At 74.3% G+C, this 55,221-nt stretch carries 51 protein-coding genes and 1 pseudogene (1 of these 52 only partly in view); 20 read left to right on the top strand and 32 right to left on the bottom strand.

Going from position 1 to position 55,221, the window contains the following annotated elements:
• A protein-coding gene (locus D459_RS0122410; RefSeq protein ID WP_026120660.1) for a hypothetical protein crosses the window boundary here: on the top strand, positions 1-281 show its 3' portion. The gene continues 220 nt to the left of window position 1, outside the view; only the last 281 of its 501 coding nucleotides appear in the window; its start codon lies beyond the left edge, outside the window; the stop codon is at positions 279-281.
• A 46-nt stretch (positions 282-327) separates the two neighbouring features.
• Entirely contained in the window at positions 328-2,637 is a 2,310-nt protein-coding gene (gene purL / locus D459_RS32410; protein WP_017595250.1) for a phosphoribosylformylglycinamidine synthase subunit PurL, read from the top strand.
• 137 nt (positions 2,638-2,774) lie between these two features.
• On the opposite strand, the gene D459_RS0122400 is transcribed toward purL, so the two are convergent.
• Positions 2,775-3,908 carry a CPBP family intramembrane glutamic endopeptidase gene (locus D459_RS0122400; RefSeq protein WP_152523081.1) on the bottom strand — a complete coding sequence of 378 codons (1,134 nt, stop codon included), beginning with the start codon at positions 3,906-3,908 and terminating at the stop codon, positions 2,775-2,777.
• A 206-nt stretch (positions 3,909-4,114) separates the two neighbouring features.
• On the opposite strand from D459_RS0122400, the gene D459_RS0122395 reads away from it, so the two are divergent.
• The gene (locus D459_RS0122395) at positions 4,115-4,369 is read left to right on the top strand and encodes a hypothetical protein (protein WP_017595248.1); all 255 of its coding nucleotides are present in this window, start codon (positions 4,115-4,117) and stop codon (positions 4,367-4,369) included.
• Between the two features lie 210 nt (positions 4,370-4,579).
• Positions 4,580-5,260 carry a DUF5701 family protein gene (locus D459_RS0122390; protein WP_017595247.1) on the top strand — a complete coding sequence of 227 codons (681 nt, stop codon included), beginning with the start codon at positions 4,580-4,582 and terminating at the stop codon, positions 5,258-5,260.
• A gap of 98 nt (positions 5,261-5,358) precedes the next feature.
• Here the strand turns inward: D459_RS0122390 and D459_RS32405 are convergent, their stop codons facing one another.
• Positions 5,359-6,465 carry a M48 family metalloprotease gene (locus tag D459_RS32405; protein WP_161634173.1) on the bottom strand — a complete coding sequence of 369 codons (1,107 nt, stop codon included), beginning with the start codon at positions 6,463-6,465 and terminating at the stop codon, positions 5,359-5,361.
• Positions 6,466-6,544: 79 nt separating this feature from the next.
• Here D459_RS32405 and D459_RS0122380 point away from each other — a divergent pair, with 79 nt between their 5' ends.
• Positions 6,545-7,243: an alpha/beta fold hydrolase gene (locus tag D459_RS0122380; RefSeq protein ID WP_017595245.1), complete on the top strand. Its 699-nt coding sequence runs from the start codon at positions 6,545-6,547 to the stop codon at positions 7,241-7,243.
• A gap of 108 nt (positions 7,244-7,351) precedes the next feature.
• Here D459_RS0122380 and D459_RS0122375 read toward each other — a convergent pair whose 3' ends face one another.
• Positions 7,352-8,293 (bottom strand): glycine betaine ABC transporter substrate-binding protein, encoded by a 942-nt coding sequence (locus D459_RS0122375; RefSeq protein ID WP_017595244.1) that lies wholly within the window; start codon positions 8,291-8,293, stop codon positions 7,352-7,354.
• 291 nt (positions 8,294-8,584) lie between these two features.
• Between D459_RS0122375 and D459_RS0122370 the strand changes: the two genes are divergently transcribed.
• Positions 8,585-10,327: an outer membrane protein assembly factor BamB family protein gene (locus tag D459_RS0122370; protein ID WP_026120659.1), complete on the top strand. Its 1,743-nt coding sequence runs from the start codon at positions 8,585-8,587 to the stop codon at positions 10,325-10,327.
• Positions 10,328-10,547: 220 nt separating this feature from the next.
• Here the strand turns inward: D459_RS0122370 and D459_RS0122365 are convergent, their stop codons facing one another.
• The 6 genes from D459_RS0122365 to D459_RS0122340 all read right to left on the bottom strand — a co-directional run bounded on the left by D459_RS0122365 (position 10,548) and on the right by D459_RS0122340 (position 18,913).
• Positions 10,548-11,501: a glycine betaine ABC transporter substrate-binding protein gene (locus D459_RS0122365; protein ID WP_040710813.1), complete on the bottom strand. Its 954-nt coding sequence runs from the start codon at positions 11,499-11,501 to the stop codon at positions 10,548-10,550.
• 138 nt (positions 11,502-11,639) lie between these two features.
• Positions 11,640-12,611, bottom strand: a complete 972-nt coding sequence (locus D459_RS0122360) for a glycine betaine ABC transporter substrate-binding protein (RefSeq protein WP_017595242.1) — start codon at positions 12,609-12,611, stop codon at positions 11,640-11,642.
• Between the two features lie 13 nt (positions 12,612-12,624).
• Positions 12,625-14,544 carry an ABC transporter permease gene (locus D459_RS0122355; RefSeq protein WP_017595241.1) on the bottom strand — a complete coding sequence of 640 codons (1,920 nt, stop codon included), beginning with the start codon at positions 14,542-14,544 and terminating at the stop codon, positions 12,625-12,627.
• A gap of 2 nt (positions 14,545-14,546) precedes the next feature.
• Positions 14,547-15,662, bottom strand: coding sequence for a quaternary amine ABC transporter ATP-binding protein (locus D459_RS32400; protein ID WP_017595240.1), 1,116 nt, complete (start codon positions 15,660-15,662; stop codon positions 14,547-14,549).
• A 113-nt stretch (positions 15,663-15,775) separates the two neighbouring features.
• Positions 15,776-17,329 carry a GMC family oxidoreductase gene (locus D459_RS0122345; RefSeq protein WP_017595239.1) on the bottom strand — a complete coding sequence of 518 codons (1,554 nt, stop codon included), beginning with the start codon at positions 17,327-17,329 and terminating at the stop codon, positions 15,776-15,778.
• A gap of 51 nt (positions 17,330-17,380) precedes the next feature.
• Positions 17,381-18,913, bottom strand: a complete 1,533-nt coding sequence (locus D459_RS0122340) for an aldehyde dehydrogenase family protein (RefSeq protein ID WP_241485101.1) — start codon at positions 18,911-18,913, stop codon at positions 17,381-17,383.
• Positions 18,914-19,277: 364 nt separating this feature from the next.
• On the opposite strand from D459_RS0122340, the gene D459_RS0122335 reads away from it, so the two are divergent.
• A complete protein-coding gene (locus D459_RS0122335) occupies positions 19,278-19,928 on the top strand; it encodes a class II aldolase/adducin family protein (RefSeq protein WP_017595237.1) in 651 nt (216 codons plus the stop codon).
• 31 nt (positions 19,929-19,959) lie between these two features.
• Here the strand turns inward: D459_RS0122335 and D459_RS0122330 are convergent, their stop codons facing one another.
• The 6 genes from D459_RS0122330 to D459_RS0122305 form a co-directional block, all read right to left on the bottom strand.
• Positions 19,960-20,268: a helix-turn-helix transcriptional regulator gene (locus tag D459_RS0122330; RefSeq protein ID WP_017595236.1), complete on the bottom strand. Its 309-nt coding sequence runs from the start codon at positions 20,266-20,268 to the stop codon at positions 19,960-19,962.
• Entirely contained in the window at positions 20,261-21,121 is an 861-nt protein-coding gene (locus tag D459_RS0122325) for an ABC transporter permease (protein ID WP_017595235.1), read from the bottom strand. Before D459_RS0122325 ends, D459_RS0122330 begins: the two co-directional genes overlap by 8 nt.
• Entirely contained in the window at positions 21,118-22,083 is a 966-nt protein-coding gene (locus D459_RS0122320) for an ABC transporter ATP-binding protein (RefSeq protein WP_017595234.1), read from the bottom strand. Before D459_RS0122320 ends, D459_RS0122325 begins: the two co-directional genes overlap by 4 nt.
• A gap of 107 nt (positions 22,084-22,190) precedes the next feature.
• Positions 22,191-22,553 carry a fluoride efflux transporter FluC gene (locus D459_RS0122315; RefSeq protein WP_017595233.1) on the bottom strand — a complete coding sequence of 121 codons (363 nt, stop codon included), beginning with the start codon at positions 22,551-22,553 and terminating at the stop codon, positions 22,191-22,193.
• Positions 22,550-23,044, bottom strand: coding sequence for a fluoride efflux transporter CrcB (gene crcB, locus D459_RS0122310; RefSeq protein ID WP_017595232.1), 495 nt, complete (start codon positions 23,042-23,044; stop codon positions 22,550-22,552). The genes D459_RS0122315 and crcB overlap by 4 nt, the downstream gene beginning before the upstream one ends.
• A 130-nt stretch (positions 23,045-23,174) precedes the next feature.
• The gene (locus tag D459_RS0122305) at positions 23,175-23,963 is read right to left on the bottom strand and encodes an alpha/beta fold hydrolase (protein WP_017595231.1); all 789 of its coding nucleotides are present in this window, start codon (positions 23,961-23,963) and stop codon (positions 23,175-23,177) included.
• A 296-nt stretch (positions 23,964-24,259) separates the two neighbouring features.
• Here D459_RS0122305 and D459_RS0122300 point away from each other — a divergent pair, with 296 nt between their 5' ends.
• Positions 24,260-24,823 carry a DinB family protein gene (locus D459_RS0122300; RefSeq protein ID WP_017595230.1) on the top strand — a complete coding sequence of 188 codons (564 nt, stop codon included), beginning with the start codon at positions 24,260-24,262 and terminating at the stop codon, positions 24,821-24,823.
• 121 nt (positions 24,824-24,944) lie between these two features.
• Here D459_RS0122300 and D459_RS0122295 read toward each other — a convergent pair whose 3' ends face one another.
• Positions 24,945-25,304 carry a VOC family protein gene (locus tag D459_RS0122295; RefSeq protein WP_017595229.1) on the bottom strand — a complete coding sequence of 120 codons (360 nt, stop codon included), beginning with the start codon at positions 25,302-25,304 and terminating at the stop codon, positions 24,945-24,947.
• A gap of 474 nt (positions 25,305-25,778) precedes the next feature.
• Here D459_RS0122295 and D459_RS34600 point away from each other — a divergent pair, with 474 nt between their 5' ends.
• On the top strand, positions 25,779-26,051 hold the full coding sequence (locus D459_RS34600) for a DUF397 domain-containing protein (RefSeq protein ID WP_081620663.1): 273 nt from the start codon (positions 25,779-25,781) through the stop codon (positions 26,049-26,051).
• A gap of 96 nt (positions 26,052-26,147) precedes the next feature.
• Here the strand turns inward: D459_RS34600 and fxsT are convergent, their stop codons facing one another.
• The 5 genes from fxsT to D459_RS0122265 form a co-directional block, all read right to left on the bottom strand.
• Positions 26,148-30,746, bottom strand: a complete 4,599-nt coding sequence (gene fxsT / locus D459_RS0122285) for an FxSxx-COOH system tetratricopeptide repeat protein (RefSeq protein WP_017595227.1) — start codon at positions 30,744-30,746, stop codon at positions 26,148-26,150.
• Complete coding sequence (locus D459_RS0122280) at positions 30,737-31,825, bottom strand: AAA family ATPase (RefSeq protein ID WP_017595226.1); 1,089 nt, start codon at positions 31,823-31,825, stop codon at positions 30,737-30,739. Before D459_RS0122280 ends, fxsT begins: the two co-directional genes overlap by 10 nt.
• A gap of 13 nt (positions 31,826-31,838) precedes the next feature.
• Positions 31,839-34,001, bottom strand: a complete 2,163-nt coding sequence (locus D459_RS0122275; protein WP_161634172.1) for a VMAP-C domain-containing protein — start codon at positions 33,999-34,001, stop codon at positions 31,839-31,841.
• A 133-nt stretch (positions 34,002-34,134) separates the two neighbouring features.
• Complete coding sequence (locus D459_RS0122270; RefSeq protein WP_017595225.1) at positions 34,135-35,061, bottom strand: arylamine N-acetyltransferase family protein; 927 nt, start codon at positions 35,059-35,061, stop codon at positions 34,135-34,137.
• 110 nt (positions 35,062-35,171) lie between these two features.
• On the bottom strand, positions 35,172-35,678 hold the full coding sequence (locus D459_RS0122265) for an acetyltransferase (RefSeq protein ID WP_017595224.1): 507 nt from the start codon (positions 35,676-35,678) through the stop codon (positions 35,172-35,174).
• A gap of 412 nt (positions 35,679-36,090) precedes the next feature.
• On the opposite strand from D459_RS0122265, the gene D459_RS0122260 reads away from it, so the two are divergent.
• Positions 36,091-37,032: an SURF1 family protein gene (locus D459_RS0122260; protein WP_040710811.1), complete on the top strand. Its 942-nt coding sequence runs from the start codon at positions 36,091-36,093 to the stop codon at positions 37,030-37,032.
• A gap of 131 nt (positions 37,033-37,163) precedes the next feature.
• Here D459_RS0122260 and D459_RS0122255 read toward each other — a convergent pair whose 3' ends face one another.
• Together D459_RS0122255 and D459_RS0122250 are read right to left on the bottom strand one after the other, a co-directional pair.
• A complete protein-coding gene (locus D459_RS0122255; RefSeq protein ID WP_026120656.1) occupies positions 37,164-37,562 on the bottom strand; it encodes a DUF3817 domain-containing protein in 399 nt (132 codons plus the stop codon).
• Positions 37,563-37,701: 139 nt separating this feature from the next.
• Entirely contained in the window at positions 37,702-39,279 is a 1,578-nt protein-coding gene (locus D459_RS0122250) for a glycosyltransferase (RefSeq protein WP_017595221.1), read from the bottom strand.
• 474 nt (positions 39,280-39,753) lie between these two features.
• Between D459_RS0122250 and D459_RS0122245 the strand changes: the two genes are divergently transcribed.
• The 3 genes from D459_RS0122245 to D459_RS0122235 all read left to right on the top strand — a co-directional run bounded on the left by D459_RS0122245 (position 39,754) and on the right by D459_RS0122235 (position 42,425).
• Positions 39,754-40,512 carry a WbqC family protein gene (locus tag D459_RS0122245; protein WP_017595220.1) on the top strand — a complete coding sequence of 253 codons (759 nt, stop codon included), beginning with the start codon at positions 39,754-39,756 and terminating at the stop codon, positions 40,510-40,512.
• 119 nt (positions 40,513-40,631) lie between these two features.
• Positions 40,632-41,345, top strand: coding sequence for a PIG-L deacetylase family protein (locus D459_RS0122240; RefSeq protein ID WP_017595219.1), 714 nt, complete (start codon positions 40,632-40,634; stop codon positions 41,343-41,345).
• A gap of 84 nt (positions 41,346-41,429) precedes the next feature.
• The gene (locus tag D459_RS0122235; RefSeq protein WP_017595218.1) at positions 41,430-42,425 is read left to right on the top strand and encodes an NAD-dependent epimerase/dehydratase family protein; all 996 of its coding nucleotides are present in this window, start codon (positions 41,430-41,432) and stop codon (positions 42,423-42,425) included.
• Between the two features lie 52 nt (positions 42,426-42,477).
• Here the strand turns inward: D459_RS0122235 and D459_RS0122230 are convergent, their stop codons facing one another.
• Positions 42,478-42,855, bottom strand: a complete 378-nt coding sequence (locus tag D459_RS0122230) for a DUF202 domain-containing protein (protein WP_017595217.1) — start codon at positions 42,853-42,855, stop codon at positions 42,478-42,480.
• Positions 42,852-43,223 carry a YidH family protein gene (locus tag D459_RS0122225; RefSeq protein WP_017595216.1) on the bottom strand — a complete coding sequence of 124 codons (372 nt, stop codon included), beginning with the start codon at positions 43,221-43,223 and terminating at the stop codon, positions 42,852-42,854. The genes D459_RS0122230 and D459_RS0122225 overlap by 4 nt, the downstream gene beginning before the upstream one ends.
• A gap of 246 nt (positions 43,224-43,469) precedes the next feature.
• On the opposite strand from D459_RS0122225, the gene trxA reads away from it, so the two are divergent.
• Positions 43,470-43,847 carry a thioredoxin gene (trxA, locus tag D459_RS0122220; protein ID WP_017595215.1) on the top strand — a complete coding sequence of 126 codons (378 nt, stop codon included), beginning with the start codon at positions 43,470-43,472 and terminating at the stop codon, positions 43,845-43,847.
• A gap of 54 nt (positions 43,848-43,901) precedes the next feature.
• Here trxA and D459_RS0122215 read toward each other — a convergent pair whose 3' ends face one another.
• The 4 genes from D459_RS0122215 to D459_RS0122200 all read right to left on the bottom strand — a co-directional run bounded on the left by D459_RS0122215 (position 43,902) and on the right by D459_RS0122200 (position 46,957).
• Complete coding sequence (locus tag D459_RS0122215; RefSeq protein WP_017595214.1) at positions 43,902-44,681, bottom strand: SDR family NAD(P)-dependent oxidoreductase; 780 nt, start codon at positions 44,679-44,681, stop codon at positions 43,902-43,904.
• Positions 44,682-44,925: 244 nt separating this feature from the next.
• Complete coding sequence (locus D459_RS0122210; RefSeq protein ID WP_017595213.1) at positions 44,926-45,627, bottom strand: spermidine synthase family protein; 702 nt, start codon at positions 45,625-45,627, stop codon at positions 44,926-44,928.
• A 101-nt stretch (positions 45,628-45,728) separates the two neighbouring features.
• Positions 45,729-46,583 (bottom strand): ATP phosphoribosyltransferase, encoded by an 855-nt coding sequence (hisG, locus tag D459_RS0122205; protein ID WP_017595212.1) that lies wholly within the window; start codon positions 46,581-46,583, stop codon positions 45,729-45,731.
• Between the two features lie 110 nt (positions 46,584-46,693).
• Positions 46,694-46,957 (bottom strand): phosphoribosyl-ATP diphosphatase, encoded by a 264-nt coding sequence (locus D459_RS0122200; protein WP_026120655.1) that lies wholly within the window; start codon positions 46,955-46,957, stop codon positions 46,694-46,696.
• Positions 46,958-47,135: 178 nt separating this feature from the next.
• Between D459_RS0122200 and D459_RS0122195 the strand changes: the two genes are divergently transcribed.
• Positions 47,136-47,816 (top strand): pentapeptide repeat-containing protein, encoded by a 681-nt coding sequence (locus tag D459_RS0122195; RefSeq protein WP_017595210.1) that lies wholly within the window; start codon positions 47,136-47,138, stop codon positions 47,814-47,816.
• Here D459_RS0122195 and D459_RS0122190 read toward each other — a convergent pair.
• A complete protein-coding gene (locus D459_RS0122190) occupies positions 47,813-48,349 on the bottom strand; it encodes a VOC family protein (RefSeq protein ID WP_017595209.1) in 537 nt (178 codons plus the stop codon). The genes D459_RS0122195 and D459_RS0122190 overlap by 4 nt on opposite strands.
• Before the next feature lie 218 nt (positions 48,350-48,567).
• On the opposite strand from D459_RS0122190, the gene D459_RS0122185 reads away from it, so the two are divergent.
• Positions 48,568-49,320: a GNAT family N-acetyltransferase gene (locus tag D459_RS0122185; protein WP_241485100.1), complete on the top strand. Its 753-nt coding sequence runs from the start codon at positions 48,568-48,570 to the stop codon at positions 49,318-49,320.
• A gap of 232 nt (positions 49,321-49,552) precedes the next feature.
• On the opposite strand, the gene D459_RS0122180 is transcribed toward D459_RS0122185, so the two are convergent.
• Positions 49,553-50,383, bottom strand: coding sequence for an SDR family NAD(P)-dependent oxidoreductase (locus D459_RS0122180; RefSeq protein WP_017595207.1), 831 nt, complete (start codon positions 50,381-50,383; stop codon positions 49,553-49,555).
• A gap of 456 nt (positions 50,384-50,839) precedes the next feature.
• Here D459_RS0122180 and D459_RS0122175 point away from each other — a divergent pair, with 456 nt between their 5' ends.
• From D459_RS0122175 to D459_RS0122165, 3 genes are all read left to right on the top strand, one after another.
• Positions 50,840-51,790 carry an alpha/beta hydrolase gene (locus tag D459_RS0122175; RefSeq protein WP_017595206.1) on the top strand — a complete coding sequence of 317 codons (951 nt, stop codon included), beginning with the start codon at positions 50,840-50,842 and terminating at the stop codon, positions 51,788-51,790.
• A gap of 103 nt (positions 51,791-51,893) precedes the next feature.
• Positions 51,894-52,586, top strand: a complete 693-nt coding sequence (locus D459_RS0122170) for a class I SAM-dependent methyltransferase (protein ID WP_026120654.1) — start codon at positions 51,894-51,896, stop codon at positions 52,584-52,586.
• A gap of 98 nt (positions 52,587-52,684) precedes the next feature.
• Complete coding sequence (locus tag D459_RS0122165; RefSeq protein ID WP_017595204.1) at positions 52,685-53,140, top strand: Clp protease N-terminal domain-containing protein; 456 nt, start codon at positions 52,685-52,687, stop codon at positions 53,138-53,140.
• 274 nt (positions 53,141-53,414) lie between these two features.
• Here the strand turns inward: D459_RS0122165 and D459_RS34595 are convergent.
• Positions 53,415-53,909: pseudogene (locus tag D459_RS34595) on the bottom strand (VOC family protein); the annotation flags it as partial.
• 516 nt (positions 53,910-54,425) lie between these two features.
• Between D459_RS34595 and D459_RS32395 the strand changes: the two are divergent.
• A partial coding sequence (locus D459_RS32395; protein WP_017595203.1) for a hypothetical protein occupies positions 54,426-55,221 on the top strand: 796 nt, incomplete at its 3' end.

The following is a 55,221-nucleotide window of genomic DNA, read 5'->3' as shown; positions in this document are numbered from 1 at the left end:
AGGAGTGCGGCGCCGTCGCCCCCGGTCGGCCCGAGGAGTGCTACCGCACCGTCGGGCTGGACGTCGGGGAGGAGGACCTGGACGCCGCCGGCGCCCTGGAGGAGGTGCGCGGCGCGCTGCTGGACGACGGCTGGCAGCCGCTCGTCCCCTCCTCCGACACCGACCCCGACGAGGTCCCGGCGGAGGAGTTCGTGCTCACCGACGGGACCGTGATGGCGATGGCCAGCCCGGTCTCCCACGACGACTCGACCCCGGCCGCAGTGGTGCTCGCCCACTACTAGAGCCGCCCGCTCCACTCGCCCGCCCTTGCATCCGAACGGAAACCGCATGTCCCACTCCCGCGCCATCGACACCGTGGCCACCGCCGAGAGCACGCCCGAGGCCGAGCAGCCCTACGCCGAGCTCGGGATGGCCGACGACGAGTACGCCCGCGTCCGCACCATCCTCGGCCGCCGGCCCACCGCCGCCGAGCTGGCGATCTACTCGGTGATGTGGAGCGAGCACTGCTCCTACAAGAGCTCCCGGGTGCACCTGAAGAAGTTCGGCGAACTCGCCCCGGACAGCGACGCGCTGCTGGTCGGCATGGGCGAGAACGCGGGCGTGGTGGACGTCGGCGAGGGCCGGGCGGTCACCTTCAAGATCGAGTCGCACAACCACCCCTCCTACGTCGAGCCGCACCAGGGCGCGGCCACCGGCGTCGGCGGGATCGTCCGGGACATCCTCACCATGGGCGCCCGGCCGGTGGCGGTGATGGACGCGCTGCGCTTCGGCCCGGCCGACGCCCCGGACACCCGGCGGGTGCTGCCCGGCGTGGTCTCCGGCATCTCCTTCTACGGCAACTGCCTGGGCCTGCCCAACATCGGCGGCGAGGTCGGCTTCGGCGCCGGCTACGCGGGCAACCCGCTGGTCAACGCGCTGTGCGTGGGCGTGATGAAGCACTCCGACATCAAGCTGGCGCAGGCGCCCGGCCCCGGCAACAAGGTGGTGCTGTTCGGCGCCACCACCGGCCCGGACGGCATCGGCGGGGCGTCGGTACTGGCCAGCGCCACCTTCGACGAGGAGAGCCAGGCCAAGCGGCCCAGCGTGCAGGTCGGCGACCCGTTCCTGGAGAAGCTGCTGATCGAGTGCAGCCTGGAGCTGTTCGCCCAGGACCTGGTGGTGGGCATCCAGGACCTGGGCGCGGCCGGCGTCTCCTGCGCCACCACCGAGCTGGCCGCCGGCGGCACCGGCGGCATGCGCATCGAGCTGGACCGGGTCCCGCTGCGCGACTCCACGCTCACTCCGGAGGAGATCCTGATGAGCGAGTCGCAGGAGCGGATGATGGCGGTGGTCGAGCCCGGCCGCCTGGACGACTTCCTGGCCGTGTGCCGCAAGTGGAACATCGAGGCCGCGGTGATCGGCGAGGTCTCCGACGTCACCCCGGAGGAGGCCGAGCGCGGCGGCCGGCTGGTGATGACCTGGCACGGCGAGACCATCGTGGACCTGCCGCCGCGCACCGCGGCCGACGAGGGCCCGGTCTACGAGCGCCCCTACGCGCGCCCCGCCGAGCAGGACGCGCTGCAGGCCGACACCCCGGACCGGCTGGACCGGCCCAAGGACGACGCCTCCCTGCGCGAGCAGCTGCTGACCGTGCTGGCCGCGCCCGGCGTCTGCGACCCGTCCTGGATCACCCGGCAGTACGACAGCTACGTTCTGGGCAACACGGTGCTGCGCGCCCCGCACGACGGCGGGATGATCCGGATCTCCGACGACTCCGACCGGGGCGTGGCGCTGGCCACCGACGGCAACGGCCGCTACACCCGGCTCGACCCCTACACCGGCACCCGGGCCGCGTTCGCCGAGGCCTACCGGAACGTCGCCGCCACCGGCGCCCGGCCGCTGGCCGTCACCAACTGCCTCAACTACGGCTCCCCCGAGGACCCGGCGGTGATGTGGCAGTTCGCCGAGTCCACCCGGGGCCTGGCCGAGGCCTGCAACCAGCTGGGCACCCCGGTCACCGGCGGCAACGTCAGCTTCTACAACCAGACCGGCGAGACCGCGATCAACCCGACCCCGGTGATCGGCGTGCTGGGCGTCATCGGCGACGTGCACGACCGGCTGACCAGCGCGTTCAGCGCCGCCGACGACGGCGCGGCGATCTACCTTCTGGGCGAGACCCGGGACGAGCTCGGCGGGTCGGCCTGGGCCGACGTGATCCACGGCCACCTGGGCGGGCTGCCGCCCGAGGTGGACCTGGCCGCCGAGGCGGCGCTGGGCGAGGTGCTGGCCTCCGCCGCCGAGTACGGCGTCGCGGCGGCCGCGCACGACCTGTCCGACGGCGGCCTGGCGGCGGCGCTGGCCGAGTCGGCGCTGCGCGGCGGCACCGGCTGCCGGATCAGCCTCGACGGCGGCCTGGCCGACCCGTTCACCGCGCTGTTCAGCGAGTCCGGTGCGCGCGCGGTGGTCGCGGTCCGCCCGGAGGCCGAGGAGGCCTTCAAGGAGCTGTGCTCCCGGCACGGCGTCCCGGCGGCGGCGATCGGCACGGTCGGCGGCTCCTCGCTGTCGGTGAGCCACCCCGGCGGCGGGTTCGACATCCCGCTGCAGGAGCTGCGCACCGCCTACGAGTCCACCCTGCCCGCCATCTTCGACGGGGAGTGACCCGGAGCCCCGGAACCGGCCGGGCCCCGGCGGGGTGCGCCCCCGCCGGGGCCCGCTCCTCCCGGTGATCTCGATGCCGCGGCCCTGCCAGAACGCTCTGGCAGGGCCGCGGCGTCGAGATCTTCGCCCGGGTCCGCTCAGGAGCGGGTCCGCACCCCGCGCCGGCGGGCGAGGAACACGGTCAGCGCCACGAAGGCGAAGGTCTGGGCGAGCGCGCCGGGGATGAACTCCCACGGGACGGCGCCCTGGTCCAGCGGGGCGGCGATGTCGCCCATCGCCGAGGTGACGAGCATCCCGGTGAGGTTGTGCAGCACGTGCATGACCACCGCCGCCTCCAGGCCGCCGGTGCGCACGCTCAGCCAGGCCAGCGTCATCGCCCAGACGAAGATCCAGGCGGCGCCCCAGCCGGTGTAGCCGTGCACCGACATGAAGAGCAGCGAGCCGGCCACGATGCCCGGCCACGGGGTGCGGATGAACGAGCCGAAGGCCTGCATCAGCCAGCCGCGGAAGACGTACTCCTCGGCGGCGGCCTGGAACGGCACGAGCAGCAGGACCAGCGCGGCGGCGGGGAGGAACGCGCCCCACCCGGACCACTCCCAGCCCTGCGCGCCGAAGACCTCCCCGAGGTCCCGGCCGGCCGCCAGGTAGGTGGCGACGCTGACCGCGTAGCCGAGGGCGATCGCGGCGGCCGCGGCCCCGGCGCAGGCCAGCGCCCACCGCCGGCGGAACCGGCCGGCCACCGAGGAGAGGGTCCCGGCCGGCCTCCGCTGCACCAGCCGGGCGGTCAGCAGGACCATCGGGAGCGCGCTCGCCAGGCCGAGCAGGGTGGCGCCGAGGAAGGCCAGCGGGGCCGCCTCCAGCATCGCCACCGGGTCGTCCCCGGCGTCCATCCCCCCGTTGAGGAAGGCGACGACCCCGGCGCCCATGCTCAGCGCGACCATCACCACCAGGGCGGGCACCAGGAAGGCGGCGGTTCCGGCGATCGGCCGCCACCAGGAGTTCCACCGGTTGCGGGCGAGCAGGTGGTAGGGGGTGCCCGCCGGGGCCGCCCCGACCCGGGGCGCGGGGGCCGGGGGCGCCTCCCGTCCGGCGGACTCCTCCGGCCCGGGACCCGGAGCGGTGCCCCCGGCGGTCCCCTCCGGCCCGGGCCCCGGGACGGTGCCTCCGGCGCTCCCCTCGTAGGCCGGGCCCGGGGCCGGGTGCCCGCCGGCGCCGTCCCGGCGGTCCTCCGGCACCGGGCCGGGGCCGGGGTGTCCGCTCAACGCGCTCATCGCGGTCTCTCCGTTCGACGCTGCTCTTCCTGCCTGGTCCCGAGCATCCCGCGGCGGCGGGTGCCCGCCCCAGTCGCCGCGGTCACCGCTTTCCGCTGACATTTTCCGGCCGTGCCCCGTGACAACCGTCATCCCGCCTCGGCCGCCCGCACCCCCGGGCGTAGGCTGGGGAGCAGGGGCAGAGCGCCCCGACAGGACCGGGAGACATGGAGAACGAGTACGGCGGCCCCAAGCGCCGCGGACGCCTCAAGGGGCCGCTCGGCAGCCACGACCGCCCCGCGAGCGCCCTGGCGTTCCGCCTGATCCTCGCGGTCTTCGGCGCCGCCGTCCTGCTCGCCGCCACCGTCCTGGCCTGGACCTGGGCCCGGAACGCCATGCTCGTCTTCGTCTTCGCTGCGGCCCTGGCGGCCTCGCTGCTCAACGTCTACTGGGTCTACCAGCGCCTGCGCCACGAGCGCTGACCGCGGCCGCCCTCCCCGATGATCTTGACGCTGCGGGCCTGTCAGAGCGTTCTGACAGGCCCGCAGCGTCAAGATCATCGGGGTGCCGGAGATTCTTCCGAATTCGATCCCCCGTCCGGGAACAAGGGGCGGGGTCGCCGCGTTCCAATCCCGTACGGCGTACGATCATACGCCGTACGACCGAGGGCTTCCGGCAGTGAGGAGAGGCGCATGCAGCGTTCCCGGGCATACGAGGAATTCGACCGGCAGGTGCGCGTACTGGCCGAGAAGGACTACCCCGGGCTCTCCGGGCTGGGAGCGGAGGGGTTCGCCGCATTGGTGAAGCCGCTGCGCGACGCGGCGGTGGAGGCGGCCGGGGCGGACGGCGGGCCGTGGCCCGGCGAGGACGGCGGCTCCCCCGGGCGGATCCCGTTCGTCCTGGTGGTGACCAGGGACGTGGTCCCGATCGAGGAGAGCATGGTGCGCACCGCGCTGCCCCGCGGGCGCAAGCCGGGGTTCGTCGACCGCTCCTACGAGGAGGGCGCGCTCGCCCGGTTCACCGCCACCGAGGAGACCGCGCTCCCCGATCCGCGCGCCTACCTGCTCACCGGTGTGGACCGGGGCGAGGAGTTCTGCGGGGCGGTGCCCGCCGACGCGATGGCCGCGATCCGGGCGCGCGGCCGCACTCCGCTGACCATCGAGGAGGGCATCGCCCTGGTGACGCTCTTCCCGGCCGCCCTGGAGAAGAACAAGTGCTTCTCCCTGGGCGGCTCGCGCTGCGGCGACCGCCGGGTCCCGGCGCTGTGGATCAGCGACCGCGCCCCCAAGCTGGGCTGGTGCTGGGAGGGCAACCCGCACACCTGGCTCGGCATGGCCTCCGCGGCCGCCCGGACCGCGGGCCGGGCCGACTGACCGGCGCCTCCGCCGGGCCGGTCCGCGGGTCCCCGGGAGACCCTCTGACCGGCCCGGCGCCGCTCGGCGCGGGGCCCGGCGCCGCCCCGGGGCGGGAGTCAGCGAAGCGGGCCGGGGGCCTCCGCGAACCTGCGGGAGAGCGCCTCCAGCCGGGCGACCCGCTTCGAGGTGGGCGGGTGGGTGCGCAGCGCCCGGTCCAGGGCCAGGCCCAGTCTCCCCTGATCGGGGTCGGGGCTGCCGAACGGGACCACCGCCAGCGCCGAGGCGGAGCTCAGCGCGCGCAGGTCGATCTCGGGGACGGCGGCCATGCCGCCCTCGACCGCCCCCAGCGCGGCGGCGAGGGCGGACGGGGAGCCGGTGAGCACGGCGGCCGCGCGGTCCGCGGCCAGCTCCCGGCGGCGGACCAGGCGACCCATCGCGGCGAAGCCCGGCAGGCCCAGCACGAGCGCACCGAACAGGCCGGCCAGCGCGGCGGTGATGGCGAGCGCCCAGACCACCGTCCGGGCGAGCCCTGCGGCCGCCAGGACCGGGGGGACCAGGGGCCGCGGGACGCGGCGCACCGGCGGAGGCCTCCGCTTCCAGGCGTCGGAGCCGAACATCGGCTCCCAGGGCCGGCCGCACAGCCGTCCCAGCCCGGCGAACGGGAGGTCCAGGTGGCCCAGACCGGTGAACAGGTACCCCGGGAGAAGGACGATCCAGGTGACCATCCCGGCGGCGACGGAGAGCACCCGTGAGTCGCGGTGCGCGATGTGCGCCAGCTCGTGCGCGACGACCGCCTCCAGCCCCGGCGCGTCCAGCGTGTCCAGCAGGCCCCTGCTGACGTAGAGCACCGGCCGCTCGCCCCGGTGGTCGGAGACCAGGGAGTTGGGCGCCGCGGAGGCGAAGACCCGGACCTCCGGCCGCTCCTGGCCGGAGAGCGCGCACAGCCGGTCCAGCACCCCGTGCAGCACCGGTTCGGAGACCCGGCTCACCTCGATGCCGTAGGCCACCGGGTCCGGGAGCGGGCGGCGCTGGACCGCGCCCGCGGCCAGCGATACGGCGATCGGAAGCAACCCCGGCCACCACGGCAGCCAGGGCAGCCACAGCCGGCCCGCCGCCCACAGGGCCAGGCAGCACAGCGCCGCGTACCCGGCGGCCACCGCGCCGAGCAGCAGCCAGGCGCCGGCCATCGGCCACGCCGCCGCGAACCCGCTCCGCACACGCATGCGGAAAACGATAGACGCCCCGGAGCGTCCCGGTCCCGGTCGCCCGTTCCGTCGGTGGGGAGGCGTAACCTGCCATGTCATGACCGACAACGAACGACCGATGCCCGCCCGGCTCTCCGCCGCCGTCGCGGGCTCCGGACCGGGCCTGCTCCTCGCGCACGGGGCCACCGGTTCGGTCGCGGACAACTTCACCGGGCTGATCGAGGCGTTCGCGCCCTCCCGCGCGGTGGTCGCGGCGGACTACCCGGGCTCCGGCTCCACTCCGCGCACCGGCGGCCCGCTCGACCTGGACGACCTGGCCCACCTCCTGGTGGCCGCCGCCGACGACGCCGGGCTGGAGCGCTTCGCCCTGCTCGGCTTCTCCATGGGCAGCCAGGTCGCGGTCCGCGCCGCGGTCCTGTACCCGGAGCGGGTCGAGGCGCTCGTGCTCAGCGCGGGCCTGGCCCGGCTCTCCCCGGCCAACCGGAAGGTGGTCGAGGCCTGGCGGGCCGAGGTCGCCGGAGCCGCCGAGCCGCACCCGCAGCCCGGCGCGCTGGACCAGATCGACCTGCTGCTGCGCAACGACACCAGCGCCGACCTGCCCCGGATCACCGCGCCCACGCTGGTCGTCAAGACCCTCCGGGACGACCTGGTGCTGCCGGAGAACTCCGACGAGCTCGCGGCCGGCATCCCCGGAGCGCGCGTCGCCGAGCTGGAATCGGGCCACCTCATCTGGGAGGACGACTTCGACGGCTGGGTCCGCGCGGTGCGCGCCTTCCTCACCGGCCTGCCGGGCTGAGCCCTACCGCGATGATCTTGACGTTCCGGGCCTATCAATCCGCGTTGATAGGCCCGGAACGTCAAGATCATCGCGGGGCGGGCGCCGCGGCCCCGCACCGGCGCGGGGTCAGGCCTCCGGCGGGATCCATTCCTTCCAAAGGTCCTCGTTCTCCTCGACCCAGGCCTCGGCCGCCTTCTCCGGCTCCATGCCCTGGTCGGCGATCATCTTGGCGACCTTGTTCTGGTCCTCGTTCGACCACTGCCACCGGTCGAGGAAGCGGTAGGCGACGCCGCCCCGGTCCGCGAACTCCTTGTTGAAGACCTTGGTGAGGTCGTAGGAGGGGTAGCCGCAGGCGACGTCGTCCGGGTCGACCTCGCACATGTCGACGTACTCCGGCATCTCGATCTCGACCAGGTCCATGTCCTCGAAGACCCACTGCGGCGCGTAGAAGTAGAAGAGGGCCGGCTCCTCCTTCTCGTAGGCCTCCCGGACCGCCGCGATCTGGTTCGCCTCCGAGCCGGTGTAGTCGATCTCCAGGTCCAGCTCGTAGTGGTTGATGATGCCGGGGTCCTGGCTCTGGAAGAGCGGGTCGCTGGAGATGAACCGGCCGGTGTCGCCCGGGGTCTCCGGGGTGGAGAAGATCTCGGTGTGCTCCGCCAGGCCGTCCAAGGTCATGACCTCGGGGTACTGCTCGGCGACGTAGGCCGGCACGTACCAGCCGTGGTCGCCGTAGAGGCCGGTCTCACCGCCGTCGACGACCTTCGGGGACCCGGGGTCGCCGTAGATCTCCATCAGGTCGTCGCGGCGCCAGTTCTCCAGGTTGACGTCGACCTTGCCGGCGGCCATCTCCTGCCAGGTCGGCTCGACGTCCAGCTCGACCTGCTCGACCTCGACGTCGAGCTCGTGCTCCAGCAGGTAGGTCAGCACCGCCGCGGAGGCCTCGTAGCCGGCCCACGGGTTGACGGCCATGCGCACCGTCTTGTCGTCCCCCTCCTCCTCTCCGCCGCCGCTGCCGCAGGCGGTCGCGAGGAGGACGAGGGAGGCGGCCGCCGCGGCCGAGCGGAGCACGCGGGCCGGGCGTCTCGGGGCGGGAGTGCGGGCGGGAGAGGGGTGGCTGCGCATTCGGACCTCACCAGACGGCGCCCGGGGGAACGGACGCCGTTCTATCACCGAGAAGCGGGCGGGGCGGGCGTTCCGTCGCCCACCGCCGCGCAGGACACGTCATTCTATTGCGACCAATGGGGCGGATGATGCATATCGGTCGGCACCGGAACCCCGGCCGCCGGCCGCGCGTCCCATCGGATGGCCGCCGACCAGCGAAGCCCTCCGAAAAACCCGCCGCCGATCCGGGAGGACCCGATGGCAGAGGATCCCGGAACCGGCCCCGGCCGCCGGAGCGGCTCCGCCGCCGGGCGGCTGCGGAGGCTGCTCCTGCGCAAGGCGCGCGAGGCCGACTCGCGCCGCGGCAAGCGGCGCGACCTGCGGAGCAGGCGGGCGAGCGAGGCGCAGCGGGCGATCGCCGAGGCGCTGCTCGCCGAGCGCTCCGGCGGCGGGCCGCGGATCGCCCGCGACGAGTGGGGCGTCCCGCTGGACGACCGGCACGTGCGCTCCTCGCTGACGGTCGAGGGCGCCGGCTCGCTGAAGCACGTCCTCTCCGGCCCGCGCAGGTCCGACTTCGCCCGGATGTTCCGGTGGAAGCGGAACCGGGCGCTGCTCGCCGTGGTCCTCCTGGCCCTGCCCTTCCTGGTGTACATCGCGGCCAGTGAGCGGCTGAGCGCCTGGTCGGACCCGCCGCTGGGGATCTCCTCCGAGGAGGGCGCCGTGCTCGGCCCGCTCTGGGCGGCCTCCCCGGACACCGCGTTCGCGTTCCGCCCCCGGGGCGGCCGGACCTTCCCGTCCCGCTTCGAGGACACGGTCGCGTCCTGGCCGGCCGGCGACTCCGTGGTCCGCGCCGACCGGGCGGGCGCCACCGCCTACGGCACCGCCGACGGCGGCACGGTGTGGCGCACCGCCCCCGGCGGCGCGGGGCTCTGCGCGGCGGCCGCGGACCCGGCGGACGGCGGCGTCGGCGTGGTGGTCGTGGAGCGGGACGGCGGCGACGGCGAGGACGTCCGCGGCTGCGACACCGTCCTCGGCATCGACCTCGCCACCGGGGCGGAGCTGTGGGAGTCCCCGCTGCCCGGCCCCACCGGGGCCGGCGCGGAGGCCACCGCGGGGCCGGTGATCGCCTGGTCCACCGGGCCGCACGCGGTGATCGCCCGCGGCCCCCTGCTGGCCGGGTTCGACGCCGGGAGCGGCGAGGAGCTGTGGAGCGGTACGGAGTGCACGTTCGCCCGGCACCGGCCGCTGTCCCGGGGCGATGGGAGCGCCGCGGTGCTGGGCTCCTGCGGCCCCCGAGAGGAGGCGGTCTTCACCGGGGTGCTGGACACCGCGACCGGCGAGGTGTCGGAGCGGCGCGCGCTGCCCGAGGACGCCGTCCGCTCCGGCCCGGGGGCGCTGACCCTGGTCGCGGCCGACCCGGTCACCGTGCACAGCGACCCCCTTCCCGCCGGCTCCGAGTACCTCCTCTCCGAGGGCCGGGTCCCGGAGGGGGACGAGCTGCTGGTGGCGGCGGACGGCGGGTGGACCCGGATCGATGCCGAGGGCACCGCCGGCGTGGGCTCGGCGGAGGAGGCGTGGCGGCTCGACCCCCGCCGCAGCAGGCCGACCGCCTCGGACGGGGTGCTCTACATCGAGACGGACGACCCGGGCGGGAACCGGGTCCTCGCCTTCGACCTGGAGCGCGGCGAGGTCCGGTGGAACCGCCTGGTGGCGGAGGACCACTTCGTGCGGGTCGCCGGCGCCGGCGGCGGCCGGGTGCTCGCCGTCTCCCGGGACCCCGGGAGCGGCGGCGAGGACGGCGCCCCGCCGCGGACCCGGATCCTGGCGCTGCCCGCCGACGGGGAGGGCCCGGCCGAGCTCGTCGCCGACGGCCTGCCGGACGTGCCCTGGCTGGAGACCACCCCGGTGCGGCTGCACGAGAGCGGCGACCGGTACGTCGTCGGACCGGCCCCCGACCCGTACGGGAAGGAGCCGGTTCCCCCGCTCTTCGCCGCCGGATAGCGCGCGCCGGCGGCCCCGCTCCGGCACGCGGCCCGTCCCGGAGCCGGAGCGGAGCGCCGCGCGACCGGGGCGAGCGCGACCGGGCGGCACCGCGCGGACCGGTCGCAGCGGGGCGTACCGCTCCCCGGAGGCGGCGCCGACCCGGCGGCCGGGGACGGCGGCGGCCCCGGGCCGTCCGGGGCGGGGCGGGCCGGGGCATGCGCGGCGGAGGGGGCGGCGGTCAGGCCCCCTCGGGGATCCACTTCCGCCAGACGTCCGGGTTCTCCTCGGCCCAGGCCCGGGCGGCCTGCTCCGGTTCCTTCCCCTCCTCGGCGATCATCCGGGCGACCTTGTTCTGGTCCTCGTTGGTCCAGGTCCAGTTCTCGATGAGCTCGTGGGCCGGGCCGCCGGTCTCGGTGAACGCGGTGGAGAACACCTTGTTCAGCTCGTAGTCGGGGTAGTCGCAGCCGACGTCCTCCGGGTCGATCTCGCACAGCTCCATGTACTCCGGGAACTCCACCTTGACCAGGTCGAGGTCCTCGAAGAGCCACTGCGGCTCGTAGAAGTAGAAGAGCACCGGCTCTTCCTTCTCGTAGGCCTCGCGGACCCGCTCGATCTGCTTCTCCTCGGTGCCGGCGTGCTCGATCTCCAGGTCCAGGCCGAAGTGGTTGATCATGCCCTGGTCCTGGGTGACGAAGCTGGGGTCGGCGGCCAGCAGGCGCCCGGGGCCCCCGCCGTCCCCGGCGAAGAGGTCCTCCTTGCCGAGCAGCCCGTCCACCGTGTCGATGCCGGGGTGCTCCTCGACCAGGTACTCCGGCAGGTACCAGCCGATCCGGCCGTCGTTGCCGGTGGGGCCGCCGTCGACGACCAGCGGCCGCTCGCTGTCGCCGTACAGCTCCATCAGGTCCTCGTGGCCCCAGTTCTCCAGGATCACGTCGACCGAGCCGTCGGCCAGGCTCCGCCAGGAGGCCTCCTCGTCGGCCTCGACCAGTTCTACCTGGTAGCCCAGTTCCTCTTCGAGCAGGTAGGAGACGACCGCGGCGTCGGCCTGGTAGCCGACCCAGCCGTTCAGCGCGATCCGGACCTCGGGGGCGCCGGCGCGCCCCTCCTCCTCGGCCGGCCCGCAGGCGGTCGCGAGCAGCACGGCGGAGGCCAGCGCGGCGGCCCGGGCCGGCGCGCTCCTGTACAAGGGCATGGGTGTTCCTGGGGTTCTCGGGGCGTTCGGGTCGTGCGGGGGATCGCGGGGGGTGTCGGGGTCCTTCGGGGAGAACGGGGCGGACCCCGGAGCGGCCGGAGCCGCCGGGGTCCGCCCGGTCACCGCGGAACGCCGGACTCAGGGCACGTCGTGCCCTTCGGGCATCCAGTCCCGCCAGACGTCCGGGTTCTCCTCGACCCAGGCCGCGGCGGCCTCCTCGGGGTCCTGCTTCTCCCCCGCGATGAGCCGCGCGACCGCGTTCTGGTCCTCATTCTCCCAGGTCCAGTTGTCGATCAGCTCGAACGCGTCCCCGCCCTCCTCGGCGAAGCCGGTGCGGTAGATCTTGTTCAGGTCGTACCGCGGGTAGTCGCAGGCGACGTCCTCGGGGTCGCTGTCGCAGCCCTCGGTCCATTCCGGGAACTCCACCCGGACCAGGTCGAGTTCGCTCTGCACCCAGCTGGGGTCCTGGGAGTAGAACAGCACCGGCTCGCCGGCCTGGTAGCGCTGGCGCACCTCGGTGAGCTGCGCCGCCTCCGAGCCGGCGTAGACGATCTCGAACGGCAGGCCGTAGTGGTCGATCAGCCCCTGGTCGCTGGTGACGAAGCCGGGGGCGCCGGCCAGGAACTGGCCCTTGTCCCCGCTCTCCGGGGTGCGGAACACGTCGGCGTGCTCCTCGAGCCCCTCCGGGGTGTTGATCCCGGGGTACTCCTCCACCAGGTACTCCGGCATGTACCAGCCGATGTGGCCGATGTTGCCGTTGGGGCCGCCGTCCACCACGGTGCCGTTGCCGCCCGGGCCGTAGATCTCCATCAGGTCCTCGTGGCCCCAGTTCTCCAGGATCACGTCGACCGCCCCCTGGTCGAGGGCCTGCCAGGACGGCTGCTCGTCCAGCTGGACCAGCTGGACCTGGTAGTCCAGCTCCTCCTCCAGCAGGTGCTTGATGACCGCGGCGTCGGCCTCGTAGCCGACCCAGGAGTTCAGTGCGATCCGCACCGTGCCGGGGTCGCGCAGGATGTCGGTGCTGCGCACCGCGCAGGAGGTGGCCAGCAGCGCGGCCGCGCCGAGCACCGCCGCCTTGGCGAGCAGGGATCGGGTCTTCTTCGTGCGCATGGGTCTCCTCCTCCTAGCGCGCGGCGCTCTGGGTGAGCCGGTCCAGGAACAGACCCAGGCAGACGATGGCCAGGCCGGAGGTCATGCCCAGGCCCAGCTGGTTCTGGGCCATGCCGAACACGACGCCGTAGCCGAGCGCGCCGGCGCCGACCAGGGCGCCGATGACCACCATCGCCAGGACCATCATGATCCCCTGGTTGACCGCGAGCAGCAGCGAGTGCCGGGCCAGCGGGAGCTGCACCTTGAGCAGCATCTGCCGGCGGGTGCTGCCCAGCGATTCGGCGGCCTCCACGGTGTTCGCGGAGACGCCCCGGATTCCGTCGTTGACCAGCCGGATGACCGGCGGCAGCGCGTAGACCACCGCGGCGGCCAGCGCCGGGATGCGGCCGATGCCGAACAGCGCGACCGCGGGGATCAGGTAGACGAACGGCGGCAGCGTCTGCATCGCGTCCAGGATCGGGCGGAGCACCGCGGCCAGCCGGTCGCTGCGCGAGGCCAGCACGCCGATCGCGAAGCCGACCACCACGGTGGCCAGCGCGGCGACCACCACCTGGGAGAGCGTGTCCATGCTCTCCTCCCAGGCGCCGAGGAGCCCGCAGGCCAGGATGGACACCCCGCCGACCAGCGCGATCCGCCAGCCGCCCAGGGCCAGGCCGAGGGCGGCGGCGGCCAGCACCACCAGCCACCACGGCGAGTCGGTGAGCACTGAGCGGAGCGGGTCCAGCAGCAGGTTCAGGGTGGCCTCGGCCAGCCACGCGGTGAAGCCGCCGAAGACGTCCTGCACCGCGGTGTTGGCCGCGTTCACCCAGTCGGAGATGGAGATCCGCACCTCCCGGGGCCAGTCGGCCAGTCCGGCCAGCCGGCCGACGACCACGGCGGCCGCGGTGGCCAGCAGGCCGCCGATCAGCAGCGGGCGGCGGAGCGCCGGCGGGACGTGCGGCCCGCGGGCCTCGTCGCCGGCGGCGGCGGTGATCCGGTCCAGGGCGATGGCCATCAGCACGATGGCCAGGCCCGCCTCGAAGGCGCGGCCCACGTCGACCTTGTTCAGCGCCTGGTAGATGGCGTCGCCCAGGCCGCCGGCGCCGATCACCGAGGCGATGACCACCATGGACACCGCGAGCATGATGGTCTGGTTCACGCCGAGCATGATGGTCCGCTTGGCCAGCGGCAGCTGGACCTTGGCGAGGATCTGCCTGCGGGTGGAGCCGAGCGACTCGGCCGCCTCCAGCGCGCCCTTGTCCACGCCGCGGATGGCCAGCGCGGTGATGCGCACCGCCGGCGGGATCGCGTACACCGTGGTGGCCACGGCGGCGGCGGGGTTGCCGATGCCGAACAGCAGCAGCATCGGCATCAGGTAGGCGAAGGCCGGCATGATCTGCATGAAGTCCAGCACCGGCCGGAGCGCCCGCTCGAAGCCGGGGCGGCGGCCCGCGACGATGCCCAGCGGGATGCCGATCAGCAGCGCCAGCAGCACCGAGGTGATGATCAGCGAGAGCGTGGTCATCGCCTGGTCCCAGAGGCCGAGCAGGCCGAAGACGGCGAAGGTGGCCAGGGTGAACGCGGCCACCTTGGCGCCGGCCACCCGCCAGGCGGCGAACGTGCCGAGCACGATCACGCCGAGCGGGGTGAGCAGGGTCAGCCCCTGGTTGATCAGGATGACGGCGGAGCCCAGCCCGACCGAGGCGTAGTTGAAGCCGTACAGGAAGAGCGGGCTGGTGTTGCGGTTCTCGACGATCCAGGCGTAGACGTCGTCGAAGAGCGCGCCGAGGCCGACGTCGAGCGAGTCGGGGAACGGCATCTGGCCGCGGAGCAGGCCGTACCCGGCGATCAGCACGGCGAAGACCGCGGCGACCCGGATCCAGGTGCGGTGGAGCAGGCCGTCCTGGCCGCCGTCCGGCCCGGCGGCCGTTCGGGGTGTGGTCTCGGTGGCCATGGTCAGGCCTCCGCGCCGTCGGCGAGCGGCTGCGGGCCGGTGCCCAGCTTGCCGTCGTCCGACTGGTCCTCGGCGATGATGCGCAGCACCTCGGTCCGGCCGACGACGCCGAGCAGCCGGTCGCCGTCCATCACTCGGACCGGCGCGGTGCCCTCGGCCAGCAGCGGGACGATCTCGCGGACCACGGTGCGCGGCTCGGCGGTCGGGCCGTCCAGCGGCTCGCCCTCCCGGGGGTCGCGCATCAGCCAGCGCACGGTCAGCACGTCGGTGCGGGCGACGTCGGCGACGAAGTCGCGGACGTAGTCGTCGGCGGGGCGGCCGACCAGCTCCTCGGCGGTGCCGACCTGGACCAGCTCGCCGTCGCGCATGATGGCGATCCGGTCGCCCAGCTTGAGCGCCTCGGACAGGTCGTGGGTGATGAAGACCGCGGTCTTGCGCAGCTCGCGCTGGAGGCGGAGCACCTCCTGCTGCATGTCCCGGCGGATCAGCGGGTCGAGCGCGCTGAACGGCTCGTCGAAGAGGAGCACCTCGGGGTCGACGGCGAGCGCGCGGGCCAGCCCAACGCGCTGCTGCATGCCGCCGCTGAGCTGGCCGGGCTTGGAGTCCTCGTAGCCGGCCAGGCCGACCATCTCGATCATCTCGCGGGCCCGGGCGTGCCGTTCGGCCCTGCCCTGCCCGCGGACCTCCAGGCCGTAGGCGACGTTGTCGATGATCTTGCGGTTGGGCAGCAGGCCGAAGTGCTGGAACACCATCGCCGCCTTGTGCCGGCGGAGTTCGCGCAGCTCCTGCGGGGAGCACTCGCGGATGTCGGTGCCGTCCAGCACCACCGACCCGGCCGTCGGCTCGATGAGCCGGGTGAGGCAGCGGATCAGGGTGGACTTGCCGGAGCCGGAGAGGCCCATGACGACGAAGATCTCTCCGGGCAGCACATCGAAGGAGACGTCGCGGACCGCGACGGTGCACCCCGTCGCCTCGCGGACGGTGTCGCGGTCCTGGCGCTCGTACTCGCCGCCGATGATGCCGTCGGCGTTCTTACCGAAGATCTTCCACAGGCTGCGGACGGAGAACTTCGGCTCGGGCTCGCTGTTGAGTTGTGGGTCGTTCGCAGGGGAACTCATGGAGAAAGGGTCACCTCTGATGGCCGTCCTCCGCACGTGCGGCGCGCGGAGGACGGCGCGTCGTTGTCAGGTCGCTTCCGCCGTTGAGCGGGTACGGCGTGGGCGGTGAGGGCTCAGCCCTCGGTGCGGTCGGCCCGGATCAGGTCGGCCGCGCGCTCTCCGATGGCCAGCACGGTGACCATCGGGTTGGGGGAGGTCATGGTCGGGAACACCGAGGCGTCGGCCACCCGGAGCCCGCGCAGCCCGCGCACCTTCAGCCGCGGGTCGACGACCGCGGTGGCGTCGTCGGCCGCGCCCATCTTGCAGGTGCCGGCCGGGTGGTAGACGGTGTGCGCCGCCTTCCGCCCGTACTCGGAGAGCTGCTCGTCGGTGACGACCTCCGGGCCGGGCGCCACCTCGCGCTCGATCCACGACTTGAACGGCTCGGTCTCGGCGATCTTCCGCGCGATCTTCAGGCCGTCCACGATGGTCTGCTCGTCGTAACCGTCGGGGTCGGTGAAGTAGCGGAAGTCCAGCGCCGGCTTGTCCTTCGGGTCGGAGCTGGTCAGCCAGAGCTTGCCGCGGGACCGGGAGCGCGGGATGTTCGGCGTCATGCACATCGCGTGCTTCCAGTCCGGCGAGTCGTAGCCCAGCCGCTTGGTGTTGTCGTCGAACGGGATCTGGTACGTGTGGAACATCAGGTCGGGGCGGGGGTCGCTCTCGTCCCGGCGGATGAACAGCGCCCCGTCGGAGTGCATGACGGTGTTGTCCGGCACGTCCCGCGAGGTCTCCCACATGATGATGGACTCCGGGTGGTCCATCAGGTTCTCGCCGACGCCCGGCAGGTCGTGCCGGACCTCGATGCCGACCTTCTCCAGGTCGCCCTTGGGGCCCACCCCGGAGAGGAGCAGCAGCCGCGGCGTGTCGATCGCCCCGGCGCAGAGCACCACCTCCCGCGCGGCGGTGACGGTGCGGCGCTCGCCCTCCGGCGTCACCACCTCCACCCCGGTGACCCGGTCGCCGTCGAAGACGAGCCTGTCGGCCCAGGTCTCCAGCATCAGGGTGAGGTTCTCCCGCACGCCCATGATCGGGTGCAGGTAGGCCACCGACGCCGAGGAGCGGTTCCCGGTGTAGGGGTCGTAGGCGATGGACAGGAAGCCGACGCCGTCGTTGAACCCGCCGCCGTGCGAGGTGGCGGCGTTGAAGTCCTCGACCACCGGGACCCCGGCGGCCTCGGCCGAGGCGGTGACCCAGTCCTTGACCAGGTCGTTGCGGTCCTTCTCGGCGATCGGGACGATGTTGTTCTTCAGCCGGTCGACGTAGGACTGCACGGTGGCGTTGTCCCAGCCCTCGGCGCCGGCCGCCACCCAGTCGTCCATGTCCTGGGCGAACGGGCGGAAGCTGATCAGGGTGTTGTGCGAGGAGCAGCCGCCGAGCACCCGGGCCCGGGAGTGCACGATGTGCGAGTTGCCGCGGGGCTGCTCGGTGGTGGTGTAGCCGTAGTCGAGGTCGCTCTCCAGCAGGCCGAGCCACTCGCGCAGTTTGAGCACCCGGTCCAGGCCGACGTCGGAGGGGCCTCCCTCGATGACGCAGACGCTGGTGGAGGGGTCCTCGGTGAGCCGGTTGGCGAGCACCGATCCGGCGGTGCCGCCGCCCACGATGACGTAGTCGTAACCCGTCTCGGTCATGAACGCTCCTTGTGGTGCAGGGCGAAGTCTTCGGTGTGCGGGGTGCGGGGGTCAGACCTCGCCGAACCAGCGCTGCGGCTTGGGGTCGAGGGTGCGGTAGATGTGCTTGGCCTCGCGGTACTCGTCCAGGCCCGCGTTGCCCAGCTCGCGCCCGACCCCGGAGCGCTTGAAGCCGCCCCACTCGGCCCCCGGGAAGTAGGGGCCGTACTCGTTGATCCACACGGTGCCGTGCCGCAGCGCGGCCGCGACCCGCTCGCCGCGCGCGGTGTCGTCGGTCCACACCCCGCCGGACAGCCCGTAGTCGGTGTCGTTGCCCAGCTCGACGGCCTCGGCCTCGGTGCGGAACGTCTCCACCGTGACGACCGGGCCGAACACCTCGGTCTGCACGATGTCCATGTCCCGGGTGCAGCCGGTGAACACGGTGGGGCGGTAGAAGTAGCCCCGGGCCAGCTCGGGGTCGTCCGGGCGCTTGCCGCCGGCGATGATCTTCGCGCCCTCCTCGACGCCGCGCGCGACCGCGGCCTCGACCTTGGCCCTGTGCTCGGCGGAGACCAGCGGGCCGCAGCGCACGCCCTCCTTCTGGCCGCAGCCGATGACGATCGCCTCGGCGCGCCGGGCCAGCTCGGCGGTGAACTCGTCGTGGACGTCCTCGTGCACGATGAGCCGCGCGCCGGCCGAGCAGACCTGGCCGGAGTGGAAGAACGCGGCGGTGAGCGCGTAGTCCACCGCGGTGTCCAGGTCCACGTCGGGGAAGATGATGTTGGGGTTCTTCCCGCCCAGCTCCAGGGCGACCTTCTTGACCGTCTCCGCGGCGGAGGCCATGATCCGCTTGCCGGTGGCCAGGCCGCCGGTGAAGGAGACCAGGTCCACGTCGCGGTGGGCGACCATCGCGGCGCCGACCTCGGCGCCGGTGCCCAGCACCAGGTTGATCACGCCGTCGGCGGGGACGCCCGCCTCCAGGCAGAGCTCGAACAGCTTGCAGGTGGTGACCGGGGTGATCTCGCTCGGCTTGACCACCATGGTGTTGCCGGCCGCGATCGCCGGGGCCATCTTCCAGGCCAGCTGGAGCAGCGGGTAGTTCCAGGGGGTGATCATCGCGCAGACGCCGACCGGCTCGTAGACCACCCGGCTGAAGACGCCCTCCGGCGCGGAGATGATCCGCCCGGCGTCCTTGTCGGCCAGCCCGGCGTAGTAGCGGAAGACGGCGGTGACGTCGTCGACGTCGATCCCGCCCTCTTCGATGGTCTTCCCGGTGTCCAGCGACTCCATCACCGCGATCTCTTCGCGGTCGCGCTGGAGGAGGTCGGCGATGCGGTTCAGGATCTCCCCGCGCTCGGCCGCCGGCCGGCGCGCCCAGTCGCCCTGGTCGAAGGCGCGGCGCGCGGCGGCCACCGCCGCCTCGGCGTCGGCCGCGGTGCCCTCGCTGACCACGGTGAGGACGGAGGCGTCGTAGGGGTTGAGGACGTCGCGGGTGCCGCCCTCGGCGGCGGCCCGCCAGGTGCCGCCGATGAACATGCTCGACGCGGCCGCCGACCCGGGATCGGCCAGGTACTGCTTACTCGGGAGAGTTACGTAGGGTTGCATCACGGATCCGTCCTGCCCAGGAGATTCGCCTTCAAACAGCTCAAACCTGTCGTGATCTCATCGAGACATTCAAAAATTACCTCTCCGACCTGCATGAATACGAAAAAGGCGCGTCAACACGGACACGCAACGGTGGTGCGTATCACGCAACACCTCGATTCACGTTCACTGAGAGTGATGATCACCGAGAGGCTCGGCGGCCGCACCGCACCGGTGCGCGTGTCGCGGTTCACCCGTCCGGCGGTCCGGGCACTGGACAGACCGGCCCGGCCTCGGGTTAACGTGGATAAGGCATGCCTAAGGAGGCGGTCCCCCCTCGTCGCCCTCTACCTTCCCTCCCCCCGACGCGATCACGCGAGGACACATGCTTCTTGAGCAAGAGCGCAGGGACGTCGCGCTGACCGCCCACCGGCTCGCCGGCACCGGCGCGGTGCTGGGCCGCGGCGGTGCGGTGAGCGTCCGCAGCGGCGACCTGTTCGCCGTCACCCCCGCCGACCTCCCGCTGGACCGGATCGAACCGGCCGACTGCCCGGTGCTCTCCGTCGAGGGCGGGGTGGTGGAGGGCCGCCGCGGCCCGGCCGCCGACACCGTGCTGCACACCGCCGTCTACCGGCACACCGGGGCCGGCGCGGTGGTGCAGTCCTACGGCGAGCGCGCCGCCGCGGTCTCCGCGGTGCTCGCCGAACTGCCCCCGGTGCACCGGGCCGCCGCCCGGCTGGGCGGCGCCGTCCCGGTCGCCCCGTACTCCGTCTACGGCGGCGGCGACCTGGCCGACCAGGCGGTCAAGGCGCTCAAGGGGCGGCAGGCCGCCCTGCTGGCCTGCAACGGCGCGGTCGCCGTCGGCTCCGGCGCCGCCGAGGCCTTCGACAACGTCTCGCTGCTGGAATGGCTCTGCGGCGTCTACATCGAGGCGCGCCGCCTGGGCGAGCCGCGGGTGCTCTCCGAGGACGAGCTGGCCGAGGTCCGCGGGCGCGACCGCGACGGCTGGGCCGGCCCGGACCCGTTCCTGCTCTGACCCGCCCGTGCAACACCAAGGGAGGGAACCGTCAGCGCCCCTCGTGCCCGATGAGCGGGAAGGGCTCGGTGGAGAACACCGCCTCCACCGGGACCCCGAAGTAGGCGGCGATCCGCAGCGCCAGGTGCAGGCTGGGGCTGTACTCGCCGCGCTCCAGGTAGCCCACGGTCTGGTAGTGCACGCCCAGCGCCTCGGCCAGGCTGCGCCGGGAGACGCCCCGCTCGACCCGCATCACCGCGATCCGGTTGTAGATCCGCTCCGCGGGCGCGGAGCCCGCCCGGCCGCCCCGGGCGCGCCCGCTCTCCGCCCGGCCCGCGGCGGCCCCGGCCTGCTCAGACACGCTGCATCGCCTTCTGCCGCGCCGCCTCGACCTTGGCTCCGCTGACCCGGCGCGCCATCCGGCGGAGCAGCACTGGTGCGAGCACCATACCGAGCAGCGCCCAGGCGCCGAGCACGCCCGCCGTCTCCAGCGTCCGCCAGGACTCGCCGATCTCCACCGCGAGCATGCCGTCCGGCAGCAGGGCGGCGCGCATGCCCAGCGCCATCCAGTAGACCGGGAAGACCTGGGCGATCGCCTGCACCCACTCGGGCAGCGCCGTCACCGGGTAGAACACCCCGGAGATCGCGGACAGGCCCATGACCGGCAGCATGCCGATCCCGTTGACCAGCCGGGGGTTGTCGAAGAGCGAGCCGAGCGCGGCGCCGATCGGCACGGTCGCCGCGATGCCCAGGAGCAGCACCCAGAGCAGCATCGGCCAGCCCCGGGCCAGCCCGGCCGCGGTCCCCTCGTACAGGAACAGCCCGGGGACCAGCAGCAGGAGCACCGTGGCGCCGATGAGCGCCAGCATGAAGACGATCTTGCCGCCGAGGTAGACCCCCATCCCGCCGGGCAGCGCCTTGGCCCGCAGCAGGGTGCCGTCCTCCCGGTCCATGGAGAGCGCCGCGGCCATGCCGAGGAGGCCGGTGAACACCACCATCATCCCGATGACGCCGGGCAGGGAGGCCGCGGCCGCGTCCACCCCGGTGCCCTCCACCTCGTCGCCGCGCTGGAAGAAGAGCACCGCCAGGAAGATCCCGATCATCACCGCCGTGCCGAACATCTCCGCCGGGTCGGTGAACGAGCCCCGGGTCTCGATCCGGCCCCGCCGGATGCTCAGCCGCACCAGGTGCGCCCGGTCCGCCACGCCGCTCATCGCACGCCCCCTTCTCCCGCGCCGGCCGCGGAGCCGCCCGACTCGTGCCTGCGCACCAGGTCCATGTAGACCTCCTCCAGCCCGGCCCGGCGCACCTCCAGGTCGGTGACGTCCCCGCCGTGCTGCTCGAACAGCCCCCGGACGAACGCGGCGCCGTCCGGGGTGGAGTGCACGAAGCGCTCCCCGCCGATCCGCCAGCGCACCTCGGAATCGCTGCCCAGCTCGCGGGCGAGCGCCTCCGGGCTGCCGTCGGCGACGATCCGGCCGCCGGCCAGCATCAGGATCCGGTCCGCCAGCTTCTCCGCCTCGTCCAGGTCGTGCGTGGTGAGCAGGATCGTGGTGTCCTCCTCGTCGGCCAGGGCGTGCACCAGGTCGTGGAAGTCCCGGCGGGCTTGCGGGTCGAAGCCGGCGGTGGGCTCGTCCAGGAAGAGCAGGTCGGGCCGGCCGACGATGCCGACCGCGACGTCCACCCGGCGGCGCTGCCCGCCGGAGAGCGAACCGAGCTTGGCCCCGGCGTGCCCGGTCAGGCCGACCAGCTCCAGCAGCTCGTCCACGTCGCGCGGGCGCGGGCGCTCCGGCGAGGAGTAGGGCGCGTAGTGCGCGGCGAACAGCTCCAGCAGGTCGCGCACCCGCCATTTGGCGTGGTCCCGCCAGGACTGCAGCACGACGCCGATCCGGGCGCGCCACGCCTCGCCGCCGCTGATCGGGTCGGCGCCCAGCACCCGGACCTCCCCGGCGGAGCGGGCCCGGAAGCCCTCCAGGATCTCGATGATGGTGGTCTTGCCGGCGCCGTTCGGGCCGAGCAGGGTGAGCACCTCGCCCCGGTCGATCCGGAAGTCGACGCCGTCGAGCACGTCCTTGCCGCCGTAGCGCATGCGCAGGCCGCTCACTTCGACGGCCGCCGGGCCGTCCGGGCCGCGGGCGGCCGGCGCGCCGCCCGCCTTCTCTCCGATTACCGCCATAGGTCGACGACCTTCCGTAGAACCACTGCCTTCATTGATAGTACTTCTACTACATCCCGCCGTACAGTGACCACCGGAGCGGTGTCCGGATCCGGTCCGGGCCCGGGTCAGCCGGTGAGCGCCCCGCCCACCGCGGCGCCGATCGCGGCGGCGCCCAGCCCCGCCCCGATCGAGGCCGCGGCGTTGGCGAAGGCGAGGAACCGGGCCCCGGTGCGCACCAGCGCGAACGTCTCGTAGCCGAAGGTGGAGTAGGTGGAGAGCGCGCCCAGCAGCCCGGTGGCGGCGAACGCGAACAGCGGCCCGGGCAGCGCCGCCTCCACCGCGGCCCCGAACAGCAGGCAGGCGGTGGCGTTCGCGGCGTGCGTCCCCCAGGGGAACCCGGAGTCGTGCCGGGACTGCACGTACCGGTCGACCAGGTAGCGCAGCGGCGCCCCGATCGCGGCGCCCAGCGCCACCATGAGCGCGGTCACCGGCCGCCCCCGGCCCGGCCGAGCACCGCTTCGGCCAGCGCCGTCCCGGCCCAGACCGCGGCCAGCGCGCAGAGCAGCGTGCCGCCGAGGTAGACCAGGGCGGTCGCGGCCCGCTCCGCGTCCAGCAGGCCCTGCGCGTCGATGACGTAGGTGGAGAAGGTGGTGTAGCCGCCCAGCACCCCCACCCCGAGGAACGGGCGGAGCAGCCGGAGCCTCGGGCCGGACCGGGCGACCAGCACCATCAGCACCCCGATCAGCAGGCAGCCGGAGACGTTCACCAGGAAGGTCGCCACCGGGAACTCCCCCGGCGCGGTGGGCAGCAGGACGCTCGCCGCGTACCGGGCGGCGCCGCCGATCGCCCCGCCCGCGGCGATCACCGAGAGCACCGCCCACGGGGCGTCCGGAAGCTCCCGCGCCTGTCCGCGGTCGTGCAGGTCGACATCGGGGTCGATGCCCCCGGGCTCCGCGGGCTCTCCGGCCGTTCCGGACAAGGCGCGCCTCCCATCAGCAGGACCGGGGGCGCGCGTTCGCCCCCGTGCCGACAGGGACCGTTGGCGGCGGTTCACCGCGGTTCCCCCGCTCTGCCCGCGGGGCGGCGGGCCCCACCGCCGGACTCCGATGCTACCCGGGCCCGGCCGGAACCCCGGCGAGGTGCTCCATCACCAGCTCGTTCACCCGGTCGGAGCGCTCCACCCCGGCGAGGTGGGCGGCACCGCGCAGCAGCTCGAACCGGGCCCCGGGGATGCCCGCGGCCAGCCGGCGGCCGTGCCCCGGCGGCAGCAGCGGGTCGTGCGCGCCGGAGACCACCAGCGCGGGCGCGCGCACCCGGGCGATGTCGGGGAACTGGTCGGCGACCGCGACCGCCTCGCAGCAGGCCGCGAACCCCGCGGGGTCCACCCCTTCGAGCCCTTCGGCGACGCACCGCACCACGTCCGGCCGCTCCCGGGCGAACCCGGGGGTGAACCAGGGCAGCAGCACGTCGCGGCGGACCCGGCCCATCCCGCCGGCGCGGGCGCGCTCGGCGATCTCCAGCAGGGTGTCCGGGCACGGGACCCGGGCCGCGCCGGCCAGGTAGGCGATCCGCTGCACCCGGTCCGGGCGGTGCACCGCCAGCCAGGTCCCCGGCATCGCGCCGAATCCCGCGCCGACCACCGACACCCGGCCGATCCCGTACCCGTCCAGCAGCGCCTCGACGTCGGCGCCGAGGTCGGCGACGGCGACCATGGGCCGGTCCCCCGCCGGCGTGGCCCCGTGGCCCCGGTGGTTGACCCGCAGCACCCGGCAGTGCCGGGTCAGCTCGGGGATCTGCGGCTCCCAGACCGACCACTTGGCGCCGAACGGCGGCAGGAGGAGGACGACGGGCCCGTCCTGCGGCCCGTCGAAGCGGTGCTGCAGCGGAACGACGGCCATACGACCTCCGGCGGGACATCAGGCCCGGTCAGGACATGATCGCTCAACCTAACACATGGGTGACACGCGCCACTGGCGCATCCGTACCCCCATCGTCGCAGTTCACCCGGGACGCCCGGGTGGCGGCGAAGCGTCCCCGGTTCTCCGCGGCCGAACACCGCGATCGCGGACCGGAACCGTCCTGGTTCCCCCGTAGCGTCCCTCCTGTACCGAGCGGCAGGGCGCACCGCCCTCCCGGACGCACCACCCGAAGAAACCACCCGGAGAACCGCCCGAAGAAAGGCACGGTGGGGACCATGGCCTCCGAGAACGCGAGCACCGCCCCGAGCGAGCGCGACGAGCTGCTGGAGATCCTGCGCGAGCAGCGCCGGTTCCTCCGGCTGACCGTCCGCGGGCTCGGCGACGAGCAGGCCACCGCCCGGACCACCGCGAGCGAACTGACCCTCGCCGGCCTGGTCAAGCACGTCGCGCTGTCCGAGCGGGGCTGGATCGACATCATGCTGCAGCGCCCGCCCCAGGGCCCGGAGCGGAACGAGGAGACCTGGGGCGACGACTTCCGCCTGGTCGGCGAGGAGACCCTGGCCGGCGTGCTCGCCCTCTACCGGGAGGTCGAGCGGGACACCGAGGCCTCCGTGGCCGCCCTGCCCGACCTGGACCGCACCGCGCCGCTCCCGGAGGCGCCCTGGTTCCCGCCGAACGCCGCCTGGTCGGCCCGGCGCATCCTGCTCCACCTCATCCGGGAGACCGCGCAGCACTGCGGGCACGCCGACATCATCCGCGAATCGCTGGACGGCTCCGGCACCACCGAGGTCATGCTGGACGCGGTCGAGTGGGGCGACCAGGTGAAGAACGCCTGGTGACCGGCGGCCGGCGGCGGACGCCTGGCCGCGGCGCGGCGGGAGGCGGGGCGACCCCGTTTCCCGCCGCGCCGCCTCTACCGGCGCCTCCCCTGACCGCGCCGCGGCGCCTCCGTCCCGCCGGCTAATCCCACTCCAGGCAGAACGGGTGGCCGGCGGGATCGGCGTAGACCCGGAACCTCTTCCCCTCCGGCGCGGCGAGCCGCACCGCGCCCAGCGCGAGGACGCTCCGCTCCGCCTCGTCGACGTCCTCGTCCACCCGGATGTCCAGGTGGACCTGCTGCGGACGTCCCGGCTCCGGCCACTCCGGCGGCACGTGGTCCGGTGCCCGCTGGAAGCTGATCCGCCCGGTCCGGACGTCCCCGATGTCGACCCAGTCGCCTTCGTCGGCGGTGATCGGCACGCCCAGCACTTCGGCGTAGAACCGGGCCAGCGCCTGCGGGTCGGGGCAGTCGAACACCACCGAGGACAGCCTGCCGATCATCGCTCCCCCTTCACCGGCCCGCCTGCGCGGCCCTGGTGCTGCAGCCCTGCCGTGCGGCCCTGATCCACGGCCCTGCTGCACGGTCTTCCCTGCCGGACGCCCCGCCGAACCCCCGGGGCCCCGCCGACCTCCCGGGGGTCCGGGCCGCATCCGGCGCACCGCCGGGAACGCCCCGGCCGGATGCGGCCACGCCGACCGTCCCGGGACCTCCCCAGGCGTCACCTCTCTGAACAGGTTCATCTCATATCTTCAGGTCGAGATACCTACCGCCGACCGTCCCGGCTCCCATACGTGATGCCCCCTGCCCAGAGGGTATGAATGCGGACGAAGAGAACCCCTTGAGCAGAGCACCGTCGAGGCACCGCTGCCGGACGGTACGAGGTCCCGCCGGAGACCAGGTCCCCGACGGGACCTGACCGTGGTCCGGGTCCCCCCGCCCGGACGCCCCCACCGGTGAAGGGACCAGCCCGCTCCATGGCCAAGCAGGACGACCTGAGAAGAGACCCCGGCTCCCCCTCCGGCGGATGTACGGCATACGACGGACTCGCCCGCACCTGGGGCGGGTGGCGGAAGTCCTCGCACAGCGGGGAGGGAAGTTCGTGCGTGTCGGTGCGCCCCGCCGGCGGCGGAATCGCGATCCGCGACTCGAAGAACCCGGAGCAGCAGGCCCTTCACGTCCCTTTCCGCTCCTGGCTCGCGTTCACCGCCGCCGTCCGCGAAGGGAGCCGCCGGCCCGGTGGCGCCTGACGGCCCGGGAAGGGGCGGCGGCCGCGGCGATGCGCCGGGGCCGCAGCGGCCGCCGCGGGCGCCCCCCCCTTCCGGCGGGGCCGCGGCGGCCGAGACTCAGTAGAGCACCGTGGGATAGATGTCCCGGCTCTCCCGCAGCCCCTGCGACAGGCTCTCCGTGCTGGGATGGCCCTCCCCGAGCACATCGGCGTAACGGGGCCGCAGCTCCGCCAGCCTCGCTCCGGGCTCCTCCCCGTCGAGCTCCGCTTCGCCCACGGCCAGGTTGCGCTCCGCGCACAGGGTGACGGGGTGGTCGGCACCGAGGACTTCGCGGGCGAGTTCCGCGGTGCGCCGGTCCGCTTCGCAGGCCGCGGCCGTCTCGCCCTGGGCCGCCAGCGCGTTGCCCACCGCGATCCGGGTGACGATGGTGTAAGAGTGGCGTTCGCCGAGCCGCCGCTCCAGCCCGGCCAGCGCCTCCTCGCCCAACCGCAGCGCCTTCTCCGTCTGCTCGGCCGCCAGGTAGACGGTGGACAGGTTGCTCGTCAGCGCATAGGTCTGCGGGTGGTCCGCACCGAAGGATTCGGCGTAGGCCGAAAGCGCCCCCTCTCCCTTCTCCAGCGCCTCCGGGATCCGCCCCGCCTCGTACAGGGCCACCGACAGAACCGCCGCGGCCCGCCAGGTGTCCAGTGCATTCGTCCCATGCTGGGCCGCACGCGCCTGGTACACGTCCTGGGCCTGCTCCACCGCCTCCTCGGCCAGGCCGGCGCGGTACTGGGCGACGCTGTGCACGCTCCGGGCGCCGAAATCCTGCCGGGAGCCCTCCCCGAACATGCGGGCCGTCAGCTCCACCATGCTCCGCAGCCAGGACTCCGCCTGCAGGTACCGCCCCGAGGAGAACAGGTCGATGCCGATCGAGACCCCGGCGCTCTGCGACCTCGGGTGCCCCTGGCCGAGGACCTGGCCGAACAGCGCATAGGCTTCGCGGTCGAGGTCGAGGGCCTCCTCCAGCCGGTCCCCGTGGCGCAGGCTCAGCGCGTGCAGCTGGGCATACCCGATCGCCGTCGGGTCCTCCTTGCCCAGCAGCTGCATGCTGGACCGCCACACCTGCTCGCTCAGCTCGATGGCCCCCTGGTAGTCCCCTTCGATCCGCTTGCCGTCGGCCAGGGCGGAGGTCAGCGCCAGAGTGTCCTCGTGCAGCAGGCCGTGCTCGGCCATCAGCGCGTCGCGCAGCCGGGAGTTGATCTCCTGCGCCTCGGTGAACCTGCCCGCTCCGCGCAGTACGGAGATGACCTCGTTGGTGAGGGCGACGCTCTGCGAGTTGGTCTCGTCCGCCTCCTCCCCCCACATCTCCATCGCCCGGCGGGCGACGTTCAGCGCCCCCTGGATGTCGCCCCACCACCTGAGGAAAGTGGTGACGTTCACCGTCAGGTTGCGCACCCACGGCTCGGAGCAGGTGTGCACCTCGGCGGCGCGGATGTGCGGCAGCAGCTCGGAGTAGACCGGCCACTCCGCGGGGTCCAGCGGTTCCTCCGGGTCCATCGCCGCCAGGATGAGGTGGGCCTGGTGCCGGACGGCCTCGCGCTCGCCGGGTTCCAGGCGCTGGCGGAGGGTCTGCTGGACCAGGCGGTGCATCTGCAGGGTGCCGGCCCGGTGGTCCAGGCGGGCCAGGGAGAGCTGGCTGATGTCGCGGAACGCGGCGCTGAGCGCGACCGGGCTGTTCACGATGGAGAGCAGTTCGGGGTCGAGCTGGGCGCCGCGGGCGGCGCGGAAGTAGCGGCGCGGGACCGGGACCGGGGCCAGGAAGGCGCAGACCCGCAGCAGCGCCAGCGCCGAGGGGTTCTTCTCCTCCAGGCGGCGCAGCGACAGGTTCCAGGCGGCGGTGACCGGGCGGCCGTACTCGGTGAGGTCGGGAACGTTGAGCAGGGCCTCGTTCTCCGCCTCGAACGCCTCCAGGTAGTCGTCGGCGTTCATCCCGGTCTGCAGCAGCCAGACCGCGGCCTGCTCCACCGCCAGCGGCAGGTGGCCCAGCACCTCGGCCACCCGGTCCGCGCCCTCGTCGGGCAGGTCCGGCCGGCGCAGCCGGATCAGCTCGCGGCTCTCCTCCGGGCTGAAGACCGACACCTCCAGGGCCCGGGTGGTCCGCTCCCAGTCGGGGTTGCGCGAGGTGATGAGGATCCGGCCGGTGCCGTTGGTGGGCAGGAAGTCGCGGACCATCTCCGGGGACTCGGCGTTGTCGAAGACCAGCAGCCAGTCCCGGTAGGGCACGCCCAGGCGGAGCGCCTCCAGCACCGCCGGGACCGCCTTGTCCTGGGTGGAGTCGACCGGCAGCTCCAGCGTCTCGGCCAGGTCGATGAGCGAGCGCATCATCTCCCCGGTGCTGGACGAGGGGACCCACCAGACCAGGTCGTACTCGTCCTGGTGCCGGTGGACGTACTCGACGGCCAGGTGCGTCTTGCCGACGCCGCCCATGCCCCAGACGGCCTCGGGGAGGATGCTGGTGGTCCCCTCGCTCAGCCGGCCGGCCAGCTCCTCCAGCTCCGCGCTGCGGCCGATGAAGCTGCGGTTCCGCTGCGGGATGGCCGGGGACCAGACCGGCGGCGGGTCGCCGGGCTCGTGCCGGGAGGCCGGGGACGGTGGAACGGAGCGTGCTGCGGCCAACGGATCTCCTGCCGGGTTTCGGGGGGTGTCCCGGGCGGGCGCTTCGTCCTCGGCGGCCGGTCGGAGGGCAGAGCCCTCCTCGTCCGCCCGGGAGGGTTCTGCTGCGACTTCCGTCTCGTCGACTTCCGCGTCTCCTGCACCTTCCGTGTCTTCTGCGCGCGGTGCGGACGCGTCGGTCCGGATGGTCATTCGGTTGCGGTTCCCCTCATCGCCCTGATCCGCTCCGGCCGGATCGCCGTGGCACTGCTCCGCTCCGGACGGCCCGAGCGCCTCGGAAAGCCGGTCCGAAAGGGAGAGATAAGCTCCGGACACAGAGCGTAGCGAAGCATGTACCGCTCTCGCATGGGGAATCGCCTCTTCGGGGACGGCGTCCATCAGTGCCGTACGGGCCGGCTGCAGGAGCGCCGACTCGACCGAGGCCGCCCAGGGCACCGCGGAGCGGACCGACCGGGCCCAGGCCAGCATCGCGCGCAGCGTCTCCGAGCGCCGCCCGTGGGCAAGAAGAACCTCGCGCACCCGGGGCCTGAAGTCAAGAGTGACTTCGTCGGCCCGGGCCGCCCGCTCGCCGGGCACCGTGCGGACCAGCAGTCCGCCGCAGAGCACCTCGGCCAGGTGGCCGCTGTCGGCCTCCGGCAGCACCAGGTGCTGCACGCCGCGCATCGCGGGCAGGCTCAGCGGCACCGCGGCCAGCATCCGGGCCAGCCGGAACGCCGTGTCCGAGGCGTCGGCGCGGAACCGCAGCACCGCGTCCTCGGCGCTCTCCGCCGCCCCCTCCGGCGCCGCGGGGGGCGGCCGCCCTCCGGGCCGCGCCGGGAGCACCCGCACGTGGTAACCGCCGGAAAGCCGGCGGCCGGTGGCGAACCGGGCGAAGTCGGCCAGCCCTTCCGGGAAGGCCACCACCGGCACCGGGACGGCGGACGGCAGCGGCCGGTCCGGCCGGAGCAGCTCCCCGGGGTCGGTCGGATGCACGCCCAGGCGGGTGTTGCTGGGCAGCCCGGAAGCGGCGCCGGCCGGGAAGTCCAGCCGGGCCCGGTAGGTGTCGATGTGCCCGCGGTGCCACTGGCGGCGCGGCAGCGGGTTGAGGATCGCGGTGCAGTGCCGCCGCGCCCACCGCGCCAGCCGGGCGTGCATCCGCCCCGACCGCCACTCCTCGGACATCCCGTCGGTGCACAGCAGCAGCAGCGCGCCGGGGTCGGCGGCCGCGAGCGCCCGGTCCAGCTCCGCCCAGTCCTGCGGCCGGGCCCGCCCGGGCGCCCCGCAGCGGCGGGCGCGCACGTCGCGGAAGACGCCCCGGCCGCCGACCAGCCGCTGGAAGGCGTCCAGGTCGCCGGTGTGCGCCAGCATGGTCAGCGACTCCTCGCGGACCAGCAGCAGCCGGTGGCCGCGCTCGGGCACCGGGCGCAGCGCGGGCAGCCAGCGGCCCGCCGCGGCGCTGTCCCGGGCGGTGGCCTCCTCGTCCAGGGCCCGCTCCGCCGGGGAGGCGGCGGGGACGGCGAACGGGCGCAGCGCCCGGTCCAGCCAGGCCTGGTCGCCGCGGCGCGGCGCGATCCGCGGCGGGGCGGGCGCGGAGACCGGGTACCGCCCCGGCGGGCCGGGGCGGCGGCCTGCGGCGGACGCTCCCCCTCCTGCTCCGGCCCCGGAGGGCGGCGCGCCGGCGGCGCCGGGGGACCCCGCCGCGATCCCGGGGGCCTCGGCCCCGTCGCCCGCTCCGGGCGGCCGCCCGCCCCCGTCCGGGCCGCCCTGCCCGGTCGGCGGTCCCCCCTCCGCGGCGAAGTCCTCGCCGCCCGGCGGCGCGAGGCCCTCCTCCGGCGGTTCCCGCGCCGGAACCGGCTCCTCTTCCGCCGCCTGCGCCCGTTCCGGGGCCTCCGCGGCGCCGTCGCCCTCCAGGTCCGCCCGGACCGCGGCCAGCCACAGCGCCTCGGCTGCCTCGCGGGCGGTCAGCGGCTCGGCGCCCCGGTCCCGGCCGTCCGGGAGCAGACCCGCGCCCGCGCCGCTCCGGCGCCGCGCCGGTCCCCCCGGCGCGCGCCCGTCCCCGGTCCGCTGCGGATTCACGCCCACGTCCCCCGCACCTCGGGCCCGGTCACCCTGCGCCAGAGGAAGTCGAGCAGCTCGTCCCAGGACTCCCCGTCCACCGCCCCCGGGGCGCTGACCGCGATGTGCACCGAGTTGAGCAGCTGGTCGGGGGTGAGCCCGCCGGCCTCCAGACGCCGCTCCAGGAACCTCCGGACCAGGCGGCGCGCCTGCTCGCCCACCTCGTGCTCCGCCCCCGTTCCGGCGAACCGCCGCTCGAAGTGCGCGGCGACCATCGCGGCGAGCCGCTCCTCGTCCGGGTGGCCCATGTCCAGGTGCAGGCAGCGGCGCTTGAACGCCTCGGGGAACTCCCGCTCCCCGTTGCTGGCCATCACGATCAGGGGGAACGCCCGGCAGGCCACATGGCCGCCGGCGACCACCGCGCGCCGCCCCGGGTCGTCGGTGGACACCTCGACCTCGTGCGCGGCCCGCCTGCGGGTCAGCTCGGGGATGCGGAACTCGCCCTCCTCCAGCACGTCCAGCAGGTCGTTGGCGAGGTCCAGGTCGCCCTTGTCGATCTCGTCCACGAGCAGCACCCGCGGCAGCCGGTGCGCGAGCAGCGCGGTGCCCAGCGGGCCCAGCCGCAGGTAGTCCCCGATGTCGTCGGCGCGCTCCCCGGCCCCCTCGCCGCGGTCCTCTCCGGGGCGGCCCTGCTCGGCTGCCAGGTCGTGCACCCGCCCGATCGGGTCGTAGGAGTACAGGCCGTGCGCGACCGCGGTGCGGCTGCCGATCGGCCAGCGCAGCACCCGGCCCAGCCCCAGCTCGCGGCTGATCCGGTAGGCGAGGCTGCTCTTGCCCACCCCCGGAGGGCCGGTGACCAGCAGCGGCCGCCGCAGGTACAGCGCCGCGTTGACCGCGTTGGCCTCCTCCCGGGAGGCCGGGGCGCCGCCGGAGGTGCCGAGCCGGCGCACCTGCCCCTCCTCGTCCTCGGGCGGGTCCGGCTGGAGCGGGCCGCCCTGGAAGTCGCGCCAGGGCGGCGGGGGCGGCAGGTCGCCGCCGAGCGGCCGGGCACGCGGGACTCCGGTGCCCCGGTAGATCCACCAGGCCGGCTGCGCCGCTTCGTCCATCGCAGGCCCTCTCTCAGAGGCGCGCGGGCGGTTCGCCTCCCGGGGCGAACCTCCGCAGGGGGCGGTCGGGGTCGTCGTGCAGCAGCACGGGCCGGATCGCTTCGCCGCCGTCCGGCGCGTCCCTGGCGGCGCGCCGGATCCGGTCGACCGCGCCGTGCACGCGCAGCGCGGCGGTCCTCGCTTCCTGCTCGCCGCCGCCGAGCTCCTGCTCCAACCGGTCGCGGAAGGCGCGGCCGAGGCGGCCCCGGCGGTCCCAGAGCAGGAACGGGAACCCGTGGGCGAGGGCGCAGTGCAGCCCGTCCCTGCCGGAGCGGTCGGCCGCGCCCGGTTCCAGGGCCGCGATCACCGCGTGGCGGTCCTCGCCCATCCTGCGGTACAGGTCGCCGCGGCGGCGCTCGTCCCAGTCGGCCTCCGCGCCGACCCAGTGCACCCGCGGGCGGGCGCCGTTCTTCAGCGCGGCCCAGCGGAGGAGCCTGCGGCGCACGGGGACCATCTCGTTCTCCAGCCCGCGCAGCACCACCCGGTAGTGGTCGCCCAGCTCGACGGTGAAGTCGCCGCCGAGCACCGGGTAGGGCCAGGCCTCGGCCTCCAGGGCGAGCAGTTCCAGCGGCAGCCCCACCTCGATCAGCAGCTCCGAGCTCAGGTCGTGGGCCCACCCGCGCTCGGCGTCGAGCACCGCGCGCACCGCGCGGTCGCCGAGCCGGTCGGCGTCGACGACCTCCTCGCTCACCCGGTAGGGGCGCCACTCGGCGGGGTCGGTCTGGCTCCACACGCTGAGCCTGCGGCGCGGATCGGCGGGGTCCTCGTGCTCCCGCTCCACCTGCAGGATCAGGTAGCAGGGGGTGTCCGCGCGGTACTCCTCCAGCGCTCTGCGGTGCTCCTGCAGGCGGGGGCGGACCCCGCGGACGCCGACCCGCTCCAGGCGCCCCGCCTCGGCGTCGACCCAGTCCGCCAGGGACGCGGCCGCCAGCGCCTGCCGGGTGTCGGGCGGGTGCGCGGCGTCCAGCTCGTACCGGAGCAGGTCGGCGAAGACCAGGCGGGGCGGCACCCCCCGGTCGGCCATGGCGTCGGAGAGCCGGCGGAACCCGTCCCAGGCGTCCTCGATCGCGGTGTCCCGGTCCGGGGTGGCCCAGCGCGGCGCGGCGATCCGGTACACGGTGCGCAGCCTGGGGGTGCGCAGCCCGCGCAGCAGCGACCGCATCTCCTCCTGCTCGCGGGCCTCGGGGCCGCGGCCGCGCCCGGGGGCGGCCAGCTCGGCCAGCCGACGCTCGGCGGGGCAGCCCTCGGCGAACAGGTTCAGCGCCTGCCACAGCGCGGCCGGCCCGCCGGGCAGCTTCCAGCACTCGTGGACCAGGTCGAACGCCCACCTGTTGAGTTCGGCGCCGCCGATGCGGTCGTCGGGGCCCGGCCCGGTCTGCAGGGTGCGGCCGAGCCGCACCTCGACGGCGGTGAGCATCCGGCGGCGGTCGCTCGGCCGGGCGAGCCACCGCTCCTCGCGCAGGTCGCGGCAGACGTCGTTGGCCACCGCGGGGTCGGGGCGGTCCTCCTCGCCCCAGGTGAGCATCGGGCCCAGCGGCGCCCAGGCGTCCAGCAGCACCTCCAGCGGGAGCATGACCGCGATCCGCGCCTCCGGGTCGTCGTAGGCGCCGGTGACGATCCCGATGACGGCCCCGGTCTCCCGGTCCTGCACCCCCGCCCCGCTGTAGCCGGGCACGATCCGCTTGCCCGTGGAGCTCTGCCCCTCCATCTGCACGCCGCGGGGGCGGCCGCCGCGGTCGCGGAGCGCGTAGTAGGCCCACAGCTCGGTCTCGCCGCCGCCGGGGTAGCCGCAGACGCCGACCTCGCGGCCGGCGGGCTCGCCGCAGCGGCGCAGCTCGGGCGGGCGCAGCGGGGCGGGCGGGGCGCGGTCCAGGGAGAGCACCGCGAAGTCGGCCGGCCCGTCGTCGAACACCTCGGCGACCTCGGCCCGCTCGGTCCAGCCGGGCGCCGCCACCGGGCCGTCCACCACCACCCGGCTCTCCCGCGCCGCGGCGCCGGCCAGCACGTGCGCCGAGGTCAGTACCCGGGCGTCCGGGAGCACGACGCCGGTGCCGTGGTCGCGCAGCCGCTCGCGGCCGCCGGAGGTGTCGAAGACGCGTACCCGTACCGTCCAGCCGCCGGCCACGTCCCTGCGCACCTCCTCCCGGGTCCCCCCTGAACCCCCCATCCAACGACGCCGGAGGGCCGACCGGCAAGGGCCCCTGCCGTTCCGCGCGCTCCTTGGCCGGGACCGGCCGCCCGGGCCCGCGGCCGCGGGCCCGGGCGGGGCGCTAGTCGAGCTCCTGCCCCTCGGGGGTGGACCCGACGAACCGGACCAGTCTCCGCTCGTCCTCGGCGGGCAGGTGGAGGCCGAACACCTCGCGCAGCACCTGCGGGATCTGCTCCGGATCCAGGTGGCGGTCGGCCGGTGCGGCGCTCGGGGTCTGCGTCTGGAGCCTCCGGTCGGTGAGCACGAGGCGCTCCCGCAGCCCGTTGCGCTGCACGGTGAGCATCCGGTGGAACGGGGACCGGGGGTGGTGCGAGGCGATGTAGTTGTGGTCGGCGTAGTCGGCCCGGTAGAAGGGGGCGGTGGAGAAGTAGTAGAGCGGGAACCAGCCCTCGGCGGTGGCGTACCGGAGCAGCCATCCGCGGGGGGTGTCGTCCAGCCGGTAGGTCCAGTCGCCCTGGTGCGAGACGGCGCCGTCCGCCAGCGGGACCGGCTCCAGCGGGCCGACGCCGCCGACGCCGGTGTCGGCGATCCAGGCACCGCCGTCCGCCTCGACCTTGAGGATGGTGTGCCCGACCGTGCGGAGCACGTCCAGGCCGCGTCCGAACAGGAGGCGGGCGCTCAGCCCGGTGACCCGGAAGCCGAGCCTGTCCAGTGCGGTGGCGAACAGGACGTTCTGCTCGTGGCAGTAGCCGCCGCGGCGGCGGACCACCATCTTGTCCTGGAGGTCGGCGATGTCGAGGGAGATCTCCCGGCCGAGGAGCACGTCCAGGTTCTCGAACGGGATCGCCCGGGCGTGCGCCCGGTTCACCTCCCGCAGCACCTCCCAGGTGGCCTCGCGCGGCCCGCGGTAGCCGATCCGCTCCAGGTAGGCGTCGAGGTCGAACTCCTCGCTCTGCCACCCGTACTCGGGTCCGGGCGGCGGGACCTCGGGGACGGGGATGTCCGATACGTCGGTGTGCTGTGCCCCGGCGGCGGTCGCTGCGGCCATGTCGTCCTCCCGTGTTCCTCGCTGAGGACTCCACCGTGCCGGGAGGCCCTTGCCGGGCACTGTCCGCCGACTGTCGATCCACCCGCCGGCCCCTGTCCGCCCCGGGGGCCTCACTCCGGGGAGGGGGTCTCCCGGCGCATGTGCAGCAGGGGGAAGGGGCGGCCGTCGTCGTCCAGCGGGGAGCGGCCGGTCTGCACGAAGCCCTTCCGCCGGTAGAAGGCGATCGCCTGCGGGTTCTGCTCGTTCACGTCCAGGGTGAGCACCGGGTGGCGTTCGGCGGCCCAGGCCAGGAGCAGGCCGCCGATGCCCCGGCCGCGTGCGGCCGCGTCGACGAACAGCATGTTCACGTGCGAGCCGGCCAGGCCGATGAAGCCGAGCGGCCGCCCGTCCGGGTCGGCGGCGACGTGCACCGGGTGGGCCGGCAGGTACTCGCCGCACAGCCGGGCCTCGTAGTGGTCGACGTCCTCGGGGGTGAGGAAGTCGTGCGTGGCCTCCACCGCGCTGCGCCAGACGGCGGCCAGCGCGCCGTGCTCCTCCGGCCCGGCGGCGGGCCGCACGGTGACGCCCGCGGTGCCGCCTGTGGTTCCGTCCGCGGTGCCGTTCGGGGAATCGCCCATGTCCGGCACGCTACCGCTCCGCCCGCCGGGGCGGACAGCGGGTTTCCCGCCGCCCGGGGCGGCGGTGCGGAGGTCCGGGGAGGGGCGGGGGAAGGTCCGGAAAAAGGAAAGCGCGAGGGCCGCCTCCATGTCCCCCCTCAAAATCACGGAGGCGGCCCTCGCTTTGGGAACGGCCTGCGACTCCTCCCCCCTGGAGTCGCGGCCTTCGAAAGCTCGCGAAGCGCGTGAAGGGTATTTCTCTCTCGCGCTGGTACATAGATTACCCACTGAGACCTCGACTAACAACCCTCCGTCACAGGAAATTACTTAAAGTGATGGCCATTCCCGAACCTGTGACGGCCCAAGTGGGACGGGGGTTCGGTCAAGTGGGGGGCAGAAGGCGGGCGGTCCCGAGCGGACATAGCCTGGACGGGTGCGAATCCGACTGTTGACGCCCAGGTGGATCGGCCTGCACCTGGTGGCGGTGCTGGCCATCGCGGTGTGCATGGGGGCCGGCTACTGGCAGTTCGTGCGCGCCCAGGAGCCGGACCGCAGCGAGGTGTCCACCCCCGCCCAGGAGCTGGCCGAGGCCGAGCCGCTGGACCGGGTGACCGAGCCCGGGGCCTACATGCCCGAGAGCGACGGCAACACCGCGGTCACCGCCGAGGGGACCTACGCCGACACGCCCCCGCTGCTCGCCCCCGGGCTCAGCGCCGGCGGCGAGCCCGGCTACTACGTGATCGCACCGCTGCTCACCGCGGAGGACACCGCGGTGGTGGTGAACCGCGGCTGGATCCCGCGGGCCGACGGCGAGGACGGGGTCCCCGACGGGCTCCCGGAGCCGCCGGAGGGCGAGGTCTCGGTGACCGGGTGGCTGCAGCCGCCGCAGAAGAACGAGGAGGGCTACTCCCCGATCGACGTCCCCGAGGGGCACGTCGCGCGGATCGCACCGTCGGTGCTGGTGAACACCTGGCCGTACCGGCTCTACGAGGGCTACGTGGTGCTCGGGGAGCAGGAGCCCGCCGACACCGCGGCCGAGGGCGCCGCGGTCGGGCTGGAGCCCGCGCCGCCGCCGCGGCCGGAGGAGAAGATCTCCTGGAACTGGCGGAACGTCAGCTACGCCGCCCAGTGGGGGGTGTTCGGCCTGGCGGTGGTCGTCTTCTGGGTCTCGCTGATGCGCCGCGAGCTGGAGGACGCCGCCGAGGGCGCGGAGGACGGCCCGGACGGCGGCGCGGGTGGCGATGCGCCCCCGCCCGGCCCGGAGGGCCCGGCGGCGGAGGACGGCTCCCCCGCAGAGGACGGAACCCCCGCCGGGGGCGGCGGCACCGCGGACGGCCCGGGCGCCGAGCCCGCGGAGGCGGCCGCCCGGCGCTGACCGGGCGGCCCGGCAGAGAGACGACTCGGCGCCGCGGGGGTCGCAGAGCGCTCTGCGATCCCCGCGGCGCCGAGGCCGCTTCAGGGACGGAGGAGGGGCGGCCCGGCCGCCCCGGACTTCCGGCGGCGGGGTCAGGCCGCCGCGGCCCGGGCGTCCTCGGCGTCCATCGCGGCCTTCTCCGCCTTGGCCAGCCGGTGCTCGATGACCATCCCGACGAACGGGATGGTGCCGGCCAGGGCCACGCCGACCGTCCGGCCCGCGCTCCACCGGCGGCCCAGCGCCAGCCAGATGACCACCAGCACGTAGGCCATGTAGATGTAGCCGTGCGGGATGGCGATGAACAGCATCAGCACCGATTCCGGTCCGAACAGGTGCTCCATCCCGGCCGGGGCCGGCACCAGGGCCAGCGCGGAGGTCTCGCCCACCAGGTACTTGGCCGGCATGGCCACGAAGACCAGCAGGAGCAGGGCGATACCGGTGATGTAGGCCAGCACGCGGTAGAGCGTGAACGGGAGACGCTTCTTATCCACAGGGGCACCTCGGTGTGCTCGGACTCAGAGAGCGGGCCCGGCGCCCGCCGTCCGGTTGCCGGGACCCTCTTGCCCTTCGACCCTAAGTGCTGTATGGAGCCGTCTCTCCGCGGGGCCGGTCACACCGCCCGGCCCCCGGCTACAGGTTCCCCGCCTCCCTGGTCGGGCTGGTCCACCGGCCGTCGGAGCTGGCGGTCCATGCCTGCGGGATGGTGCGCAGGGTGAGGAAGGAGTCGATCACCCGCATCGGCAGGAAGAACAGCCCGTAGACCAGGTAGCTGGGGCGCCGCCGGATGGTGGCCATCACGCAGGTCAGGACGTAGTCCGGGATGAACAGCCCGACCGCGATGGTGGCCAGCGGCAGCACCGCCTCCACCGCGTCGTAGCCGGCCGCGTAGAACCCCAGGCCGAGCACGGCGCCCCCGGTGAGCTCCGGGACCAGCATGAAGACCCCGAGCAGCACGGTGGCGATGAGCAGCACCGCGACCAGCAGCACCTCGAGGATGTAGAAGAACAGCGCGAACCAGAACAGGCTCGGCCAGACGCCGTGCCGACGGACGGTCTGCCAGAACCCCAGCGTCCAGCGGCGCACCTGCTTGACGTAGTCCCGCATGGTGAACGGGTCCTGGCAGTAGGCCCGGGTGTCCGGGCGCATCGAGATCCGGCCCAGTCGCTTGTGGTGCACCTCGAAGGTCATGTTGAAGTCCTCGATCACCAGCCCCTTGGGGTTGATGTCCAGGCGCTTGAGCACGTCGGAGCGGTACACGCTGGCGAAGCCGGGGACGATGAAGGTGACGCTGGTGAACCGCCAGGTCTGGCCGAACCGCATCAGGTACTGCAGCATCCAGTAGAGCCGGTCCCGGTAGGCCGAGATGAGCCGGCCGACCAGGGTGCGCTCCTGGGGCTTCCACTCGGCGACGACGAACCCGGCCACCGCCGCGACGCCCTGCTCGGACAGCTGCCGGCGGGCGCCCTCGACGTAGCGCTCGTCCAGCTCGGTGTCGGCGTCCAGGATGAGCACCGCGTCGTAGTTCTCGGTCAGGTCGAACTCGGTGATCACCGCTTCGATCGCGCCGGCCTTGCCCCGGTTGCTGAGCAGCTCCAGCACGTTGACGCCGGTCTCCGCGGCGATGTCCGCGGTGGCGTCGTGCGAGCTGTCCGAGACCACGTAGATGTCCCACCGGTTGAACAGCCGCAGCGCCGAGGCGATCGCGCCGTCGATCACCGGCTCCTCGTTGTGCGCCGGGATGATCACGGCCATCGAGATCTGCTCCGCAGCCGCGGCCGTCGCGGTGCCCGCCGCGGTCCCGGACTCGGCCTCCGCGGCCTCCTCCAGCGGGCCGGTCCCGCCTCCGCCGGCGGAGCCCCCGCCGGGCCGCGCCCGGCCGGGGCCGCCCGCGGCCCGGGAGCGGACCAGGACCTGTTCCTCGGCCGCGGCCCCCTCCTCGGTGGCGAGCCGCACCCGGCGGCGGCCCCGGGCGCGGCGGGCGGCGCGCCGGGCGGCCAGGCCGCGGAGCGTGTCGTCGCCGAGGCGCCCCCCGCCGATCAGGGTCCACACCAGGAGGTTGACGCCGAAGGCCATCCACAGGAAGAGCGGCGTACTGCCCCCCTCGGCGGCGGCCAGCGCGAACCTCAGCCACTGGACGAACAAGGTCACGGCGAGCGTCAGGGCGATGAGCCCCGCCACCCAGCTGCCGATGAAGCGTGCGGTACGCACCGAGGTTTCCTCCACACGGGCGAATCGGGACTTGGAGGGTCTTTGGCCTCTGGTGACACTTCATACACCCCAGAGGCGAAGCGGTCGCGATCGGACGGACGGTTTTGGGCCGACCTTGACCGACAAAGCCAGTATTGAGGTGACGTTTCCGCGAGGCTGTAAGTTCACCGGCGGGGGCGACCTAAGTAGGCCACGCGAATCGCGGGGTCGGCCTTGCGGTGGACCAGAGCCGTTGATGCAATACCTGGAGGGGCGGGCGGAACCACCCCGTGTACGAAGTTTCCACATATTCGCCGTCTTCGAGCGGCGATCGGCCGCACGAAACGGACGACGACCCGGACAGAGCAGTGTCCCTACCGGACGCAGGCCCGAACTCGGCGCACAATCGCAGGACAGAGGCGGCACCCGCCTCCGAGCAGCCGTACACAGCGAGTGAAGTCCCCGCCTCGGAGAGGAAGCCCAGTGCGTGTAGCCATGCACCAGCCGCACTATCTGCCTTGGCTGGGCCTCATCGACAAGATCGACAGAACGGATCTTTTTATCGTTCTCGATCATGTCCAGTATGAACGCAAAGGATGGCAGAACCGAAACTATGTCGCGGGCAAGGGCGGACCGGTCCTGCTGACCGTCCCGGTGATCCAGCAGAGCCGGGACGAGCGAATCATGGACAAAAAGATAGATACGTCTCGGCCATGGCGGGACAAACACCGGCGGACCATAGCGGAGCACTGCTACCGCAAGGCGCCTTTCTGGGACGAGTACGCCGAAGCGGTCATCTCGCTGTACGACCGGGATTGGGAGCGGCTGGACGAACTCGCGATGGCCAGCACGGAGCTGGTGCTGGACGCCTTCGGCATCGATACGCCCGTCATCCGCGCCAGCGACCTGGGCGAGTTCCCGGGGCAGAAGAGCGAGCTGCTGGCGCAGCTGTCGGCGAAGGTCGGGGCCTCCTCGATGCTCTCCGGGGACGGCGCCCAGGACTACGTCGACCAGCGGGTCTTCCAGCGCTACGGCATCGCCGTCGAATGGCAGAACTTCGTCCACCCGGAGTATCCGCAGTTCAACCGGAAGGCAAAGGACGGGTTCCTACCGCGCATGGCCGCCTTGGACCTGCTGCTCAACGCCGGGCCCTCCGGGATCGACCTGATCCGCCGCTCCCGCACGGAGAGCGGGCCCGCTCCGCAGGACATCGAGGACGCGGCCGACGCCACAGGGGAGGCCCCGGGGGCCTGACCAGGTGCGCTCCGGCGTCGCCGGTGCTCGGCGTGGCAACCGTCACACCCGCATGAACGTCACTGATCATAGCTGGTCAGTGCCTTCATCGACCGATCCCCCATGGATAGGAACTCCGCATGACGATCGACTGGTCCCAGCAACGCATCCTCGTCTTCGCTCCGCACCCGGACGACGAGACCCTCGGCTGCGGCGGGCTCATGCACCGCGCCAAGGCCGCCGGCGCCGAGGTCTACGTCCAGTTCCTCACCGTCGGAGACACCGCCGACAACTCGGCCAAGGGGTTCTCCACCGCCGACGAGCGGTACGCGGAGATCAAGGAGGTCGCCGACCACTTCCGGTGGGACGGCTGGCACATCGCGTTCCCGGGCGACGAGTACCACCTCAAGCTCGACGCGCTGCCCCGGTTCGAGATGTCCAACGTGATCGAGCGGAACAGCCCGCTCTCCATCGCCGAGCTGCGGCCGACGGTCGTCATCGCACCGCACCGCACCAGCTACAACCAGGACCACCAGGTCACCGCGGAGGCCGTGCACACCGCGCTGCGGCCGTCCAACACCCGGCTGCGGCACCACCCGCGGCTGGTCCTGGCCTACGAGGAGGCGGCCGACCAGTGGCGCTACGAGGCCGCCCCGTCCCCGAACCTCCTGGTGGAGCTGGGCGAGGAGGACATGGAGGCCAAGCTCTCCGCGATGCGCCTCTACGGGACCCAGATCCACGAGCACCCGCACACCCGGTCCGAGCAGACGCTGCGCAGCCTCGCCGTGCTCCGCGGCATGCAGACCGGGGTCGCCCTCGCCGAGGGCTTCTACGCCATGCGCCTGCTCGCCTAGGGCGGCGCCGACCGACCCCGGCGTGCGGCCCGATGCGCGCCGGGGCTGACCGGAACACCGTGACCCTCAGGAGGGGGAGGCACCTTGAAGGCCCTCGTCACCGGCGGAGCCGGCTTCATCGGATCGCATCTGTGCGACCATCTCGTCGCCCACGGGCACAGCGTCGCGGCCCTGGACGACCTGTCGACCGGAAGGGAGTCCAATCTCGAGCAGCTGGCCGGGAACCCGTCCTTCGAGCTCGTCAAGGGCTCGGTCCTGGACAAGAGCCTGGTGGACGACGTGGTCGCCGAGTGCGACACGGTCTTCCACCTCGCCGCGGCGGTGGGCGTGCACACCATCGTGGACAAGCCGCTGGAGTCGCTGCACATCAACCTGCAGGGCACGGAGAACGTGGTGGAGTCGGCGGCCAGGAGGCGGGCCCGCTTCATGGTCGCCTCCACCAGCGAGGTCTACGGCAAGAACGACGCCGAGGGCCTCTCCGAGGACGCCGACCGGGTGCTCGGGTCGCCGCTGAAGAGCCGGTGGTCGTACGCGGCCGCCAAGGGCCTGGACGAGCTGGTCGCCTACATCTACGGCGAGGAGTCCGGCCTGCCCTGCGTCATCACCCGGTTCTTCAACATCGTCGGCCCGCGGCAGACCGGCCGCTACGGCATGGTGGTGCCGCGCTTCGTCTCCCAGGCGGTGGCCGGCGAGCCGATCACCGTGTACGGCACCGGCGACCAGCGCCGCTGCTTCGGTTCGGTGTTCGACGTCGTCCCGGCGGTGGTGAAGCTGATCGACACCCCGGCGGCCTACAACCGCGCGGTGAACCTCGGCGGCAAGGAGGAGGTCTCCATCCGGGGTCTGGCCGACCGGGTGATCGAGCTGACCGGCTCGCCGAGCACCGTCGCCTACGTTCCCTACGAGGAGGCCTACGGCGAGGGCTACGAGGACATGCAGCGCCGGATGCCCGACACCTCGCTGGCGCACGAGCTGATCGGCTACGAGCCGCGGCGCCGGCTGAACGACATCATCGCGTCCATCATCGACCACGACCGCGCGAGCGGGCCGGACCGGCGGAAGGCCGTCGCCCGACCCTGACGAGCCGGGCCGGACACCGTCCATCCGGCCCCTTCCGGCGGCGCTGCCGCCCTCATCCGATCAGCGCGCTCAGTGCCACGGCGATCGCGAAAACGCAGGTCCCCGCGCTGATCAGAATCCTCATCCAGCTCCGTGCGAGCGGTGCCGCAGGCCCGTGCGCAGCGCCTCCGTGCGCCCGGCGGCCGTCCGCCCGCCACCTGCGCCGCACGTGCACCGCCGCGGCGATCGCGATCCCCACCGGCAGCAGCGCCACGGCCGCCCGGAGGAACGTCCCGCCCGGGTCCTGCGGGGCGCCCTCCTGGAACGGGTCCCGGACGTAGAGCAGGGCCACGACCACCAGCACGATCACCGTGCGCTGCCAGGCCAGCAGCGTCCGCTCGGCCTGCAGCCCGGGGTCGCGCCGCGCGCCGCCCTCCGCCGGCCGGCTCATCCGAGCACGTTCCCGAACAGCACCACCATGCAGACCAGGGCCACGCCCAGCGCGGTGAGCAGCGGGAGCAGGCCGTTCGGGAGCGGGCGCTCGTGCCGCATCGCGTCCTGCACCCGGCGCCAGCGCAGCGGCGCGTAGACGGTGATCACCACCGCCATCGCGGTCAGCGTCGAGCCGACCACCAGCCGCGGCGTGTCCGCCCAGTCCAGCGGGACCAGGTGCAGTACCGCGACCGCGCCGGCGACCAGGGCGAGCGCGGTGCGGATCCAGGCCAGGAAGGTCCGCTCGTTGGCGAGGGTGAACCGGTAGTCCGGTTCGCTCCCGGCGTCCTTCCGCCCGCCGTCCCCGTCCTCCGCGCCCGATGCCATGACGCCCCCTGTCTCCGCCCGATCCGTCTCGGCCCGGCCCCTCCGGTCCTCGCTGACGACCTTAATGACCTGCGGCTTTTCCTCCCAAGTCGGTATTGTTCAGTAGTTTTGTCGGGAATCGGGACCGGCCCGGCCGAACCCGGGCCGGAGCGGGAATCCGGTGCCGCCGATCGCGCTTGCGGAATGAATCCGCGGGCAGGACCGCTCTACGAGGGACCGGCCCGCGAACGAGATTCAGGAGAAGCAGTGGCCACCATCGAGCTGACCAAGGACAATTTCAACGAGACCCTCACGGACAACGAGTTCGTGCTGATCGACTTCTGGGCCTCCTGGTGCGGTCCGTGCCGGCAGTTCGCCCCGGTCTTCGAGAAGGCCTCCGAGGAGAACCCGGACCTGGTCTTCGCCAAGGTCGACACCGAGGCCCAGCAGGAGCTCGCGGCGAGCTTCGACATCCGCTCCATCCCGACCCTGATGGTGGTCCGGGACAAGACGGTGGTCTACGCCCAGCCCGGCGCGCTGCCCAAGGAGAGCCTGGACGACCTGATCGGCCAGGCCCGGGAGCTGGACATGGACGAGGTCCGCAAGGAGATCGAGAAGCAGCAGTCCGGCGACGCGCAGTCGTGAGCGCGGGTCGGAGGGCGGCGGCGCCGAGGTGAAGGCGCCGCCGCCCGTCGCGGCTCAGGCGTGCGAGCCGCCGTCGACGCGCAGCTCCACGCCGCGCACGAAGGCGCCGTCGTCGGAGGCGGCGAAGGCGATGGCCCCGGCGATCTCCTCCGGCGCGCCCATGGCCACCGGCGGGGTGATCCGGGCGTAGTAGGAGCCGTCGGCGTTCTCCGGGAAGGAGACCGCGTTGGTGAGCGGGGTCTCGACCCCGCCCGGGGAGACGGCCAGCACCCGGACGCCGCGCTTCCACACCTCCGCGGCCAGGCTCAGGGTGAAGGCCAGCACCGCCCCCTTGGAGGCGGCGTAGGCCGCCATGGCGGGGTGGGCGTGGGTGGCCGAGGTGGAGGCGGTGTTGACCACGACGCCGCCGGCGGCCTCCAGGTGCGGCATGGCCTCCCGGCAGAACAGCATGGTGCCGGCGGCGTTCACCGCGAACTGCCGGTTCCAGTAGTCCAGGGTGATGTCCTCAAGCGGCACCACCTTGTGGAAGCCGGCCACATTGATCAGCAGGTCGATCGCGCCGAAGCGGTCCGCGGCGGCCTCGACGGCGCCGCGCACCGCGGCCTCGTCGGAGACGTCGGCGGGGTGCACGACCGCCTCCGGTCCGTCCGGGCCGTTCTCCTCCCTGATCAGCCGCAGCGTCTCGGCCAGCCCCTCTTCGTCGAGGTCGACGAGGAGCAGCCGGGCCCCCTCGGCGGAGAGCCGCAGCGCCGTCGCCCGCCCGATCCCGGACGCGGCCCCGGTGAGGATGCCGGCCCTGCCGGTGAAGCGTCGTCCGATCCCGGCCTTGTCCATGTGCTCTGCCCACTTCCTCCGGGGTGCGCCCCGGGTACCGTGATCATCGTATTCCTATTAGGAATATCAGATTCCGATATGAGCATTATCAAGCACGCGCTAGGTAGGATCCAAGGGTTCGCCGCCGGCGGCCCGGCGCAGGCGGCGGAGTGCGGGCGGGGCGGACCCCGGGCCCCGGGCACGGGGTGGGGAGTCCCACACCGGCGGGCGGCCGGGCCGCCCTCGCGGAACCGGGCCGCCCCGGTCAGCTCCGGGTGCGCGCCAGGTAGACGACGTCCGGTTCGCCCGCGCGGGCCGGCACCGAGATCTCGGCGACCCCGCCGAACCGGCGCTCCAGCAGGGCGGCGAAGGCCGGGGCCCGCATCGCGCTCCAGAACGCGACCGCGCCGCCCGGCACCGCGACCGCCTCGATCAGGTCCAGCGCGGCCGGCTCGTACAGCCGCCCGTTCTCCGCGCGCACCGTCCAGTCCGGGCCGTTGTCGGTGTCCAGGCAGAGCACGTCGTACCGGTCGCCGCCGGCGGCGGCGCGGCCGGCCGCCTCCGCCAGCCAGACCGCCAGGTCGGCGCGGACCAGCTCGCACCGGGGCTCGTCCGGCAGGTGCCCGGCGACCGCGCCGAGCGGGCCGGAGTGCCACTCGATGACCTTCGGCTCCAGCTCGACCACGGTGACCCCGCCGGTCCGCGGGTGGTCCAGCGCCTCGCGCGCGGAGAAGCCCACGCCCAGCCCGCCGATCAGCACCCGGGCGCCGGAGGTCCCCTCCGGCAGCGCGTCCAGGGCCGCGCGGACCATCTTCCGCTCCGAGGCCCCGTCCCGGGTGTCCATCAGGAACACCCCGTTGCTCAGGATCTCCCAGTGCGCACCCGCCCGCCGGAGCACCAGCTCGCCGCCGGCCTCCCCCTCGGCTCGGTGCACCACCTGCGGCTCCGGCTCCGCGGACTTCGACACTGCTCTCCCTTCCCCGGCCCGGAACCGGCGGAGGTGCGCCCACCCTGTGTTGATCTTGGACTTATCGACCGGTCCGGGCCGGGGCTCCCCGGTCCCTGCGCTCAGAGGCGGCAGGCGTAGATGTCGGTGACCAGGATCGCCCGGGCGCCCAGCTGCCACAGGTCGTCCATGATCTGCTGGGCGGAGCGGCGCGGGACCATGGCGCGCACGGCCACCCAGCCCTCGCGGTGCAGCGGGGAGACGGTGGGCCCCTCCATGCCGGGGGTGAGCGCGACGGCGGTGTCCAGCTTCTCCGCGTGCACGTCGTAGTCCATCATCACGTAGTCCCGGGCGACCAGGACGCCGCGGAGCCGGCGCAGCAGCCGGTCGACCTTGTCGTCCTCCCCGGCCCCGCGCGGGCGGATGACGACCGCCTCGGAGGTGAGGATCGGGTCGCCGAACAGCTCCAGGCCGGCGTTGCGCAGGGTGGTGCCGGTGGAGACGACGTCGGCCACCGCGTCGGCCACGCCCAGCTGGATCGCGCTCTCCACCGCGCCGTCCAGGTGGATGACGCGCGCCCGGACGCCCTTCTCCTCCAGGTAGCGCTCGAGCAGCCCCTCGAAGGAGGTGGCGACGCGCTTCCCCTCGAGGTCCTCGATCTTCATCGACGACCCGTTGCGCGCGGCGAACCGGAAGGTGGAGCCGCCGAACCCGAGCGGGAGCACCTCCTCCACCGGGGCGCCGGAGTCGAGGAGCATGTCCCGGCCGGTGATCCCGGCCTGCAGGATCCCCTCGCCGACGTAGACCGCGATGTCCTTGGGGCGGAGGAAGAAGAACTCGGTCTCGTTGTCCGGGTCGACCAGGACGAGGTCCCGGGAGTCCTTGCGCTGGCGGTAGCCGGCCTCGCGGAGCATCTCGCTGGCGGGACCGGAGAGCTGGCCCTTGTTGGGCACGGCGATACGGAGCATGTCGGGCATGTGCGGCGTTCCTCTGCTGGTGGTCACTGCTTCGGCGTCCGGACGTCGGCGGCGCGGCCGATCACCGGGCCCGGGGCGCGGCGCGCCCCGAAGGCGGACCCGGGACCGGCCTACAGATGCTTGTAGACGTCCTCCAGGCGCAGCCCGCGCGCCAGCATGAGGACCTGGAGGTGGTAGAGGAGCTGGGAGATCTCCTCCGCGGCGGCCTCGTCGGACTCGTACTCCGCGGCCATCCAGACCTCGGCGGCCTCTTCGACGACCTTCTTGCCGATCGCATGCACGCCGGCGTCCAGGGCCGCGACCGTCCCGGACCCCTCGGGCCGGGTGCGCGCCTTCTCGGACAGCTCGGCGAACAGCTCTTCGAAGGTCTTCATCATCACTTTCCTCAGGTGACTCGCCCTACCAGGGTAGGCGCCCCGGCGCCCGCCCGTGACCGCGACCCCGGATTCGGCGCGGACGCGGCCCCGGGCCCGGCGCCGCACGGGCCTCCCCGCGGAGCGCTCGCCCCGGGCGTCCACCGGGCCGGCGGCCCAGGACACTAGACTCGCCGGCATGCCCGGAACCGCCCCCCGGCGACCCGCCCGGCTCCGCGAGCCGGCGGCGCCCTCGCTGCCCGAGCGGCTCGGGACCGCCGCCCTGCCCGGCCACGGCATCGCCGACGACGCGGTGCGCACCGCGCTGGACTACGGCGACCTGGACCTGTCCGCCCTCCGGGCCGAGGACCCGGTGGTCGACGGCTGCCGGTTCGACCGGACCCGGCTCGCCGGGACCGTCCTGCTCCGCGCGGACGTCTCCGACACCGAGTTCCGCGGCGCCGACCTGGCCGGCGCCCGGTTCCCGGACGGGGCCTTCTCCACCACCGCGTTCCTGCGCAGCAGGCTCACCGGCGCCGCCTGGACCGAGTGCGGGCTGCGCGAGGTCCTGTTCGAGGGCTGCAAGGCCGACCTGGCGTCGTTCCGCTTCTCCCGGTTCGTCCGGGTGGTCTTCCGCGACTGCGACCTGCGCGAGGCGAACTTCCAGCGCGCGGACCTGCGCGGCGCCCGGTTCGAGGGCTGCCGGCTGGAGGCCGCGCAGTTCAGCGGCGCCTCGATGGCGGGCACCCGGTTCACCGGCTGCGAGCTGCACGGCATCGGCGGCGCCGCCGCACTGGACGGCGCGGTGGTGGGCGGCTCGGACGCGCAGAGCCTGCTGCGCGTCTTCGCCGCGGCGCTGGGCGTCACCGTGGAGGACTAGGACCCCGCAGGCCGCACCGGTGCGCTGTCCCGGCCGCGCCGCCGGCCGCTGAGCTCGGCGTCGAGCGTCTGCTGCGCCTCGCGCATGCCCTCGATGTGGACGGGGTCCTCCATCCGCTCCCACATCAGCTCCTCGGTGACGTCCTCGACGTGGGCGGTCACCCACCAGATGTTGCCGAAGGGGTCCTTGACCCGGCTTCCGCGCTGGCCGAAGGCGTTGTCCATGGTGCGGGTGACGACCCGGGCGCCGGCCGCGACGGCCCGCGCGCACGCCTCGTCGGCGTCGGGCACGAACACGCGCAGGAGGCTGGGCATGGCGGGCCAGTCCGAGTGCCGGTCGAAGGCGAGCACGACGGTGTCGCCGACGCGGATCTCCCCGTGGCCGATCTTGCCGTCCTCGGTGGGCACCCGCCCGATCTCCACGCCGCCGAACGCCTCGGCGACGAAGTCGAGGAAGGCGCCGGTGTCGTCGGTGACGACCCACGGTGCGACTGTGGTGTACCCCGCCGGTGCGGCACTGGCCTGCTCGGACATCGCGATCCCTTCGCCGGTGTTCGGTGTCGGGGACGATGTTGGGCGGGAACCCGGTCCGTACGCGTCCTGAATGGCGCCGCCCCGGACGCCGGATCCGCGAGCGGCGGCCCGGCTCCCGGAGCCCCGGGCGGAGCCGCCGCGGAGTACCGTTGCGGTCCTCCCCGAAGAACCGGACGCTCGGAGGTCGCATGCCGGACAAGGCCCCTCGGGAACGGACCGTGCTCACCGGCCCTGACGGTGCGCCGCTCCTCGACTACCTGGACCGCTCGGCCGGAGACGCCCGGGTCGCGGCCTCCCTGCGGCCGCTCGGCCCCGGGGCGGCCCGCGCCGCCGCCGAGCGGCTGGCGGGGTGGCGGGTGGTCGCCCCGGAGGAGTTCGCCCGGGAGCTCGTCGGCCTGGGCGGGAGGGCGACCCGGCGGGCGCACGAGATGCGCCGGCCGCTGGCCTCCGACCCGCCGCCCGCCTCCTGGCCGGACCTGGCGCCCGAGGCCGGCGGGCTGCGGATCACCCCGCTGGACCGGACTCCGGAGGAGGTGTTCCGGGCGCTCGACGCGGCCTTCCCGCCCGGCCACCCGGACCGGCCCGCCGACCGCGACGACCCGGTCGAGAAGTTCCGGGCGCTGCTCATGCTGCTCAGCGGGGCGGTCCTGGGGCCGGTGATGGGGCTGAGCGCGCTCGTGGTCGACGAGGAGCGCCCCGAGGGCGACCGGGTGGCCGCCGGCCTGATCCTCAACGACCGGTCGGACGACGTGCCGTGGATCGGCGAGGTGTTCCGCCGCCCCGAGCCGCGCTACGCGGGCCTCGGCGGGCTGCTGCTCCGCCGGGCACTGGCCCGCGCCTCCGCCGCCGGCCTGGCCGAGGTCGGCCTGGCGGTGACCGCGGACAACCCGGCCAAGCGCCTCTACGACCGCCTGGGCTTCCGCGACCAGGGCGTGTTCACCACGGTGCTGCTCCCAGAGCGGCCGGACTGACCGCTCCGCCGGAGAGTCCGGCACAGGACACACGGCGCGGAGACCCGGAGCGGATTTCCGCGCCTTGCGCACCCGGGCCGACCGGACGGCGCCGGCCGCGGCCCTCCCCGGCCGGACCAGGCGCCGCACGGGCCCGGCGGCGGTGCGCACGGAGCGGGGACCGGGAGCGGAGTTCCGCACCCCGCGCACCGGAACCGACCGGACGGCGCCGGCCGCGCCCCTCCCCGCTCGGTCAGGAGGAGGCGCCGCGCCGGGCGAGGCGGCCGGCGGCGGCGCGGTACAGGGTGCGCGGGATTCCGCGGAGCAGCCCGTCGGCGGCCCGGTACTGGGCGCCCGGGACGACCGTGCCGCGGCCGGCCGCCCAGGCCCGCAGCGCGTCCCGGACCACCTGCTCCTTGGGCACGAAGGCCAGGTCGGGCAGGCCGCTCTCCTGCACGCCGCGGGTCATGTCGGTGCGGACGAACCCGGGCAGCACCGCGGTGACGTGCACCCCGTGCGGTGCGGTCTCCGCCGCGACCGACTCGCTCCACCGGGTCACGAAGGACTTTGCGGCGCTGTAGACCGAGCCGCCCGGGTTGACCGGGAGCTCCCCGGCCAGCGAGGACACGTTGATCACGCCGAGCGGGCGGCCCGGCCCCTCGGCGGCGCGCCGGGCGATCTGCACCGGGAGCACCGCGCCGGCGAGCCGGAGCACGGCGCGCACGTTCAGGTCGATCATCGCGTCCACGTCGTCCGGGTCCTGCTCGGTGAAGACGCCGCCGTCGCCGCGGCCGGCGTTGTTCACCAGCAGGTCGATCGGGGCCCGGCCGTCGGTGCCGTCGGCTCTGAGCCGCTCGGCCGCGGTGCGCACCCCCTCGGGGGTCCCCAGGTCCGCGGGGAGCACCTCGGTGCGGGCGCCGTACCGGTCGGCCAGCTCCTCGGCGAGTCCTTTCAGCAGCTCGGCCCGGCGGGCCACCAGCACCAGGGCGTAGCCGCGCTCGGCCAGGTCGCGCGCGAACCGCTCGCCGATGCCGGTGGAGGCCCCGGTGACCAGTGCGGTCCGGGGGTGGGAGGTGCCGCTCATCGATGCTCCTTCCGAGGGGCCCGGCCGGCGGGCCGGGACGGGTCGGTCGCCTCGGGAGGGCCCTGGCCCGCGGCGCCTTCCGGGACCCTGCGGCCGCGGGCGCGCGGGACGGGGCGCCGGCGGGGTCCGGTACGCCCCGGATCGTCCCGAGGGGTATCCCAGTCTGCGGCACGGCGGGCGGCCGCCGGAACGCGGGCCGGGCGGCGTCCCGGCCCGCCCCTCCCTGAACTCGTGACCTGCGACGGACCCGAGACCGGCGCCGGCCTGCCGGCCGCGGAGCTGCGCGCCGCCCTGCGGGAGAGGCGGACGCCGCCGAGCGGCCGTCCGGCGGATGATCCGGGGCGGGTTCCCCCCTCCCCCGCGGGGCGGCGGGCGGTTAGGGTCCGGGAGCAGAATCCGGTTCGGTCCCCCGGGCCCGCCGCGGCGGGCCCACCCCCGAAGGGAGCAGGTGCGCCGATGCGGCCCAGCCAGGAGACCCTCGACTTCCTCGAACTCATGACCCGCAACGGACCCGAGATCGGCGCCGGCCTGCCGGCCGCGGAGCTGCGCGCCGCCCTGCGGGAGAGGCGGACGCCGCCGAGCGGCCCGGAGATCGCCCTGGTCCGCGCGGCCGAGGCGCCCGGCCCCGCCGGCCCGGTCCCGCTCCGGCACTACCACCCGGAGCCCGGGGCGGTCCTGCCCGGCGTCGTCTTCTTCCACGGCGGCGGGTTCGTCATCGGCGACCTGGACTCGCACGACCACGTATGCCGGATCATCGCGGCCGGCACCGGCGCGTCGGTGGTCTCGGTGGACTACCGGCTCGCCCCGGAGCACCCCTTCCCCGCCCCGGTCGACGACGCCTTCGCCGCACTGCGCTGGATCGCCGCCAACGCCGGGGAGTTCGGGATCGACCCCGGGCGGCTGGCGGTCGCCGGGGACAGCGCGGGCGGCTGCCTGGCCGCGGTCACCGCGCAGCTGGCCCGGGACGCCGGCGGCCCCGGCCTGGCATTCCAGGCCCTGGTCTACCCGGTGGTCGACTGGACCGCGGACGAGACCGGGGAGCGCTACCCCTCGTACCGGGAGAACGGTCAGGACTACTTCCTCACCGCCGGCGCCATGAGCTGGTTCGCCGACCAGTACCTCGCCTCCCCCGCCGACGCGGAGGACCCCCGGTGCTCGCCGCTGCTCGCCGGCTCGCTGGAGGGGCTGCCGCCGGCGCTGGTGCTCACCGCCGACTTCGACCCGCTGCGTGACGAGGGCGAGGCCTACGCGCGGGCGCTGGCCGCGGCCGGCGTTCCGGCCACCACGGTCCGGATCAACGACGGGTTCCACGGCATCCTCGGCTTCGGCGCCTTCCTCGGCTCCGCGCGGCGGGCCGAGACCGCGGTCAACGCGGCGCTCCGGCACGCCTTCGCCGCGGAGGGCTGACCCCCGCCCGCCGGATCCGGGGCGGCGGACCGGCCGCCCCGGGCCCGGAACACCCGCCGGGACTTCACACATTCCGAACAGGACACGTACTAACGTGCTGCGCATGGCAGCGACTAAGAGTCCCTCCGACGCTTTCCGCATCGACTCCCGGCTGCGCGACGCCGGGCTCTTCCTGCGCGAGGCCCTGCGCACCTTCCGGGCGACCGGCTCGGTCGTCCCGAGCAGCCCCGCGCTGGCCGCGGCCCTCACCCGCCACCTGGCCGAGCGGGACGACCCGTCCGCCCCGCTCTCGATCCTGGAGGGCGGCGCCGGCACCGGCCCGGTCTCCCGGTCCATCGCCGCGAACATGCGCCCCGGCGACACCGCCGACCTGGTCGAGGCCAACTCCGAGATGGCGGCGCGCCTGCGCACCCTGGTGGAGACCGACTCGGACTTCGCCGCGGTCCGGGACCGGATCGAGGTGCACGACCGGCTGGTCACCGAGATGGGCCCGGACCGCCGCTACGACGTGATCATCTCCGGCCTGCCGTTCGCCAACTTCACCGCCGAGGAGGTCCGGGAGATCCTGGACTACTACTTCACCGTGCTGCGCCCGGGCGGCCGGCTGTCGTTCTTCGGCTACCTGTACACCAAGGAGGTCAAGGCGGTCATCGCCCCCCGGGAGGACTACCTGCGCCAGGCGCGCTCCTCCTGGGTGGTCGAGGAGTGGGTGAACCGGTACGGCGTGCACACCGACCGGGTGGTCGCCAACTTCCCGCCGGCCTGGATCCACCACCTGCGCAAGCCGCAGGAGTGACCGTCAACTTTTATTGACAACTCCACACCGCCCCCCTATCGTCAGCTTTAGTTGACGGTCAACTTTTGTTGACTCGTCTCGGCGATAGGAGGACGGCCATGTTCGAACGCTTCACCAAGGGCGCCCGCGCCGCCGTCACCGGCGCGCAGGAAGCCGCCCGGGACCTCGGCGACGGCCGGATCGGCACCGAGCACGTGCTGCTCGGGCTGGCCGGCGAGGCGGCGGGGAGCGCGGCGCGGGCACTCGCCGAGCACGGCGCCGGACCGGAGGAGCTGCGCGGCGCCGTCCGGGCCCTGGAGCGCGGCCACCCGGCGCCGCGCCGGGGCCTGTTCGGCGGGCGGCACCTGCCCTTCACCCGGAGCGCGAAGAAGGCGCTGGAACTCGCGCTGCGCGAGGCGATCCGGCTGAACCGCCGCGGGCCCTCGATCCGCACCGGGCACGTGCTGCTCGGCCTGCTGCGCGCCGAGGGCCGCGCCGCCGAGGCCCTGATCCGCCTCGGCGTCGACCGCGCGGCCCTGCGCGACACCGCCGAGCGGCTGCTCCGGGAGCCGTGAGCGCGGACCGGGCCGGGCGTCCCGCCTTCCGCCCGCCGCACCACGGCCCGCCCTGGCGCGGCCGCCTCCCCGGACCGCCCCGCCGGCCGCCGCCCGGGGAGCCGGATCCCCCGCCGGCGGCCGGCGGGCGGAGGGAGAGCCGGCCGGCCGGTCCCTCCACGGCCAGCGAGAGGCCCGGCGGGCCGGGGCGGACCGGGACCGGAAGGCCGAGCGCGGCCAGCGGCCCCTCCGCGGCCCCCGGATCCGGGTGGTGCAGGGTCGCCGCGAGCGGGCGGACCTCCGGCGGCCCCGAATCGGCCGGGTGCGGGGAGCCGCCCCAGTCGATGAGGAAGGGCACCGCCCCCGGACGGGCCGCGTCCGGGTCGGTGAGCCGCCATTCGAGCAGGGCGCCGCCGGGGACCCGGCGGCTCATCGAGAGGACCTCGCCGGGGTCGTAGCCCGCGGCGCGGGCGCGGCGCACCGCGCCGTCCAGGTCGGGGGTGCGGACCGCCCAGGTGACCGCGCCGGGGCCGGGCAGGCCGTCGATGCCGAAGGGGCGCGGCCGCCCGGGCTCCTCCTGCTCCGGGTCGGGGCCGATGATCTCCAGATAGGCCCTGCCGCCCAGGCCGACCAGCAGGTTCCGGGTGCCCCAGCCGGGATGCGCGCCGCCCGGCGCCGGTTCCACCCCGGTCTCCCGGGCGAAGCGGCGCGCCGCCGCTTCGAGGTCCGGTACCGCGTAGACGATGTGGTCGAGTTCGGCTCCGTCGGGGAAGGGGAGAATGCCGTCCATGGCGACCATTCTCCGATGCGGCGGCGCGCCCGGGGCCGTGTCCCGCCGTTCTCCCGGGGACGCGCCCGGCGCCCGGCCCGGTCCCCGCCCTGCGCGAGGCCGCCTTCCGCGCCCGCTCCGGGCACGGCTGCCCCGCCGACTTCCCTCCTCCGTCCGCCGCCCGGCAACCCGGGTCCGGCTTGGGCGAACGGGCACCAGGCTCAGCGGTCAATGGCACACGGCAGAGGCTCCGCCCCCTCGGGACGGGAGAGCCGGCGCCGTTCCCGGCGGTCGACCGTGCACGGCGAAGAATCCGCCCCCTCCGATCGGGAGAGCGGGCGCCGGGCCCGGTGCTCAACCGCGCACGGCGAAGAATCCGCCCCCTCGGGACGGGAGAGCGGGCGCCGTTCCCGGGTCTCCCGGGGGCCGCGCGGGCGGCCGCCCGGCCGCGGGGCCGCGCCGCGGGGAAGGCGCAGGCAGAACGCACAGGCCCTGCCCGGCGGTCTGCCGCGGTCCGTCGGTGGAAGGCGGAGAGGGATGACGCTTCCGCGCAGACCCGCCGGGCCGGGCTCCGGCCCGCCCTTCCCGAAGCGGACGGGGCCGGTCCCTCGCCTCCGGGCGGCCTCCGCCGAGGAGGTCCGGGCCGCCCTCGCGGACCTCGCCGGCCTCGGCGGATTCTTCCCGGTCCCGGCGGCCGGGGAGACGACCGCGGGGACCGGGGAGGCGCCGGCCGGGACCGGGGAGGCACCGGCCTGGCGTCCGCTCGCCGGGCTGCGCGAACCGGCCTACCTGGACGGGCGGGTCGAGGCCGTCCGGCGGGTCTTCGCCGAGCGGACCGGCATCGCCCCGGAGGAGGTGCCGCCGCGCATCGCCGCGTCCGTGCTCCACCTCGGCATAGCCGAGCGGCTGCTCTCCCCCGCGATCGGCGCCGCGGTGCTGCACGGCGTCGTCCCCGCCCCGGACGCCTGGCGCTGGCGCCCGGCGCCGCGCGGGCCGCTGCCGCTGCTGGCGGACGGCGGGGGCGCGGCCGTGCCCGATCCCGCGGCCGACCCGGCGGGCGCCGCCGCCGCACTGGCCGGCGGCTATCTGGACGGCCTGGTGGAGCCGCTGTCCCGGGCGGTCGCCTCCCGGGTCGCGGTCTCGCCCCGCGTGCTGCGCGGCAATGCCGCCTCGGCGTTCGCGGGCGCCGTGCGTCACCTCTCCGAAGCCCGCCCGGAGGCCGCCCCCGGCGCGTCCGCCCTGCTCCGCGCGGCCCTGTCCGGCCGCCCGCTGAACGGCGCGGGACGCCTGGACCGGGGCGGGCGCTTCACCCGCCGCAGCTGCTGCCTCTACT

The organism is Nocardiopsis potens DSM 45234 (assembly GCF_000341105.1).
Classification (GTDB): Bacteria; Actinomycetota; Actinomycetes; order Streptosporangiales; family Streptosporangiaceae; genus Nocardiopsis_A; species Nocardiopsis_A potens.
Note: the sequence above shows the minus strand (reverse complement) of the source record. Positions and strands in the feature narration are given on the sequence as shown.

What these genes read in the sequence shown, in the direction of transcription:
- D459_RS0122180 (WP_017595207.1), bottom strand. Translation starts at nt 50,383, where the DNA reads ATGAGCGGCACCTCCCACCCCCGGACCGCACTGGTCACCGGGGCCTCC.
- D459_RS0122295 (WP_017595229.1), bottom strand. Translation starts at nt 25,304, where the DNA reads ATGATCGGCAGGCTGTCCTCGGTGGTGTTCGACTGCCCCGACCCGCAG.
- D459_RS32405 (WP_161634173.1), bottom strand. Translation starts at nt 6,465, where the DNA reads ATGCGTGTGCGGAGCGGGTTCGCGGCGGCGTGGCCGATGGCCGGCGCC.
- D459_RS0122280 (WP_017595226.1), bottom strand. Translation starts at nt 31,825, where the DNA reads ATGGACGAAGCGGCGCAGCCGGCCTGGTGGATCTACCGGGGCACCGGA.
- D459_RS0122230 (WP_017595217.1), bottom strand. Translation starts at nt 42,855, where the DNA reads ATGAGCCGGCCGGCGGAGGGCGGCGCGCGGCGCGACCCCGGGCTGCAG.
- D459_RS0122320 (WP_017595234.1), bottom strand. Translation starts at nt 22,083, where the DNA reads ATGGCGGTAATCGGAGAGAAGGCGGGCGGCGCGCCGGCCGCCCGCGGC.
- D459_RS0122270 (WP_017595225.1), bottom strand. Translation starts at nt 35,061, where the DNA reads ATGGCCGCAGCGACCGCCGCCGGGGCACAGCACACCGACGTATCGGAC.
- D459_RS0122300 (WP_017595230.1), top strand. Translation starts at nt 24,260, where the DNA reads ATGGCCTCCGAGAACGCGAGCACCGCCCCGAGCGAGCGCGACGAGCTG.
- D459_RS0122335 (WP_017595237.1), top strand. Translation starts at nt 19,278, where the DNA reads ATGCTTCTTGAGCAAGAGCGCAGGGACGTCGCGCTGACCGCCCACCGG.
- D459_RS34600 (WP_081620663.1), top strand. Translation starts at nt 25,779, where the DNA reads ATGGCCAAGCAGGACGACCTGAGAAGAGACCCCGGCTCCCCCTCCGGC.
- D459_RS0122325 (WP_017595235.1), bottom strand. Translation starts at nt 21,121, where the DNA reads ATGAGCGGCGTGGCGGACCGGGCGCACCTGGTGCGGCTGAGCATCCGG.
- D459_RS0122365 (WP_040710813.1), bottom strand. Translation starts at nt 11,501, where the DNA reads ATGCCCTTGTACAGGAGCGCGCCGGCCCGGGCCGCCGCGCTGGCCTCC.
- D459_RS0122370 (WP_026120659.1), top strand. Translation starts at nt 8,585, where the DNA reads ATGGCAGAGGATCCCGGAACCGGCCCCGGCCGCCGGAGCGGCTCCGCC.
- hisG (WP_017595212.1), bottom strand. Translation starts at nt 46,583, where the DNA reads ATGCCCGACATGCTCCGTATCGCCGTGCCCAACAAGGGCCAGCTCTCC.
- D459_RS0122390 (WP_017595247.1), top strand. Translation starts at nt 4,580, where the DNA reads ATGCAGCGTTCCCGGGCATACGAGGAATTCGACCGGCAGGTGCGCGTA.
- D459_RS0122245 (WP_017595220.1), top strand. Translation starts at nt 39,754, where the DNA reads ATGCACCAGCCGCACTATCTGCCTTGGCTGGGCCTCATCGACAAGATC.
- purL (WP_017595250.1), top strand. Translation starts at nt 328, where the DNA reads ATGTCCCACTCCCGCGCCATCGACACCGTGGCCACCGCCGAGAGCACG.
- D459_RS0122380 (WP_017595245.1), top strand. Translation starts at nt 6,545, where the DNA reads ATGACCGACAACGAACGACCGATGCCCGCCCGGCTCTCCGCCGCCGTC.
- D459_RS0122175 (WP_017595206.1), top strand. Translation starts at nt 50,840, where the DNA reads ATGCGGCCCAGCCAGGAGACCCTCGACTTCCTCGAACTCATGACCCGC.
- D459_RS0122190 (WP_017595209.1), bottom strand. Translation starts at nt 48,349, where the DNA reads ATGTCCGAGCAGGCCAGTGCCGCACCGGCGGGGTACACCACAGTCGCA.
- D459_RS0122400 (WP_152523081.1), bottom strand. Translation starts at nt 3,908, where the DNA reads ATGAGCGCGTTGAGCGGACACCCCGGCCCCGGCCCGGTGCCGGAGGAC.
- D459_RS0122340 (WP_241485101.1), bottom strand. Translation starts at nt 18,913, where the DNA reads ATGCAACCCTACGTAACTCTCCCGAGTAAGCAGTACCTGGCCGATCCC.
- D459_RS0122165 (WP_017595204.1), top strand. Translation starts at nt 52,685, where the DNA reads ATGTTCGAACGCTTCACCAAGGGCGCCCGCGCCGCCGTCACCGGCGCG.
- D459_RS0122395 (WP_017595248.1), top strand. Translation starts at nt 4,115, where the DNA reads ATGGAGAACGAGTACGGCGGCCCCAAGCGCCGCGGACGCCTCAAGGGG.
- D459_RS0122240 (WP_017595219.1), top strand. Translation starts at nt 40,632, where the DNA reads ATGACGATCGACTGGTCCCAGCAACGCATCCTCGTCTTCGCTCCGCAC.
- D459_RS0122170 (WP_026120654.1), top strand. Translation starts at nt 51,894, where the DNA reads ATGGCAGCGACTAAGAGTCCCTCCGACGCTTTCCGCATCGACTCCCGG.
- D459_RS0122360 (WP_017595242.1), bottom strand. Translation starts at nt 12,611, where the DNA reads ATGCGCACGAAGAAGACCCGATCCCTGCTCGCCAAGGCGGCGGTGCTC.
- D459_RS0122225 (WP_017595216.1), bottom strand. Translation starts at nt 43,223, where the DNA reads ATGGCATCGGGCGCGGAGGACGGGGACGGCGGGCGGAAGGACGCCGGG.
- D459_RS0122305 (WP_017595231.1), bottom strand. Translation starts at nt 23,963, where the DNA reads ATGGCCGTCGTTCCGCTGCAGCACCGCTTCGACGGGCCGCAGGACGGG.
- D459_RS0122195 (WP_017595210.1), top strand. Translation starts at nt 47,136, where the DNA reads ATGCCCGGAACCGCCCCCCGGCGACCCGCCCGGCTCCGCGAGCCGGCG.
- D459_RS0122200 (WP_026120655.1), bottom strand. Translation starts at nt 46,957, where the DNA reads ATGAAGACCTTCGAAGAGCTGTTCGCCGAGCTGTCCGAGAAGGCGCGC.
- D459_RS0122355 (WP_017595241.1), bottom strand. Translation starts at nt 14,544, where the DNA reads ATGGCCACCGAGACCACACCCCGAACGGCCGCCGGGCCGGACGGCGGC.
- D459_RS32400 (WP_017595240.1), bottom strand. Translation starts at nt 15,662, where the DNA reads ATGAGTTCCCCTGCGAACGACCCACAACTCAACAGCGAGCCCGAGCCG.
- D459_RS0122265 (WP_017595224.1), bottom strand. Translation starts at nt 35,678, where the DNA reads ATGGGCGATTCCCCGAACGGCACCGCGGACGGAACCACAGGCGGCACC.
- D459_RS0122215 (WP_017595214.1), bottom strand. Translation starts at nt 44,681, where the DNA reads ATGGACAAGGCCGGGATCGGACGACGCTTCACCGGCAGGGCCGGCATC.
- D459_RS0122345 (WP_017595239.1), bottom strand. Translation starts at nt 17,329, where the DNA reads ATGACCGAGACGGGTTACGACTACGTCATCGTGGGCGGCGGCACCGCC.